53 protein-coding genes and 2 pseudogenes (2 of these 55 only partly in view) are annotated in these 56,688 nt (G+C 71.5%); 23 read left to right on the top strand and 32 right to left on the bottom strand.

Features of this window, described 5'->3' with window-relative positions:
* Positions 1–305: the beginning of a M14 family zinc carboxypeptidase gene (locus tag ABZ783_RS20735; protein ID WP_357440610.1), read on the bottom strand. 943 nt of this gene lie to the left of the window's left edge; 305 of the gene's 1,248 nt are visible here — the first part of the coding sequence; it begins with the start codon at positions 303–305; its stop codon lies off the left edge, out of view.
* A gap of 468 nt (positions 306–773) precedes the next feature.
* On the opposite strand from ABZ783_RS20735, the gene ABZ783_RS20730 reads away from it, so the two are divergent.
* Entirely contained in the window at positions 774–1,178 is a 405-nt protein-coding gene (locus ABZ783_RS20730; protein WP_357440608.1) for a hypothetical protein, read from the top strand.
* A gap of 3 nt (positions 1,179–1,181) precedes the next feature.
* Here ABZ783_RS20730 and ABZ783_RS20725 read toward each other — a convergent pair whose 3' ends face one another.
* Positions 1,182–2,813, bottom strand: coding sequence for an amidohydrolase (locus ABZ783_RS20725; protein ID WP_357440605.1), 1,632 nt, complete (start codon positions 2,811–2,813; stop codon positions 1,182–1,184).
* Positions 2,814–3,075: 262 nt separating this feature from the next.
* Here ABZ783_RS20725 and ABZ783_RS20720 point away from each other — a divergent pair, with 262 nt between their 5' ends.
* From ABZ783_RS20720 to ABZ783_RS20700, 5 genes are read left to right on the top strand one after another with little or no spacing between them, the layout of a single operon-like run.
* Positions 3,076–3,963, top strand: coding sequence for an ABC transporter substrate-binding protein (locus tag ABZ783_RS20720; protein ID WP_357440602.1), 888 nt, complete (start codon positions 3,076–3,078; stop codon positions 3,961–3,963).
* A complete protein-coding gene (locus ABZ783_RS20715; protein WP_357440599.1) occupies positions 3,960–4,919 on the top strand; it encodes an amino acid ABC transporter permease in 960 nt (319 codons plus the stop codon). The genes ABZ783_RS20720 and ABZ783_RS20715 overlap by 4 nt, the downstream gene beginning before the upstream one ends.
* Entirely contained in the window at positions 4,916–5,680 is a 765-nt protein-coding gene (locus tag ABZ783_RS20710; RefSeq protein ID WP_357440597.1) for an amino acid ABC transporter ATP-binding protein, read from the top strand. The genes ABZ783_RS20715 and ABZ783_RS20710 overlap by 4 nt, the downstream gene beginning before the upstream one ends.
* Positions 5,680–7,296 (top strand): D-aminoacylase, encoded by a 1,617-nt coding sequence (locus ABZ783_RS20705; RefSeq protein ID WP_357440594.1) that lies wholly within the window; start codon positions 5,680–5,682, stop codon positions 7,294–7,296. The genes ABZ783_RS20710 and ABZ783_RS20705 overlap by 1 nt, the downstream gene beginning before the upstream one ends.
* A complete protein-coding gene (locus ABZ783_RS20700) occupies positions 7,293–8,090 on the top strand; it encodes a serine hydrolase (RefSeq protein WP_357440591.1) in 798 nt (265 codons plus the stop codon). Before ABZ783_RS20705 ends, ABZ783_RS20700 begins: the two co-directional genes overlap by 4 nt.
* On the opposite strand, the gene ABZ783_RS20695 is transcribed toward ABZ783_RS20700, so the two are convergent.
* The 3 genes from ABZ783_RS20695 to ABZ783_RS20685 form a co-directional block, all read right to left on the bottom strand.
* The gene (locus ABZ783_RS20695) at positions 7,973–8,986 is read right to left on the bottom strand and encodes a LysR substrate-binding domain-containing protein (protein WP_357440588.1); all 1,014 of its coding nucleotides are present in this window, start codon (positions 8,984–8,986) and stop codon (positions 7,973–7,975) included. The two genes, ABZ783_RS20700 and ABZ783_RS20695, sit on opposite strands and share 118 nt — an antisense overlap.
* A 157-nt stretch (positions 8,987–9,143) precedes the next feature.
* A complete protein-coding gene (locus tag ABZ783_RS20690) occupies positions 9,144–9,581 on the bottom strand; it encodes a VOC family protein (RefSeq protein WP_357440585.1) in 438 nt (145 codons plus the stop codon).
* Position 9,582: 1 nt separating this feature from the next.
* Positions 9,583–10,167, bottom strand: coding sequence for a DinB family protein (locus ABZ783_RS20685; RefSeq protein ID WP_357440582.1), 585 nt, complete (start codon positions 10,165–10,167; stop codon positions 9,583–9,585).
* A 61-nt stretch (positions 10,168–10,228) separates the two neighbouring features.
* Between ABZ783_RS20685 and ABZ783_RS20680 the strand changes: the two genes are divergently transcribed.
* Positions 10,229–11,191, top strand: coding sequence for a YafY family protein (locus ABZ783_RS20680; protein WP_357440579.1), 963 nt, complete (start codon positions 10,229–10,231; stop codon positions 11,189–11,191).
* A 116-nt stretch (positions 11,192–11,307) separates the two neighbouring features.
* Here ABZ783_RS20680 and ABZ783_RS20675 read toward each other — a convergent pair whose 3' ends face one another.
* From ABZ783_RS20675 to ABZ783_RS20665, 3 genes are all read right to left on the bottom strand, one after another.
* Complete coding sequence (locus ABZ783_RS20675) at positions 11,308–12,168, bottom strand: ABC transporter permease (protein ID WP_357440576.1); 861 nt, start codon at positions 12,166–12,168, stop codon at positions 11,308–11,310.
* Positions 12,165–13,139 (bottom strand): ATP-binding cassette domain-containing protein, encoded by a 975-nt coding sequence (locus tag ABZ783_RS20670; RefSeq protein ID WP_357440573.1) that lies wholly within the window; start codon positions 13,137–13,139, stop codon positions 12,165–12,167. The genes ABZ783_RS20675 and ABZ783_RS20670 overlap by 4 nt, the downstream gene beginning before the upstream one ends.
* A 66-nt stretch (positions 13,140–13,205) precedes the next feature.
* Positions 13,206–16,364 (bottom strand): BTAD domain-containing putative transcriptional regulator, encoded by a 3,159-nt coding sequence (locus ABZ783_RS20665; protein WP_357440571.1) that lies wholly within the window; start codon positions 16,362–16,364, stop codon positions 13,206–13,208.
* 219 nt (positions 16,365–16,583) lie between these two features.
* On the opposite strand from ABZ783_RS20665, the gene ABZ783_RS20660 reads away from it, so the two are divergent.
* The 4 genes from ABZ783_RS20660 to fmdA all read left to right on the top strand — a co-directional run bounded on the left by ABZ783_RS20660 (position 16,584) and on the right by fmdA (position 20,645).
* A complete protein-coding gene (locus ABZ783_RS20660; RefSeq protein ID WP_357440568.1) occupies positions 16,584–18,392 on the top strand; it encodes a RyR domain-containing protein in 1,809 nt (602 codons plus the stop codon).
* Positions 18,382–18,885 (top strand): hypothetical protein, encoded by a 504-nt coding sequence (locus ABZ783_RS20655; protein WP_357440565.1) that lies wholly within the window; start codon positions 18,382–18,384, stop codon positions 18,883–18,885. Before ABZ783_RS20660 ends, ABZ783_RS20655 begins: the two co-directional genes overlap by 11 nt.
* Before the next feature lie 176 nt (positions 18,886–19,061).
* Positions 19,062–19,343, top strand: coding sequence for a zinc ribbon domain-containing protein (locus ABZ783_RS20650; RefSeq protein WP_357440563.1), 282 nt, complete (start codon positions 19,062–19,064; stop codon positions 19,341–19,343).
* A 48-nt stretch (positions 19,344–19,391) separates the two neighbouring features.
* Positions 19,392–20,645 carry a formamidase gene (gene fmdA / locus ABZ783_RS20645; RefSeq protein ID WP_357440560.1) on the top strand — a complete coding sequence of 418 codons (1,254 nt, stop codon included), beginning with the start codon at positions 19,392–19,394 and terminating at the stop codon, positions 20,643–20,645.
* Positions 20,646–20,653: 8 nt separating this feature from the next.
* Here the strand turns inward: fmdA and ABZ783_RS20640 are convergent, their stop codons facing one another.
* From ABZ783_RS20640 to ABZ783_RS20630, 3 genes are all read right to left on the bottom strand, one after another.
* Positions 20,654–22,066 carry an acyl-CoA synthetase gene (locus ABZ783_RS20640; RefSeq protein ID WP_357440557.1) on the bottom strand — a complete coding sequence of 471 codons (1,413 nt, stop codon included), beginning with the start codon at positions 22,064–22,066 and terminating at the stop codon, positions 20,654–20,656.
* Positions 22,067–22,089: 23 nt separating this feature from the next.
* Entirely contained in the window at positions 22,090–22,554 is a 465-nt protein-coding gene (locus ABZ783_RS20635; RefSeq protein ID WP_357440555.1) for a hypothetical protein, read from the bottom strand.
* 125 nt (positions 22,555–22,679) lie between these two features.
* Positions 22,680–22,940: a hypothetical protein gene (locus ABZ783_RS20630; RefSeq protein ID WP_073835825.1), complete on the bottom strand. Its 261-nt coding sequence runs from the start codon at positions 22,938–22,940 to the stop codon at positions 22,680–22,682.
* A 132-nt stretch (positions 22,941–23,072) separates the two neighbouring features.
* Between ABZ783_RS20630 and ABZ783_RS20625 the strand changes: the two genes are divergently transcribed.
* Positions 23,073–23,819 (top strand): hypothetical protein, encoded by a 747-nt coding sequence (locus tag ABZ783_RS20625; RefSeq protein ID WP_357440553.1) that lies wholly within the window; start codon positions 23,073–23,075, stop codon positions 23,817–23,819.
* 33 nt (positions 23,820–23,852) lie between these two features.
* Here the strand turns inward: ABZ783_RS20625 and ABZ783_RS20620 are convergent, their stop codons facing one another.
* A complete protein-coding gene (locus ABZ783_RS20620; protein ID WP_357440551.1) occupies positions 23,853–24,518 on the bottom strand; it encodes a response regulator in 666 nt (221 codons plus the stop codon).
* On the bottom strand, positions 24,518–26,113 hold the full coding sequence (locus ABZ783_RS20615) for an ATP-binding protein (protein ID WP_357440549.1): 1,596 nt from the start codon (positions 26,111–26,113) through the stop codon (positions 24,518–24,520). Before ABZ783_RS20615 ends, ABZ783_RS20620 begins: the two co-directional genes overlap by 1 nt.
* A 214-nt stretch (positions 26,114–26,327) precedes the next feature.
* Between ABZ783_RS20615 and ABZ783_RS20610 the strand changes: the two genes are divergently transcribed.
* Positions 26,328–27,752 carry a citrate:proton symporter gene (locus ABZ783_RS20610; protein ID WP_357440546.1) on the top strand — a complete coding sequence of 475 codons (1,425 nt, stop codon included), beginning with the start codon at positions 26,328–26,330 and terminating at the stop codon, positions 27,750–27,752.
* Between the two features lie 70 nt (positions 27,753–27,822).
* Here the strand turns inward: ABZ783_RS20610 and ABZ783_RS20605 are convergent.
* Positions 27,823–28,062, bottom strand: a pseudogene (locus ABZ783_RS20605) (helix-turn-helix domain-containing protein); the annotation flags it as partial.
* A gap of 65 nt (positions 28,063–28,127) precedes the next feature.
* Here ABZ783_RS20605 and ABZ783_RS20600 point away from each other — a divergent pair.
* Positions 28,128–28,928: a saccharopine dehydrogenase gene (locus tag ABZ783_RS20600; protein ID WP_357440544.1), complete on the top strand. Its 801-nt coding sequence runs from the start codon at positions 28,128–28,130 to the stop codon at positions 28,926–28,928.
* A 154-nt stretch (positions 28,929–29,082) separates the two neighbouring features.
* Here ABZ783_RS20600 and ABZ783_RS20595 read toward each other — a convergent pair whose 3' ends face one another.
* On the bottom strand, positions 29,083–29,637 hold the full coding sequence (locus ABZ783_RS20595; RefSeq protein ID WP_357440541.1) for a winged helix-turn-helix domain-containing protein: 555 nt from the start codon (positions 29,635–29,637) through the stop codon (positions 29,083–29,085).
* 338 nt (positions 29,638–29,975) lie between these two features.
* On the opposite strand from ABZ783_RS20595, the gene ABZ783_RS20590 reads away from it, so the two are divergent.
* Entirely contained in the window at positions 29,976–34,334 is a 4,359-nt protein-coding gene (locus ABZ783_RS20590; protein ID WP_357440538.1) for a S8 family serine peptidase, read from the top strand.
* A 102-nt stretch (positions 34,335–34,436) separates the two neighbouring features.
* Here the strand turns inward: ABZ783_RS20590 and ABZ783_RS20585 are convergent, their stop codons facing one another.
* The gene (locus ABZ783_RS20585) at positions 34,437–34,943 is read right to left on the bottom strand and encodes a winged helix-turn-helix domain-containing protein (protein WP_357440535.1); all 507 of its coding nucleotides are present in this window, start codon (positions 34,941–34,943) and stop codon (positions 34,437–34,439) included.
* Positions 34,944–35,696: 753 nt separating this feature from the next.
* Between ABZ783_RS20585 and folE the strand changes: the two genes are divergently transcribed.
* Both folE and ABZ783_RS20575 read left to right on the top strand, forming a co-directional pair.
* A complete protein-coding gene (folE, locus tag ABZ783_RS20580) occupies positions 35,697–36,290 on the top strand; it encodes a GTP cyclohydrolase I FolE (RefSeq protein ID WP_357440533.1) in 594 nt (197 codons plus the stop codon).
* Between the two features lie 17 nt (positions 36,291–36,307).
* Complete coding sequence (locus ABZ783_RS20575) at positions 36,308–37,561, top strand: FAD-dependent oxidoreductase (RefSeq protein WP_357440531.1); 1,254 nt, start codon at positions 36,308–36,310, stop codon at positions 37,559–37,561.
* Positions 37,562–37,583: 22 nt separating this feature from the next.
* Here ABZ783_RS20575 and ABZ783_RS20570 read toward each other — a convergent pair whose 3' ends face one another.
* On the bottom strand, positions 37,584–38,228 hold the full coding sequence (locus tag ABZ783_RS20570) for a helix-turn-helix domain-containing protein (protein WP_357440529.1): 645 nt from the start codon (positions 38,226–38,228) through the stop codon (positions 37,584–37,586).
* Here ABZ783_RS20570 and ABZ783_RS20565 point away from each other — a divergent pair.
* Positions 38,227–38,829 carry a DIP1984 family protein gene (locus ABZ783_RS20565; RefSeq protein WP_357440527.1) on the top strand — a complete coding sequence of 201 codons (603 nt, stop codon included), beginning with the start codon at positions 38,227–38,229 and terminating at the stop codon, positions 38,827–38,829. The two genes, ABZ783_RS20570 and ABZ783_RS20565, sit on opposite strands and share 2 nt — an antisense overlap.
* 256 nt (positions 38,830–39,085) lie before the next feature.
* On the opposite strand, the gene ABZ783_RS20560 is transcribed toward ABZ783_RS20565, so the two are convergent.
* Positions 39,086–40,072 carry a hypothetical protein gene (locus tag ABZ783_RS20560; RefSeq protein ID WP_357440525.1) on the bottom strand — a complete coding sequence of 329 codons (987 nt, stop codon included), beginning with the start codon at positions 40,070–40,072 and terminating at the stop codon, positions 39,086–39,088.
* A gap of 80 nt (positions 40,073–40,152) precedes the next feature.
* Between ABZ783_RS20560 and ABZ783_RS20555 the strand changes: the two genes are divergently transcribed.
* A complete protein-coding gene (locus ABZ783_RS20555) occupies positions 40,153–40,752 on the top strand; it encodes a TetR family transcriptional regulator C-terminal domain-containing protein (RefSeq protein ID WP_357440523.1) in 600 nt (199 codons plus the stop codon).
* A 51-nt stretch (positions 40,753–40,803) separates the two neighbouring features.
* Here ABZ783_RS20555 and ABZ783_RS20550 read toward each other — a convergent pair whose 3' ends face one another.
* The 3 genes and pseudogenes from ABZ783_RS20550 to ABZ783_RS20540 form a co-directional block, all read right to left on the bottom strand.
* Positions 40,804–41,118, bottom strand: coding sequence for a hypothetical protein (locus tag ABZ783_RS20550; RefSeq protein WP_357440521.1), 315 nt, complete (start codon positions 41,116–41,118; stop codon positions 40,804–40,806).
* A gap of 48 nt (positions 41,119–41,166) precedes the next feature.
* Positions 41,167–42,426, bottom strand: a complete 1,260-nt coding sequence (locus ABZ783_RS20545; RefSeq protein WP_357440519.1) for a sugar ABC transporter substrate-binding protein — start codon at positions 42,424–42,426, stop codon at positions 41,167–41,169.
* A 109-nt stretch (positions 42,427–42,535) separates the two neighbouring features.
* Positions 42,536–43,015, bottom strand: a pseudogene (locus tag ABZ783_RS20540) (LacI family DNA-binding transcriptional regulator); the annotation flags it as partial.
* A 122-nt stretch (positions 43,016–43,137) separates the two neighbouring features.
* Here ABZ783_RS20540 and ABZ783_RS20535 point away from each other — a divergent pair.
* A complete protein-coding gene (locus ABZ783_RS20535; protein ID WP_357440517.1) occupies positions 43,138–43,323 on the top strand; it encodes a hypothetical protein in 186 nt (61 codons plus the stop codon).
* Positions 43,324–43,447: 124 nt separating this feature from the next.
* On the opposite strand, the gene ABZ783_RS20530 is transcribed toward ABZ783_RS20535, so the two are convergent.
* Together ABZ783_RS20530 and ABZ783_RS20525 are read right to left on the bottom strand one after the other, a co-directional pair.
* Complete coding sequence (locus ABZ783_RS20530; RefSeq protein ID WP_357440515.1) at positions 43,448–45,127, bottom strand: Na+/H+ antiporter; 1,680 nt, start codon at positions 45,125–45,127, stop codon at positions 43,448–43,450.
* A 239-nt stretch (positions 45,128–45,366) separates the two neighbouring features.
* Positions 45,367–45,864: a TrkA C-terminal domain-containing protein gene (locus ABZ783_RS20525; protein ID WP_357440513.1), complete on the bottom strand. Its 498-nt coding sequence runs from the start codon at positions 45,862–45,864 to the stop codon at positions 45,367–45,369.
* A 210-nt stretch (positions 45,865–46,074) separates the two neighbouring features.
* On the opposite strand from ABZ783_RS20525, the gene ABZ783_RS20520 reads away from it, so the two are divergent.
* Together ABZ783_RS20520 and ABZ783_RS20515 are read left to right on the top strand one after the other, a co-directional pair.
* Positions 46,075–47,166, top strand: coding sequence for a HAMP domain-containing sensor histidine kinase (locus ABZ783_RS20520; protein ID WP_357440511.1), 1,092 nt, complete (start codon positions 46,075–46,077; stop codon positions 47,164–47,166).
* 2 nt (positions 47,167–47,168) lie between these two features.
* Complete coding sequence (locus ABZ783_RS20515; RefSeq protein ID WP_357440508.1) at positions 47,169–47,822, top strand: response regulator transcription factor; 654 nt, start codon at positions 47,169–47,171, stop codon at positions 47,820–47,822.
* 46 nt (positions 47,823–47,868) lie between these two features.
* Here the strand turns inward: ABZ783_RS20515 and ABZ783_RS20510 are convergent, their stop codons facing one another.
* The 3 genes from ABZ783_RS20510 to ABZ783_RS20500 all read right to left on the bottom strand — a co-directional run bounded on the left by ABZ783_RS20510 (position 47,869) and on the right by ABZ783_RS20500 (position 50,833).
* A complete protein-coding gene (locus ABZ783_RS20510; protein WP_357440505.1) occupies positions 47,869–49,185 on the bottom strand; it encodes an MFS transporter in 1,317 nt (438 codons plus the stop codon).
* 258 nt (positions 49,186–49,443) lie between these two features.
* Positions 49,444–49,953, bottom strand: coding sequence for an FBP domain-containing protein (locus ABZ783_RS20505; protein ID WP_357440502.1), 510 nt, complete (start codon positions 49,951–49,953; stop codon positions 49,444–49,446).
* A 52-nt stretch (positions 49,954–50,005) separates the two neighbouring features.
* Positions 50,006–50,833 carry a DUF72 domain-containing protein gene (locus ABZ783_RS20500; RefSeq protein ID WP_357440706.1) on the bottom strand — a complete coding sequence of 276 codons (828 nt, stop codon included), beginning with the start codon at positions 50,831–50,833 and terminating at the stop codon, positions 50,006–50,008.
* A 193-nt stretch (positions 50,834–51,026) separates the two neighbouring features.
* Between ABZ783_RS20500 and ABZ783_RS20495 the strand changes: the two genes are divergently transcribed.
* Positions 51,027–51,488 carry a hypothetical protein gene (locus ABZ783_RS20495; RefSeq protein ID WP_357440500.1) on the top strand — a complete coding sequence of 154 codons (462 nt, stop codon included), beginning with the start codon at positions 51,027–51,029 and terminating at the stop codon, positions 51,486–51,488.
* 99 nt (positions 51,489–51,587) lie between these two features.
* Here the strand turns inward: ABZ783_RS20495 and ABZ783_RS20490 are convergent, their stop codons facing one another.
* The 6 genes from ABZ783_RS20490 to ABZ783_RS20465 form a co-directional block, all read right to left on the bottom strand.
* Positions 51,588–52,808 (bottom strand): Ig-like domain-containing protein, encoded by a 1,221-nt coding sequence (locus ABZ783_RS20490; protein WP_357440497.1) that lies wholly within the window; start codon positions 52,806–52,808, stop codon positions 51,588–51,590.
* 156 nt (positions 52,809–52,964) lie between these two features.
* On the bottom strand, positions 52,965–53,294 hold the full coding sequence (locus ABZ783_RS20485) for a hypothetical protein (RefSeq protein ID WP_357440495.1): 330 nt from the start codon (positions 53,292–53,294) through the stop codon (positions 52,965–52,967).
* Positions 53,291–53,851, bottom strand: a complete 561-nt coding sequence (locus tag ABZ783_RS20480; protein WP_357440492.1) for a MauE/DoxX family redox-associated membrane protein — start codon at positions 53,849–53,851, stop codon at positions 53,291–53,293. Before ABZ783_RS20480 ends, ABZ783_RS20485 begins: the two co-directional genes overlap by 4 nt.
* 26 nt (positions 53,852–53,877) lie before the next feature.
* Complete coding sequence (locus ABZ783_RS20475) at positions 53,878–55,440, bottom strand: amino acid adenylation domain-containing protein (protein WP_357440490.1); 1,563 nt, start codon at positions 55,438–55,440, stop codon at positions 53,878–53,880.
* The gene (locus ABZ783_RS20470; RefSeq protein WP_357440487.1) at positions 55,427–56,506 is read right to left on the bottom strand and encodes a thioesterase domain-containing protein; all 1,080 of its coding nucleotides are present in this window, start codon (positions 56,504–56,506) and stop codon (positions 55,427–55,429) included. The genes ABZ783_RS20475 and ABZ783_RS20470 overlap by 14 nt, the downstream gene beginning before the upstream one ends.
* Positions 56,503–56,688, bottom strand: the 3' portion of a protein-coding gene (locus tag ABZ783_RS20465; protein WP_357440482.1) for a S26 family signal peptidase. It continues 252 nt past the right edge of the window; the window shows 186 of its 438 coding nt (coding positions 253–438); the start codon falls outside the window, past its right edge; the stop codon is at positions 56,503–56,505. Before ABZ783_RS20465 ends, ABZ783_RS20470 begins: the two co-directional genes overlap by 4 nt.

Genomic DNA, 56,688 nt, shown 5'->3' with positions numbered 1-56,688 from the left:
TCGCCGGTGCCCACCCGGGCCGCCCACAGCTCCCGGCCCTGCTGGGTGCGCCCGACCACGTCGACGTCCACCCGGCCGCCGCTGGTGCGCTCGATTTGCGCGAGCTGCTCGCCCACCTGCTGGTGGTTGCTCCAGCCCGACCAGGAGGGGCTGTCGGCGATCTTGCAGCTGCCCTGCCCCGGTCCCTCTGGAGCGGCGGCGGAGACGGGTGGGGCGGTGAGGATCGAACCGGCCAGCGCGGCCGTCACGGCGGCGGCCAGCGCGCTTCGGGATCGGAGGATCGTCGAGATCTTGTTTACCTGCACGCGTACTCCTCTCGTGGATCCACTGTCCACCGAGCGAGGCGCAGCTGAGCACCGGTGAGGCTCGGGGAGCGGACCACCTCTGCCTTTCGGCGATCTTGGCGTGCGCGCCCCCGCCGATGCAATGAAAAGATGCAACTTTGCCAATGAAAATCAAGGTTTCCTACAGACGGTGGAGCTCCGTCCATCTTTTTCCGACAGACGGCAGAAGCCCACGAACCCGCTGCCGTGCTCAAATGGGACTTTTGCCTCCAGTGTGCAGATCAACAACCGCCTCCGTGGACGACGGTGCCGGCGGCGATGGTGTGGGTGACGCGCGTCGGCCGGATAGGGTCGACTGCGTGTCCCGTCCGTCCGTCGTAACCTCCGCAGATTTGAAGCTCTGGGAAATCAGTGGCTGCTGACCTGGCATCCGGGCTGCGGTTCGCCGCCCAGCCGGTCGTCAGCGTCTTCGTGCCGGGTGCTCCGACCATGCCGCCGAACTTCGAGTTCGGCGGCACGGCGCCGGCCGAGGTGCAGACGTACCTGCTCGAACGGGATGACCCGGATTCCTTTCCGTACGCCTGGGTCACCGAATACGACCTGGTCTTCGACGAGCTGCCGGCCGACCTCGACGCGTACCTGGTTCACTGCCTGGGCGTCGCGTGCGCCGCGGGCGACAGCGTGGTATGGCTCGGATTCGAGGGATCGTTCCATTTTGACAACGTCCTCACCGATGCCATCGCGCCGCAGATCTACGGCGTGGGCGCGCCAGGCCGCGAACCGGTCGTAGCCCCGGATCTGGAAACCCTCAAGACGCCGGCATGGCGGTTGATAGTCCGTTCATTCGGGAGCAGGTTCCAGGGGTACTCGGCTGCTGGCGACCAAAGATCCTAGGCCTCATGCCGATTCGTAGACGACGGCGCCACCCGCGATCGTGTGGGTGACGCGCGCGTCGGCCGGTAGCCCTGCGCCGGCGGCGAACAGGTTGCGGTCGAGCACGGCCAGGTCCGCGCGCTTGCCGACCGCGATAGTGCCGCCGTCGGCGTCGTGGTTGACGTACGCCGAGCCAGCGGTGAACGCCGCGAGGGCGACCGACAGCGGCAGCGCCTGCTCCGGGAGGAACGGCGCGTTGTCGCGGTGCTCCGGGTCGATCCGGGTGACGGCGACCTCGATCTCCTCGAGCGGATTCGCCGTCGTCACCGACCAGTCGCTGCCCATGGCCAGGGTGGCGCCGGAGCGCAGCAGATCACCGAAGGGATATTGCAGGTCCGCCCGCTCCCGGCCGAGGAACGGCACCGTGAGTTCCTCCATCTGCGGTTCCATCTGCGCCCAGTAGGCCTGGCAGTTCGCGGTGACCCTCAACTGCCGGAAACGCGGCACGTCCTGCCGGTGGACGAGTTGCAGATGGGCGATGTGGTGCCGGTTGTCGCGGTGTCCGTTGGCCGTGCGGGCGGCCGCGACGGCGTCGAGGGCGTTGCGTACGGCGCGGTCGCCGATCGCGTGCAGGTGCACCTGGAAGTCGAGCCGGTCCAGTTCGGTCACCGCGGCGGCGAGCAGCTCGGCCTCGACGTACGCCAGGCCGTGGTTGTCGGTGTGGCCGCCGCAGCCGTCGCAGTACGGCTCGAGCAGCGCGCCGGTGTAGTTCTCCAGCACCCCGTCAGTCATGATCTTGACCGTGGTCGGGCGGAAGCTGCCACCCCTGGCGGACTCCCGCTGGGCGAGGAACTCGGGGATCTGGTCGAGGCCGCGGTGCCGGTCCCACCACAGGGCGCCGACGACCCGGGCCGCGAGCCGGCCGGACGCGGCGAGCGAGCGGTACGCCGCCAGGGTCCCCGGCGTCACCCAAGCGTCCTGCCATCCGGTGATGCCCAACGAGTGCAGGTGCTCCTGGGCGTTGAGGATGGCCTCCTCCCACTCCGCGCGCCCCGGCAGCGGCACGTGCCGGTCGTTGAAGCTGTACGCCGCGCCCTCGTGCAGTGTGCCGGTCGGCTCACCGGTGACCGGGTCGCGTTCGATCCGCCCGTCATCGGGGTCCGGGGTGTCCCTGGTGATGCCGGCGATCTTGAGGGCTGTGGAGTTGACCCAGGCGCCGTGCACGTCCCGGTTGAACAGGAAGACCGGGCGGTCCGGCACGATCTCGTCCAGGTCTTCCTTGCGCGGGGTGCCGCCGGGGAAGTGCTCCATCGCCCAGCCGCCCCCGATGATCCAGGGCTGGTCGGGGTTGTCGGCCGCGTAGCGCGCGATCCGGTCCAGGTACGCGTGCCGGCCGGCGAGGTCGTTGAGCCAGACCCGGAGCCGGTTGCGCCCGGCGAAGGGCGCGTGGATGTGGGCGTCCTGGAAGCCCGGCAGCACCATGCCGCCCGCCGCCTCGACCACCCTGGTCCGCGGGCCGACGAGCTCGGACACGGGCTCGGAGCCGACCGCGACGATCCGGTCACCGCGTACGGCGACGGCGTCGGACCAGCTGCGGGCGGCGTCGACGGTGTAGACGTCGGCGCCGGTGATGACCAGGTCGGCGTACTCGGTCACGGTGCCTTCCCCCTTCCGGCTCCACCGCACGGCCGCCCGCTGGCGCGTCAGCCGGGAGCTGATCCGGGCCGGCGGCTGTTGGCCCAGGATCGAAGCACATACCGAAACGCTTCGGCAATGATCGGTGCCGGCTCGGCGCCCTGGGGGGCCACGAACATCGAGCATCGAAAATGACGATGCTCACCCTGCAAAGCATTCGGGCTGTTCATGCTGGCTGATCCCGGATAGGGTCCCGCCAGTCGTCTCAGCCAGGAGGTTTCCGATGGTCAGCAAGCGTGCGCTGCGCATCGTCGTCGGTCTCGCCACACTCTCGCTCGCCGTCACCGGCTGCGGACGCTCGACCAGCGGTCAGACCCCGCAGGGCGCCGGCGGCGCCTCGGTCGCCGCCGACGCCAAGGCCGCCGATCTGGTCCCCGCAGCCGTCAAGGAGAAGGGCGTCCTCCGGGTCGCCACCGCCGAGGGCTACCCGCCGATGGAGATGTACAAGGACGGGACCCAGGAACTCACCGGCGTCGACCCGGACCTGGCCGCGGCGATCGCCGGGCGGCTCGGCCTCAAACTGGAGATGACCAACGCCAGCTTCCCCGGCCTGATCCCCGGCCTGCAGGCCGACCGCTGGGACCTGGCAATGTCCTCGATGAGCGACACCGAGGAACGCCGCAAGGCTGTCGACTTCGTCGACTACTTCCAGGCCGGCGGCTCGATCATGGTGGCCAAGGGCAACCCGGCCGGGGTGAAGGACCTGGCGGACCTGTGCGGCCGGGCCGTCGTGCTCGCCAAGGGCAGCTCCAACCTCGCCATCGGCGAGAAGCAGAACACCTCGTGCGCCAAGAAGATGACCATCTCGCAGAGCGAGGACGCCCCGACCGGCCTGCTGCAGATCGACGCCGGACGCGCCGTGGCCACCATCGTCGACTACCCGGTGGCCAAGATGCTGGCCCAGCAGAGCGGCAAGTACGACGTCCTGGAGGCCCAGTACGAGGCCGGCCCGTGGGGCATCGCGATCGACAAGAAGGACAGCCAGCTGCGCGACGCCGTGCACAAGGCGCTCCAGGAGCTGATCGACTCGGGCGACTACACCAAGCTCCTCGAGAAGTGGGGCGTGCAGGGCAGCGCCGTCAAGGCCGCGACGGTCAACGACCAGAAGTGAGCACACCGGTGGACGCGACCGCCGCAGGCCCAGGCCAGGCCACGCCCGCCGGCCCGGAGACGCCGGAGGCGAACCGGATCAGTCACCCGCTGCGGCCCGGGCGCTGGTTGGCCGCCGGGGTGACCGTCCTGGTCCTGGTCTGGCTGGCCTGGACCATCGCGGTCAACCCGAACCTGCACTGGGACATCGTCGTCAAGTACCAGCTCGACCGGGTCATCCTGGACGGGCTCTGGGTCACCATCCAGCTCACCGTCTCCGCCATGGCGATCGGCGTGGCGCTCGGCGTCATCGTCGCGCTGATGCAGGTCTCCGACAGCCGCATCCTGCGCACCGGCGCCATGGCCTACGTCTGGTTCTTCCGCGGCACGCCCCTGCTGGTGCAGCTGATCTTCTGGTTCAACATCGCGCTGATCTTCCCCGAGATCGGGCTGGGTGTGCCGTTCGGCGGCCCGAAGCTGGTGACCTGGGAGACCAACACGCTGGTCACCGGCTTCGTGGCGGCGCTGCTCGGGCTGAGCATCAACGAGGGCGCCTACATGAGCGAGATCGTCCGAGCCGGCCTGCGCGCGGTCGATCCCGGCCAGCAGGAGGCCGCCGCGGCGTTGGGCATGTCCCGCATGAAGATCATGAAGCGGGTCGTGCTGCCCCAGGCGATGCGGATCATCGTCCCGCCGACCGGCAACCAGTTCATCTCCATGCTGAAGACCACCTCGCTCGTCTCGGTCATCGCCGGCGCCGACCTGCTCACCGTCGCCCAACGGCTCTACCTGACCAACTTCGAGGTGATCGCCCTGCTGATCGTCGCGTCCATCTGGTACCTGGTGCTGACCACCGTCGCCAGCATCGGCCAGTACTTCCTGGAACGCCGGTTCAGCCGCGGCTTCGGCGCCACCACCCCGGGCACCCTGCGGGGACGGATCGCCCGTAACCTGCGCCCCACGGGGAGCGCGCGATGACCCCGCCGATGGTGCAGTGCCGGTCACTGCGCAAGAGCTTCGGCCGCCTGGAGGTGCTGCGCGGCATCGACCTGACCATCGAACGCGGCCGGGTGGTCTGCGTGGTCGGGCCGTCCGGCTCCGGCAAGTCCACCCTGCTGCGCTGCCTCAACCACCTCGAGGAACCGCAGGCGGGCCGGATCTACGTCGACGGCGAACTGATCGGGTACTCCGAGCGCGGCGGTCGGCTGCGGCCGCTGCCGGACGTGCGACTGCGCCGGCAGCGCGAGTCGATCGGCATGGTCTTCCAGCGCTTCCACCTGTTTCCGCACCGCACCGCCCTGGAGAACGTGATGGAGGGCCTGGTCGCGGTCAAGGGCGTCCCGTCGGCCGACGCCCGACGGCGCGCCGCCGACCTGCTCGACCGGGTCGGGCTGGCCGACCGCGCCCACCACTACCCGGCCCAGCTCTCCGGCGGGCAGCAGCAGCGGGTGGCCATCGCCCGCTCGCTGGCCATGTCGCCGAAGCTGATGCTCTTCGACGAGCCGACCTCGGCGCTCGACCCGGAACTGGTCGGCGAGGTGCTGGAGGTGATGAAAGACCTCGCGGCCAGCGGCATGACCATGATCGTGGTGACCCACGAGATGGGCTTCGCCCGCGAGGTCGGCGATCACCTCATCTTCATGGACGAGGGTCTGATCGTCGAACAGGGGCCACCCCGCGAGGTGCTCGCCGCGCCGCGCCACGACCGTACCCGCGCCTTCCTGTCGAAGGTGCTCTGATGGCGCGGCTCGACCTGCTGATCACCGGCGCCACCCTGATCGACGGCACCGGCTCGCTGGGCCGACCCGCCGACGTGGGCGCGCGGGACGGGCGGATCGTGCTGCTGCCACCGGGCAGCCGCGCCACCGCCGCCGAGGTGGTCGACGCGACCGGGCTGGTCGTCACGCCGGGCTTCATCGACGTGCACACCCACTCCGACCTGCTCGCCGGCGACGACCAGCAGCGCGAGGTGCTGCGGCAGGCGCCGCTGCGCCAGGGCGTCACCACCGAGATCTGCGGCAACTGCGGGATCAGCCCCTTCCCGATCCCGCCCGACCGCGACGGGCCCGTGCGGGAGCTGATCGCCGCGACCTTCGGCCCGCCCGCCTCGGCGTACGCGTCGTTCGCCGAGTTCGCCCGCGCGCAGGGCGTGGCCCGGCGCAACCATCTCGCCGCCCTCGTCGGGCACGGCACGCTGCGCGCCGCGGTGGTCGGCTTCGCCCAGCGGCACGCTACGCCCGAGGAAACCCGGCGGATGTGCGAGCTGCTCGACGAGGCGCTCGCCGCGGGCGCGGCCGGCCTGTCCACCGGTCTGATCTACTCCCCGGGCGTCAACGCCAGCACCGACGAGGTCATCGCCCTGGCCCGGGTGGCTGCCGCGCACGGCAAGCCGTACGTGACACACCTGCGTGACGAGATGTCCCAGGTCGAGTCCGCCCTCGAGGAAGCGATCGAGATCGCCACCGCCGCCGGGTCGGCGCTGCAGGTCTCGCACCACAAGACGGCAGGGCGGCGCGCCTGGGGGGCCACCGTCCGCACCCTCGCCCGACTGGAGCGGGCCCGCACCGAGGGGCTGGACGTCACCTGCGACGTCTACCCCTACACCGCCGGCAGTACCGCCCTGCACGCGATGCTGCCGCCGTGGCTGATCGCCGACGGGGTACCGGCGATGCTCGCCGCCGCAGCCGAGCCGGCGGTCCGCGACCGGATCCGCCACGATCTGGTCGCCGGGGTGCCCGGCTGGGAGAACACCGTCGGCAACGGCGGCTGGGACCTGATCCGCGTCGCGTCCGCCCCGAACAACCCCGACACCCAGGGCCAGACCATCGCCGACCTGGCCGCCGCGCACGGCGTCGACCCGGTCGACTACGCCTGCGACCTGCTCGCCGCCGAACGCGGCGACGTCACCATCCTCAGCCACTCCATGCACGAGGACGACGTACGCCGGGTGCTGGCCAGCCCGCTGACCATGCTGTGCTCCGACGGCGTACCGAAGGGGGGCCGGCCCCACCCACGGTGGGCGGGCAGCTTCGCCCGCGTGCTCGGCCACTACGTGCGCGACGTGGGACTGCTGGAGCTGGCCGAGGCGGTGCACAAGATGACGGCAATGCCCGCCCGCCGCTTCGGCCTGCCGGACCGCGGGCTGCTCGCCAACGGGTACACCGCGGACCTGGTGGTCCTCGACCCGCAGCGGATCGCCGACGGCGCCACCTACGACGAGCCGCTGGCGCCGCCGCACGGGGTGCGGTGCGTGGTGGTCGGCGGGCAGGTCGTCGTGGACGGCGATACGGTCACCGACGCCCGACCGGGCCGGGTGCTGGCCGTACCGGATCGAGCTGGGCTGGGGCGGCCGTGAGCGCGGCCGGCGGCGGCCCGGCGGTGCGGGTCGGTGCGATGGTGCGGCGGCTGGACGACGGCCACACCCTCTCGGCCGAGCCCGACCTGGTCCTGCCGCTGGCCAGCGTCGGCAAGGTGCTGCTCCTCGGCGAGGTGGCCCGGCGGCTCGCCGACGGCACCCTCAGCCCGACCCAGCCCGTCGAGCTGCGCGACGACGACCGGGAAGTCGGCGGCACCGGCCTGATCGGCCAGCTGTCACCCCAACACTGGACGGTCGCCGACCTGGCCACGGCAGTCGCCGCCGTCAGCGACAACGCCGCCACCAACGCCCTGCTCCGGCTGGTGACGCTGGACGCCGTGCGGCAGCTGGCCCACCGCGCTGGGCTACGGCACACCACCATGCACGACCGGATCCGCCCCGAGCGCGGTCCGGACGTACCGGAGACCTTCGCCAGCGGCACCGCCCGCGAGCTCTGCGCCTTCCTCACCGACGTGGCGGCAGGGACCTGGCAGGGCCCGCAGGCGTGTCGGCTGCTGCGCGGCTGGCTCGCCGGGAACACCGACCGCACGATGGTCGCCGACTCGATCGGCCACGACCCGTGGTCGAGCGACGGGGTCCGGGTGGAGAACAAGACCGGCACCGACACCGGCGTACGCGCCGACACCGGCATCGTGGCCGGCCGGCATACTGTCATCTACGCCGTGATCGCCGCGTTCGAGCCCGGGGCCGAACGGGCCGCCATGGCCGAACTACGGCGCTGGGGCACGGCCGTCGACCGGCTCGCCGGGCCCCACCGCCCCGACAGCTCCTGACTCAGCTCCACCGCCGCGTCGGTCAACCGCTCGACGAACCTGCCGACCACCGGATTGGGGTTGCCGGGGCGCAACGCCACCCCGATCTCCCGATGCAGGCTGGCGTGGGCGAGCTGCCGCACCGCCACCGCACCCGGGTTACGCAGCCCCAGCGACGGCACCAGCGCCACCCCGACCCCGGCCCGCACCAGGCCCAGCACCACCTCGTAGTGGTCGCTGCGGCACCGGATCCGCGGCGCGAACCCCTCGGCCCGCGCCGCCAGCTCCAGCACCGACACCTCACCCTGCACGCCCAGGGTGGTGATCCACGGCTCGGCCGCAAGGTCGCCCAGCTGCAGCCGCCGCCGGCCGGCGAGCGGATGCTCGGCCGGGAGCACCACCAGCTGCGGGTCCACCATCAGCGGCTCGACCCTCGCGTACGGCAACTCCTGGGCCGGACTCAGCGGATGGTCGAAGACCACCACCAGGTCCAGCTCGCCCTGCTGCAGGCGGGGCAGCAGCTCGTGCGGCTGACCCAGGATCAGCGCCAGCTCCACCTGCGGATGGTCCCGGGTGAAGCTCGACAGCGCGCGCGGCAGCAGCTCCGTGCCGGCGGTGGCGAAGAACCCGATCCGCAGCAGTCCCCGGCGGCCCGCACCGTGCGCGGACAGCTCGTCGCGGGCCGCCGACATCAGATCGGCGATCTGCTGCGCGTAGTCCGCCAGGCGCTGGCCCGCGACGGTGAGCCGCAGGCTCCGCGGCCCCCGGTCCACCAGCGCCACCCCGGCCTCCTGTTCCAGGGTGGCGAGCTGGTGGGAGACCGCGGACGGGCTCAGCCCCAGCTGCTCGGCCGCGGCGACGATCGTGCCGTGCCGCGCGATCTCGAGGACGACCTGCAGGCGTGCGGTGTTGAACATCGGCGGCTGCCTTCCCTGGTCAAAGGCGGTGGGGTCGGCTGGACCTCCGCCCGGCCCACACTCTCGCACGCCCGCCCGCGTCGGCTCCGCGCTGCCTACCGTGGCCTGGGCACCGGTCCCGACCGTGCTGACGTCGCCGGTCCCGTCGCGCGGCCGATCAGTCGAGGCAGAACTCGTTGCCCTCCGGGTCGGCCATCACGATGTGACCGGCGCCGAGCGGGGGAGCGGGCTCGTGGCGCCCGAGCCGGGTGGCGCCGCGGGAGACCAGCCGCTCGGCCTCCGCCTCCAGGGCCGCCATCCGCGCCTCGGCCTCGAGCCCGGGCGCGGCTCGCACATCGAGGTGCACGCGGTTCTTGACCTGCTTGCGCTCCGGCACCCGCTGGAAGAACAGCCGCGGTCCGGCGCCCTCGGGGTCGACCACCGCCGAGGCGTCGTTGCGGCGCTCGGGTGGCACGCCCATCGCCTCCAGGGCCTGCTCCCACGACTCGAAGCCCTTGGGCGGGTCCTGCACCCGGTAGCCGAGGGCGTCGGCCCAGAACGCCGCCAACCCGGCCGGGTCGGCGCAGTCAAAAGTGATCTGTACGTCGCGGGCCATCTCAGTTCGCCTCTCGTCGGGTCTCTTCGTGAGTGTGCTGGTAGAGGTCGCGGAGCAGGCACACCTCGGCCAGATGGTGGATCAGCTCGCGGTTGATGTGCAGCACCAGCGCTGCCAGGGGACGCCCGGCGTACGGGCCCTCCGCCTCCCCGCACGGGCGGGCGAGGCCGGCTTCGCCGAGGGACTCGACCCCGGCCAACCACGTGGCGTACTCCGCGTCGAGCTGGGCCAGCGCCGCGGTCGCGGTCGTGGCGTACTCGAACGACTGGTAGTCGGTGGGCACGCGACCGAAGTGCGCGGCGTTACGTACCGCGAGCACGCCGACGATCACGTGCCCGAGCCGCCAGGCGATTGTCGTGAACGGTGGAGGGTCGGGCTGCGGCATCGCGAAGTCGATGGTCATCGCGCCGGACCCGGCCTGCACCGGTGCGATGCCGGTGCCGCGCGGGCGCACGCTCCAACAGCCGGGCGCCGGCTCCCAGAAGTACTCGTCGTCGGTGAGTCCGTCGAGGCGCTCGCGCAGTTGGGTGGTCCAGTGCCAGGCGAGCTGGTCCCGGAGCAGGGCGTTCCAGGTCTGGTCGGTCATGGTGCCAGCCTCACGCAGATAGCGGACAGGATCGTTCCGTGATCCGTGGGACGATGAGTGCGTGACCGTGGAAGCGACGACCGAGCGGGTGCTGCGGCTGCTGGCGCTGCTGCAGCGGCGGCCGTCCTGGACCGCCGCCGAACTCGCCGCCGAGCTGGGGGTCACCGACCGGTCGGTGCGCCGCGACGTGGAGCGGCTGCGCGCGCTCGGCTACCCCGTGCACGCGACGGCGGGCGTCGGCGGCGGCTACCAGCTCGGCGCGGGCACCCGGCTGCCACCGCTGCTCCTCGACGACGAGGAGGCGACCGCGACGGCGGTGTCCCTGCGGCTGGCGGCCGGTGGCACGGTCGCCGGCGCGGGCGAGGCAGCGCTGCGGGCGCTCGCAAAGCTCGACCAGGTGATGCCGCCCCGGCTGCGCGCCGAGGTGCGGGCCGTGCACGCCGCCACCGAGACGCTGGTCGACCCCGGGGTCGAGATCGACGCGGAGCTCCTGGTGACGCTCGCGCGGGCCTGCCGCGACGCCGTGCGGGTGCGGTTCCGGTACGCCGGCCGCGACGGCGGGGACCGCGAGCGCACGGTCGAACCGGTGCGGATGGTCACCACCGGCCGCCGCTGGTACCTGATGGCCTGGGACGTCGACCGAGACGACTGGCGCACCTTCCGGCTGGACCGGATGCGCGAGGTGGTGGCGACGACCTGGCGCTTCCGGGCGAGGGAGCACCCCGACCCGGTCGCCTACGTGCGGCGGTCGGTGACCGAGGCGCCGTACCGGTATCTCGCCCGGGTGCGGGTGCACGCCCGGCCCGACCGGGTGCGGGAGCTGATGCCACCCCAGGTGGGGCGCGTGGAGGACGACCGCGACGGGTGGTGCGTGCTCGTCGTCGGCGGCGACAACCTGGACTGGCTCGCCGTGCGGGTCGCCGGGCTGGGCTTCGAGGCGGAGGTGCTGGAGCCTCCGGAGCTGCGGGAAGCGGCCGCCCGGCTCGCCCGCCGCCTCGTGGCGATGGCCGGGATAAGTCGATGAGCCGCTGTCCGCTGCCGGATCGCAGCCAGTACCGGTAGCCCAAGCCGGCAGCGGAGGAGGCGGATGCCCGCGCACCCACCTCCTCCGGCGTACGAGCGACGCGCCCGCCCGGTTGGTCAGCGGCTGAGCCGCTGGTAGCGGCGGACGGCCAGCGGCGCGACCAGCACGATGAGCAGCAGCGGCCAGCCGAGCGCCAACGGCAGCGGATGCTGCGCCGCCCACGACTCGCCGCCGATGCCCGGGTTGCCGAACAGCTCCCGCGCGGCCGCGACGGTGGCGGACAGCGGATTCCACGCGGCCACCGCACCCAGCCACTGCGGCAGCAGGTCCGGGGCGACGAAGACGTTGGACAGGGCGGTGAGCGGGAAGGCCAGCGGGAACACGATCACCGCGACCGTGTCCGGGTTCGGCACGAGCAGGCCGAACAGGATGCCCACCCAGGTGAGCGCGAGCCGCAGCAGCAGGATCAGGCCCGCCGCCGCCAGCGCGTCGCCCACCCCGTTGCGCCACCGCCAACCCACGAGCAGGCCGCAGACCACCAGCGTGGCCAGCTCCAGCACGGCCCGAGCGAGATCGGCGCAGGCCCGCCCGGTGAGCAGCGCGGACCGGGCCATCGGCATGGACCGGAACCGGTCGACCACGCCACGGCTGGCGTCGACGGCGACCGCCGACGCGGTGGCGCCGAGGCCGTAGAGCATCGTCATCACGAACACGCCGGGCAGCAGGAACTCCCGGTAGTTGCCGTTGCCGGGCACCGCCATGCCGCTGCCGAACACGTAGCCGAAGACGAGCACGAACATGATCGGCAGGCTGAAATAGAGGATGATCTCCTCGGGCGACCGGACCACGTGCCGCATGTTCCGCCCGGCCATCACCCAACCGTCGGCCACCGCCCAGCCGAGCCGGGCCAGCGGACCGGCGGGCGACCGCACCTCGGTGGGTTCCGCACCGCGCCGTGAGTCGACTGCCGTGCTCACACCGCCACCTCCTCGCGGGTACCGGCCGACCGGTGCCCGGTGAGCCGTAGGAACGCCTCGTCCAGGGTGGGCCCGCGCAGGACGACGTCCTCGACCGCCACCCCGTGCTCCTGCAGTGCCCGCATGACGTCGGCGAGCGCGCCGATCCGGTCCACGACGGGCGTGCTGAGCTGCCGGATCTCCACGTCCACGGACACCGGCCCGCCGGTGATCCGTTCGACGACGCCGGCGGCGGCCGGCAACTGCGCGGCGTGCCGGACCACCAGCTCGATCCGGTCCTCGCCGATCCGGGCCTTCAGCTCGGCCGAGGTGCCCTCGGCCACCACCCGGCCGGCGTCCACCACCGAGATCCGGTCGGCCAGCTGGTCCGCCTCCTCCAGGTACTGCGTGGTGAGCAGCACCGTGGTGCCGTCGGCGACGAGCGACCGGACCGCCTCCCACAGGCCGTTTCGGCTGCGCGGGTCCAGCCCGGTGGTGGGCTCATCCAGGAACAGCACCCGCGGCGTGGTGATCAGGCTGGCGGCGAGGTCGAGCCGCCGGCGCATCCCACCGGAGTACGCCCCGGCCGAACGGTCCGCGGCGTCGGCGAGCCCGAACTGGTCGAGCAGCTCGTCGGCCCGGCGCCGGGCCACCCGCGCCGGCAGGTGCCGCAGCCGGCCGAACAGGATCAGGTTCTGCCGCCCGCTGAGGATCTCGTCGACCGCGGCGTACTGCCCGGTCAACCCGATCAGCGCGCGGACCCGATCGGGGTGCCGGGCCACGTCGTACCCGGCGACCCGCGCGTGCCCGGCGTCGAAGCGCAGCAGGGTGGCCAGGATCCGCACCGCGGTGGTCTTGCCCGCGCCGTTCGGGCCGAGCAGTCCGCATACCGTGCCGGCCGGCACAGTCAGGTCGAACCCATCGAGCGCCGGCGTGCCGCCGTACGACTTGCGCAGCCCCTCGGCGACGACGGCTGATGTTTCGTAGGTCATGCCGGCAGCCTGGCCGGCCGCGCTGACCGGCCGCGCACCGTCCGCTGACGGCGGCTGTGCCCGCCGTCAGCGCCCGTCCAACAGCGCGAGCGCCCGCTCCCGGCCCAGCCCGGCGCCCCGGGCGAAGGCCCGCTCGAACGTCCCGTCCCCGAGCTCCGCCCGGGCGGCCGCCGCCACCGGCGCGGCCTGCGCCGCCTCGCCGGCGCCGGTACCGCGCAGCAGCGCCGACACCGACCCGAGCAACAGCGCCGCCCGCTCGGCCTCACCGCGCCGCAGCACCGGCCCGACCAGGCCCTCCACCGCGGCGCCGACGGTCGGCACGTCCCACACCCCGAGGGTCGCGCCCAGCACCTCCCGGTAGCGGGCGCGGGCCGTCGGTGCGTCCCCGACCGCGTCGGCAATCTGTCCGAGCGCGACCAACGCCGCCAGCCGCACCACCTCGGCGCCGAACCAGCCGGCCGGGCACTCCGCCACCGCCTGCTCGCACAGCTGCCGGGCCCGGTCCAGGTCACCGCTCCGCCGGGCGATCTCGCCGAGCCCGTAGTGGGCCGCTGCGACCAACTCCGGCGCCCCGGCCGGTTGCGCGACCTCCACCACCCGGTGGTAGTCGGTGCCCGCCCCGTCCAGGTCACCGACCCCGAGCCGCCCGTCCGCCCGGGTACGCAGCAACTCGGCCATGTCGAGCGCCGAGCCGAGCTCGCGCGCCAACCGCAGCGCCTCCGCCATCGGTTCGGCGGCCGCCGCGGAATCCCCGACCCGGTAGGCACCCTCGGCGAGCGTGCTCAGGACCAGGATCATGCCCCACCGTTCGCCGATCGCGCGGAAACCGTCGAGGGCCACCGCCAGCTCCGCGCGGGCCTCGTCGTACCGGCCGTTGAGCAGCCACAACATGGCCCGCCCGAGCGACCCCAGGGCCTGACTCCACGGGTCACCACCGAGCAACCCGTCCCGCCGCTGCGTGAGCAGCGACATCCGCTCCTGTGACGGGGGACCGGCGGTCATCCCGGACAGGTAGAGCAGGAACGGGTACGCGGGCGGCCGGCCCAGACCCCAGAGGATGTCGCTGGCCGTCAACGGGTCCGCGCTGCCGCAGCCGCTCACCGCGGCGACCAGCAGGCAGAGCGCGTACTCCTCGGCGAGCCCCGGTGGCGGGGCGCCGAGCCGGTCGACGAGCCGCCCGGCCAGCGCGGCGCCCTCGGCCCGCAGGCCCCGCAGCCACCAGTAGAACGACAGGGCGGCGACCAGCCGCAACGCGACGGCAATGTCGTCGCCCGCCACCGCCCGGCGCAGGGCGGCGAGCAGGTCGTCCCGGTCGGCGTCCAGCCGCCGCAGCCAGTCCAGCTGCGCCGCGCCCCGCAACCCGACGTCGCCCGCCCGAGCGAGGTCGAGAAAATACGCCGCGTGCGCGTGGCGCAGCCGCTCGACCTCGCCCGCCTCGGCGAGCCGCTCGGCCGCGAACGCGCGCACCGTCTCCAACATGCGGAAACGCCCGTCGGTCGCGTCCACCAGCGACTTCTCCACCAGGCTCGTCAGCACGTCGAGCACGTCCGCGTCCACCGGCGCGCAGACCCGCTCGATGGCCGCCAGGTCGGCGCTGCCGGCGAACACGCTCAGCCGGCGCGCCAGCCGCCGCTCCGGCTCGCCCAGCAGATCCCAGCTCCAGCGCACCACCGCCCGCAACGTCTGGTGCCGCGGCTCGGCCACCCGGCTGCCCCGGTTCAGCAGCCGGAACCGGTCGTCCAGCCGGGCCGCCACCTCCGCCGCCGGCAGCGCCCGCAACCGCGCCGCGGCCAGCTCGATCGCCAGCGGCAAACCGTCGAGGGTACGGCAGATCCGCAGCACCGCCGCCACCGTGCTCGCGTCCACCGCGAACCCCGGCGCCACGTCGGCGGCGCGGTCCGCGAACAGCCGCACCGCGGCGTACTCCCGGGCCAACTCGGACGGGACACTGCCGGACGGCACCGGCAGCCCGACCACCGGGCAGAGCGCCTCACCGGTCACACCGAGCGGTTCCCGGCTGGTGGCCAGGACGCGGACCATCGGGGCGGCCCGCAGCAGCCGTGCGGTGAGCCGAGCCGCGTCGGCCACCACATGCTCGCAGTTGTCGAGCAGGAGCAGCAGCCGGCGGTCGGCGAGCGCCGCGACTAGCCGGTCGGTGACGTCGCGGGGCCCGCCCGGCACGCGCAGCGCGGCGTCGCGCAGGTCGAGCGCGGCCAGCACCGCCGGGGCGACCTCCGCACCGGCCGGCACCGCGGCCAACTCGACCAGGCACACCTCGCCGCCGTGCCGTGCGGCGGCCTCAAGACCCAACCGGGTCTTCCCCACGCCGCCCGGGCCGTGCAGCGTGACCAGCCGAGCCTCGCCGAGCAGCTTGCCGAGGCGGCGCAGTTCCTCCTCCCGGCCCACGAAGCTGCTCAACTGACCGGGCAGCGACGGCAGCCGGGGCGGGGCCACCTCGGCGCGGGGTTCGACCTCGTCGCGCAGCAGAGCCGCGTGCAACGCGACCAGCTCGGCGGACGGGTCGGAGCCCAGTTCGTCGGCGAGCACCCGACGAAGATCCGCGAAGGCGGTGAGCGCCTCGGCCCGGCGGCCGTCGGCGTGCAGCACGCGCATCAGCTGGCCGTGCAGCCGCTCCCGCAACGGGTGCGCGGCCACCAGCTCCCGCAGCTCGGCCACCAGTGTCCCGACGGCAGACGATCCGGGCCCCGCCAACCGCAGCTCCGCTTCGATCCGGTCCTCCGTCGCGGCCAGCCGGCGATCCCGCAGCCGCGCCGCCTGCGCCGCGGCGAACGGCGCCTCCAGCACATCCGCCAGCGGTTCCCCGCGCCACAACGCGAGCGCCTCGCGCAGCAGGTCGGCGGCTCGGCGCGGATCACCGCCGCCGAGCGCGGCCCGCCCCGCGTCGGCCAGGCGGACGAACCGGTGCACGTCGACGTCCTCCGGGTCGACCGCCAGCCGGTAGCCCGCCGGGTGGAACTCGACCGGATCGACCGGCCCGGTCGACAGCACCTGGCGCAGCCGGGACACCTGCGACTGCAGCGCGTTCGCCACGCCGGCCGGCGGGTCGGCGCCGTAGAGGCCGTCGATCAGCCGCCCCCGCGGCACCACCCGCCCGCCGTCGAGCAGCAACAGCACCAGCAGCGCACGCAGCCGCGGCCCGCCGACGGTCAGCCGGCGACCGTCGGCGGTATATACCTCGGTCGCGCCCAGGATGCCGAACCGCACGGCGTCGATTGTCGCTCAGGCGTTCCTGGCCGACGACGGTCACCGCCCACCGGTTCGGGTTCACCTGCGAAATGCGCAGGTGCGTCGAGCGCGGCCCCGATCGACTCCGTCCAATAGCATGGCGCGCATGGTCGCAACCTGGTGGCCGCGCCGCCCCTACCGGCGTCCCCGCCGAGCCGGCCCCTGCCACCACCGTCCCACCGACCCGAGAGTCGCTCGATGACGGACCCCGTCGCCGGCTTTTCCCGCCCAGCCGGATGGTGGCTGCGCATCGTGTTCGGAGTCATCGGGCTGGCCTCCCTCGTCCTCGGCTACATCGGCTTCGAGCGCCTGCTCGCGGTACGGCCGGAGACCGCCCACGACCCGTACGACGTGCTCTACTACGACCTGCAACTCTTCGTCCTCAGCGCCGAGCCCTTCCAGAACGCCGGCCCCTACCCCTGGCAGCTGCAGGTCGCCCGGTTCACCGCCCCGCTGTTCACCCTCCTCGCCGTGGCCGAGACCGGCCGGCTGCTGCTGGCCGCCGAGATCCGCCGCCTGCGCGCCCGACGAGCCCGCGATCACGTCCTGGTCTGCGGCGACTCCCAGTTCGCCCACATGCTCGCCGACCGGCTCTTCGCCGACGGCGAACGCGTGGTCGTGGTGCGCTCCGAACCGTTCGGACCGCTGGAATACCGCCGGCGCCGCTATCTCGGCGTCGTCGGCGACCCGACCAGCCCGGAAGTGCTGCGCGGCGCGGGGCTACCCCTGGCCCACACCATCTACGCCTGCACCGACGACGCCGACCGCAACCACGCGATCGCCAACACCGCCAGCCGACTCGTCCAGGACCGGCGACAGCCACCTCGGGTCTACGTGCAGGTCCACGACCCCGAGATGTGCCTGTCCCTGCAGGCCCGACGACTCGGCGCCGCCGGATCCAGCCGACTACGGCTGGACTACTTCCACGTCGACGACGTTGCCGCCCGCGCGCTGCACCGCCACCACCCACTGCCACCCGCGACCGGCCGACCGACGAGGGTCCTCATCGCCGGCACCGGCGCCTTCCGCCGAGCCCTCCTGGTGGAAACCGCCCGGCACTGGCGAGCCCGCCGCGCCGACACCCCTCCCGGTCACCTCGTCACACCCCTGCGGGTGGACCTCGTCGCCCCGGACGCCAGCACCGAACTGGCCCTCGCGGCGTCCCGCTACCCGTTCCTGACCACCGTCTGCCAGCTCGCCGCGTACAACCTGGACCTCGACCGCCTCGTCGAGCTCGCCCCGCTCGAACGCGACCACTACGACCGCATCTACATCTGCGCCCCGGAGGAGACCAGCGGCCTGCAGTTCGTGCTGGACACGCCCGCCCTGTGGCAGGGCGCGGAGAGTTCCGTGTTCGTACCGGTCTATCGGCAGGCTGCGCTCGCCGCCGCCTTCCACGGCGACTCCCGCCACGACCTCCTCGACGAGGTGCACGGCAAGCTCCGCCTCTACCCGGTGCTGACCCGCGCCTGCGACGCCCGACTGATCGCCGAGGACCTCACCGAACGGCTGGCCCGGCTGATCCACGACCGCTACCTGCAAGCCCAGCAGCGCGCCGGAGTACGCCCGGGCGACGTGCCGGCGATGGTGGACTGGTCACGACTGCCCGAGTCACTGCGGCGAGCCAACCGGGCCCACGTCCAGGACATCGCCGCCAAGCTGTTGAACCTCGGCTGCGTCGTGGCACCCCGGCACGGCAGCACCGGCGACGCCTCCGCCGCCGGGCTGGCCATCGACGACCGGATCGAGGAACTCGCCCGCCTCGAGCACGAACGGTGGTGCCGGGAACGACGAGGAGAAGGCTGGACGTACGGCGAACCCCGCGACGACGCCCGGCGGCGGCACCCGGCGCTGCGGCCGTGGGACGAGCTGACTCCCGAGGTCCAGGAGCAGAACCGCGAGGAGATCCGGGCGCTGCCCGACGTGCTGTCCGACAACGGGTTCGAGCTGATCCGGCTGGCACCCGCGGTGCCCGCGCAGCGGAGGGGACCGGAGAATGTCGACTGATTCCGTACCGGTGCGTGTCGGCATCACCGGGCACATCAACCTGACCCGCGCCACCGAGGGTCTCGTCGCCGACGCGCTCCGCGTCGAGCTGCGCCGGATCAGTGACCGGCCGGTGCACGGTGTCACCTGCCTGGCGGCCGGCGCCGATCAGGTCTTCGCGCGCACGATTCTGGCCACCGGCGGCACGTACGAGGTGATCCTGCCGGCGCGGGACTACCGGACCGCCGTGATCGACCCCGGGAACCGGGTCGCCTTCGACGAGCTGCTGGCCCGGGCGGTCGAGGTCATCCACACCGGGTACGACCGCTCGGGCACCGCCGCCTACGTGGCGGCCAACCGGGAACTGGTGCGACGGGTGCAGCGACTCGTGGCGGTGTGGGACGGCGAACCCGGCTGCCACGCGGCGTCGACGGACCGGACCGTCGATTGGGCGCGGCAGCGCGGCATCCCGACCACTGTCCTCTGGCCCGACGGCGCCGCTCGGCTGGATTGACGGGTCGGCACCTGCGGGCTGCCGGTGCCGTGCCACGGAGCAGGACTGTTGCCCCGGCGTTCACGAGTTCCGGCGTTGGCCTGCGCGGCGGGCGGTCCGCGTCCGATGCTTGGCACCACGGGCACGCGACTACCGACCCTCCTGGGACGGGCGTGTCTCAGCCGAGGGGAGGCGGGGTGGCGACCTACACGTACCGATGTTCCCGGCACGGCGACTTCGCGGCGTCGTTCCCGATCGGCGAGGCCGCTGCCCGTGCCCCCTGTTCCGTGTGCGGCAGCGACGGCGTCAGAGTGTTCTCCGCGCCGCTGCTCGTCCGCACGCCACGCCGGTTGGCCGCGGCCATCGACCGGGCGGAGCGGAGTGCGGAGAAGCCGGACGTGGTGTCGGCGATTCCTGGCGGGCAGCAGGCGAGCCGGCGCCCGGTCAACCCCCGCCTGGCTCGCCTCCCGCGGCCGTGAGACAGGGCCCGAACCGCGCGGACGGCACGTGCTGAAGGGAAAGCGGCTATGCCCGAACTGTTGTTTCCCCTGGACTCGACCAGGAGTTTCACCGACCAGGAGAAGGTCGGCCACAACAGATGGCACCCGGACATCCCGCCCGCGGTCACCGTCCGGCCCGGCCAGTCGTTTCGGGTCCACTGCCGGGAGTGGTTCGATGGCGCCATCCACAACGACGACTCGGCGGTGGACGTGCGGGACGCGCCCCTGTCGAAGGTGCACGCCCTCAGCGGGCCGTTCGCGGTGCAGGGCGCCGAGCCCGGCGACCTGCTCGTGGTCGACATCCTCGACGTCGGCCCCATCCCGCAGGAGGATTCGGGCCCGCTCGCCGGCCAGGGCTGGGGATACACCGGCATCTTCCCCAAGCGCAACGGCGGAGGCTTCCTCACCGACCAGTTCCCTGACGCCTACAAGGCGATCTGGGACTTCACCGGGCAGAAGGCGACGTCGCGGCACATCCCGGGAGTCGCGTTCACCGGGATGGTCCATCCGGGGCTGATGGGCACGGCCCCGTCGGCCCAGCTGCTGGCGACCTGGAATCAACGGGAAACGGCACTGCGGGCCACGGATCCCGACCGGGTGCCGCCACTGTCACTGCCACCCGAGCCGCGTGACGCGATCCTCGGGACGCTGAGCGGCGCCGACTTCGACCGGGTGGCGGCGGAAGCGGCCCGTACGGCGCCCCCTCGAGAAAACGGTGGGAACCAGGACATCAAGAACCTCACCAAGGGATCACGGGTCTTCTATCCGGTCTACGTCCCGGGCGCCAACCTGTCTGTCGGCGACCTCCATTTCTCCCAGGGCGACGGTGAGATCACGTTCTGCGGCGCCATCGAAATGGGCGGCTTCATCGACCTGCACGTCGACCTCATCAAGGGCGGCATGAGCACCTACGGCGTCTCGGAGAACGTCATCTTCCTGCCGGGAAACACCAACCCGCAGTACTGCCAGTGGCTGGCCTTCTCCGGCATCTCCGTGACGCTGGACGGCGAACAGCGCTACCTGGACTCCCAGCTGGCGTTCCAGCGAGCCTGCCTGCATGCCATCGACTACCTGACCAAATTCGGCTACACCCCGGAACAGGCCTACCTCCTCCTCGGCGCCGCGCCGATCGAGGGACGGTTCTCCGGGGTGGTGGACATCCCGAACTCCTGTGCCACCGTCTACATCCCGACCGAGATCTTCGACTTCGACGTGCGGCCGTCAGCCGGCGGACCGACCAGGATCGATCCAGGCCAGGGTGCGCCGAAGGCGAGCTTCTGAGGGACGTCTCATCCTGCGGCGAGCAGCCTCTTCTGCACCTTGCCCATCGCGTTGCGCGGTAGCTGTTCCACCAGATGGATCTGCCGCGGGCGTTTGTGCGCGGCGATCCGGCCGGCCACGAACTCGATGAGCTGCGCCTCGCTCGCCGCGTCGGCGACCACGTAGGCGACCACCTGCTGCCCGAGGTCGGGATGGGGCGCGCCGACCACGGCCGCCTCCCGGACCGCGGGGTGGGCGAGCAGCGCGTCCTCCACCTCGCCCGCCCCGATCCGGTACCCACCACTCTTGATCATGTCGATGGACGCGCGGCCCATGATCCGGTGCCACCCGTCGGCGTCGACGGTGGCGATGTCGCCGGTGCGGAACCAGCCGTCCGAGGTGAACGACTCCCGGTCGGCCTCCGGCCGGTTGAGGTACCCGCGGAACATCATCGGCCCACGCACCTGGAGCTCGCCGGCGGACGCCCCGTCGGGCGCCACCGGGCCGCCGTCCTCGCCGACCAACCGGGTCTCGACTCCGGCCAGTGGCGTGCCGACGAAGCCGGGCCGACGCGCACCGTCCGCGCGTCCGCTGACCGTGATCAGCGTCTCGGTCATCCCGTACCGCTCGACCGGCGGCTGGCCGGTGAGCTCGGCGAGCCGCGCGAAGACGGGCAGCGGCAGCGGTGCGCTGCCGGAGACCAGCAGCCGAGCCGACGACAGGGCCCGGGCGGCGGACGGATCGGCGCAGACCCGCGACCACACGGTCGGCACGCCGAAGTACAGGGTGCCGCCGGCTGCGGCGTACGCGTCCGGCGTGGGACGGCCGGTGTGGGCCAGCCGGGACCCGACCCGCAGCGCACCCAGCACCCCGAGCACGAGGCCGTGTACGTGGAACAGGGGCAGACCGTGCACCAGCAGATCCTCGGGTGTCCACGACCAGGCGTCGGCCAGGGCGTCCAGGTCGGCGGCGATCGCCTGCCGGGGGATCACCGCTCCCTTCGGCGCTCCCGTGGTGCCGGAGGTGTAGAGGATCAGCGCGGGGCTCTCCGGCGCCGGCTCGGGATAGCTGCTGCTTGAGCGGGCGCTCAGGTCGACGGCGACGACGGGAACCGGCCCGTCCGCCAGCGCTGCGCCGCCCTCGATGGCCGGGGGGACGAGCAGCAGCGCGGCGGCGGAGTCGCGCAGCACGTGGTCCCGCTCGGTCGGGCCGGAATCCGGCGGCACCGGTACGACGGGCACGCCGGCGAGCAGGCCGGCGACCACGGCCACCACGGTTTCCATGCTGGCCGTCGCCCAGATCGCCACCGCGTCGCCGCCGGCGATGCGGTCGGCGAGGGCGGTAGCGGCGGCGAGCAGTTGCTCCCGCGACGCCCGCCGGTCCCCGACCCGGATCGCGTCGGCGTCGTCACCGAACGCCCCGGACAAGGCGGGCAGCAGCACCTCGTGGCTCCTCTCGCGTGCTCTCAGTCCAGCAGCCAGGCCTGCATCTGGCTGCCGTACGGGGTCAGGCTGATCGCGAGCAGCGCGAAGGAGACGGCCGTGCCGACCGCGAGCCAGCCGGCGGCACGCCGATGACCACGCACGCCAGCACGGAGCAGGTGCAGCAGCCCGAGGAGCCCCGCGACCGCCGCGAGCGGTCGGATGAAGATCGCTATGAGGTGCGCCAGGCTGAAGATCCAGGTCAACGGATTCCACAGGGAATCGGGGCCGACCGGCGGGAGGTAGACCTTCGGGTCGTCGAACTGATCCAGTCCCGGGCTGAGCAGCCCCTCGTAGTGCCCGCTTCGGACAGCCGCGACGAGCGCGGTGACGCCGGCGCCGAGCAGGTAGCCGGCCGCGAGCAGACCGTGGAGCGCCAGGAGGGCACGCGTGCCGGCGGGGCGTTCCGCGTGGATCGACTGCCGGGCACCACTCACCATGTCCGTCATCGGCTGACCGTACCGCCCCAGCCGCCCTCCCCGTGTGCCCCGGTGACGGGCATGCACGCGACGTACCCAGGCCGCTCCCAGCGGCCCGGGTGCCGTCGACGTGGGCCGAGGCCCGACCGGTGTCGCTACCGGCTGCTCTTGAGGTTCTGGTAGAGCTGCTCGGGATCGCGGACGAAGTCCATCTTCTTGTCCCGCGCCCGGGCGAAGTCGTCGATCATGTGCTGCACCTCGCCCGGGGTGAACCGTCGGTCCTCGTCACCTTCCTTCTTCAGCCAGTTGATCACGTCGTCGTAGTTCTTCCAGTCCTTCTTGCCCATCAGGCGCTCGATGTCGGTGACGTCGTAGTCCTTCTGCATCGCCTGGCTGGACGGGTCGTGGATCTTCATCGCCTGCTCCTCCCCGTGACGTGGTTGCCTCGCGCGATTGCCCGTGGTGCGCGCGGGCAAACGGGCCCGGCTGGGGAGCGCTCAGGACCGCGGGCGACGTTGCTGAACGGCCGTTCCGGGTACGCGGGGCGGATGGCCGAACTACTGGAGGACGGCGACATCTACTTCCTCTACCGCCCACGGGTGGAGGAGGAGCACGTCGACTCCCTGGAAGAGGTGCAGCGGCTGCTGGTGGTGATGCACCCGTGGCACGGGAGGCACCTGCGACTGCTGATCGTCGGCCGCAAACGCCTGCCGGACATCGACGAGCACGACCGCTTCTGGGCGTTCGTCGACGAGGTCGTGGACCGGCCCGAGCAGTTGCACGAGGCGTTGCAGGCGCGCGCGTACCGGACGCGGACTCGCGGCGGGCGACGGCAGCCGCCGGCGCGGCCCGCCGCGGAGGGGGCGTACGTGATCGCGCGGCACGATGACCACACCCATCTGGCGTACGAGTTGGAACTGCCGTTGCGGCTCGGCGAGGCGCAGCATGAGCTCAGCATCGAGCCGGAGGCGAGCTACATCGTCACGGTGAAGAACCCGCAGGCGCCGTCCCCGCCCGGCGTCGGCCTCGGCCGCTCGCAGAAGGTCAAACTGCCTGCCCCACTGCAGCAGAAGTTCCACGGCCGGCGCTTCGCCCCGCTCGACCCGCCGGGCTTCCTCGATCACCCCGGGACCGAACTCGTGCTCATCGGCGCCGCCCACGACGCCTCGCAGGAGTTGCGGGTCGACCTGGACGCCGAGGTCGACCGCGCGGAACGGAGCACGGTCTTCGGAGATCTGCGGATCAGCCGCCGGGACCGCCCGGTCGCCCCGCTCTTCGAGGGCCGGTGGGCCTGACCGGCACAAGGCAGCGGCAGCCACCCCGCGTCGTCAGGACGCGCTGCCGCGCCACCGGTACAGGTGCTCCGGCCGGCCGGTGCTGCCGTACCGCAGCTTCAGCTCCAGCTTCCCTGCACGGGCGAGGTCGGCCAGGTATCGCTGTGCGGTGGCCCTTGAGATCCCGACCATGTCGGCAACCTCGACCGCGGTGACCTGTCGGCCGCAGTCACGCATGGCGGTCAACACCTGCTGCGCGGTGACCGACGACCGGCCCTTGGGCAGCGCGGCGGCCGGCAAGTCCTGCTGATGCAGCAGCGCCATCGCCTGGTCGATCTCGGTCTGGCTGAGTTCCTGGCTGGTGCCGAGCTGCTGGCGGTACCGGCGGTAGGCGGTCAGCCGCTCCACCAGTTGCTGCGCGGTGAACGGCTTGACGAGGTAGTTCAACGCCCCGGCGCCGAGCGCGGCGCGGACCGTCCGGGCGTCCGCCGCGGCGGTCAGCATGATCACGTCGGCGGTGAGCTCGGGCAGCACCTCGACGCCGTACCGATCGGGCAGGTACTGGTCCAGCAGCACCAGATCGGGCTGCAACTCCTTGCACCTGGCGACGGTGTCCGCGGCCGTGTGCGCGGTGCCAACCACGGTGAATCCCGCGCCGCTGACGTACGACGCGTGCAGACCGGCGACCCGGAAGTCGTCGTCGACGATCAGGACCCGCATCATTCGCTGCCCTGCCAGGCCAGCCCGGGCTCCGGGTCGAGCACGCCCGGCAGCACGGCCACGAACACCGCACCAGCATGCCCGCCGCCGGCGTCGCGCAGCGTCACGTCCCCACCGTGCCGGCGGGCGGTCTGCCGCGCCAGGGACAGGCCGAGACCATGCGGGCGCGAGGTGTCGCCGCTGGTGGTGAAACCGGGCCGGAAGACCCGCTCGGCGTGTTCGACAGGCAGGCCCCCGCCGCTGTCGGCGACGTACACGTGCAGGTCGGCGCCGGCCGCCAGCAGACTCACCTCCACCCAGGCCGGCCGCCGGAAGCCGGCTGCGGCAGCGCGGATCGCATTGTCGACCAGGTTGCCGACCACCGTGACGACATCGAGCGGGGCGATCAACCGGCCCGGCATCCAACTGTCCTCGCCGGGCCGCAACGTGACACCGGCCTCCGAGGCGACCGCGGCCTTCGCCGTCAGCAACCCGTCGAGGTACGTGTCCGAAACCAGCCCGCCGCCCATCGACTCACCCGCCAGCTCCGTCAGGTACGCCCGCGCGTCGTCGGTGTGCCCCAGGTGCAGCATGCCGGTGAGCGTGTGCAGCCGGTTCGTGTACTCGTGCGCCTGCGCCCGCAGCGCGTCGGTCAGCGCCCGGGTCGCCTCCAACTCGCGGGACAGCCCGTCCAGGTCGGTCCGGTCCCGCATGGTCAGCACGGTGCCGAGATCGTGGCCGCCGCGGCGCACCGGCCGGCGGGTCACCCGGACCACCCGGTCGCCGACGACCCGCAGCGCGCCCACCACCGCTGCGCCGTCGGTGAGCAGCGCGCGCGCCTCCGCCGGCAGGTCGGCGGCGTGTCGCGGGGTGCCACCGAGGATCCGCGCAGCCTCCGCGTTGCAGACGGTGATCCGCCCGCCGGCGTCGACCGCGACCACTCCTTCGCCGATGCCTTCCAACACCGCGACGTGCTCGCGGAGCAGGTCGGCCAGATCGGCCGGCTCCAGCGCGAGGGTGCGTCTCCGCAGGCGTCGGGCCAGCAGCGCCGCGCTCACCGCACCGACGACCAGCGCCAGGCCGGTGAACAAGCCGGTGGCCGGCAGGAGGTGGTCCAGGCGGTTGCCGACCTCGCCCGCGTCGATGCCCACGCTGACCCCGCCGACGACATCGCCGCGGGAATCGTGGACGGGCACCTTGCCGCGGGCGGACAGGCCCAGGGTGCCCCGCTCGATGCTCGACACCTGCTTTCCGTTCAGCGCGCCGGAGGGGTCGGTGCTGACCCGCTCTCCGACGGCATCGGGGTTGGGGTGCGAGTACCGGACGCCTCGGCGGTCGAAGACCACGACGAACAGGGCGCCCGTGGCCTGCCGGACACCTTCCGCGTCGCGCTGGATCGCCCCGTCCGAGTCAGGACGAGCCGTGCGTAGCGCGTCACCGAGGCCGGGGCGGGCGGCGACGGATTCGGCGATCCCCAGCGCGCGATCCTGCAACTGTCGCTCCACCTCGGCCCGGAGCAGGGCGCCGACCAGGAGGAAGCCGCTTCCCGCGAGCATCACGATGACTGCCAGCTGCAGCAGCATCGTCTGGGTGGCGAGCTTCGGGGGCTTGAGCACCGTGCCAACCTACTCCCGGACCGCCACGCCCCGGCCGGTGAGCAAAACGCGCAGAACGCTACCTGTGCGGGTTACGGGCGCAACCGGCGTAACACTCCCGCAACCAGGTGCTCATCCGTACGGTCGCCTCCTATGAGCCGGACCACACCCGGCACCCGCCGGCCGGCACCGAGCGCCGACCGCCACCGCTTCAACGACGAACGTAAGGCACCTCATGCTGTCGATTGCCGGTTTCGCGATGATCGCGACATTCCTTGTGCTGATCATGACCAAGAAGATGTCGCCGATCGGGGCCTTGATCCTGATCCCGGCGCTCTTCTGTGTGCTCGTCGGCCAGGGTGCCTCGCTCGGCGACTACGTCATGGACGGCGTCAAGTCGCTGGCACCGACCGCCGCCATGCTCATGTTCGCCATCATCTACTTCGGGGTGATGATCGACGTCGGGCTGTTCGACCCGATCGTGCGGGCTGTCCTGCGCTTCTGCAAGGCCGATCCGCTGCGGGTGGTGGTGGGCACCGCCGTGCTCGCCGCCTTCGTCTCGCTGGACGGTGACGGCTCCACCACGTTCATGATCACGGTCGCGGCGCTGCTGCCCCTGTACCGGCGGTTGAAGATGAGCGTCCTCGTGCTGACCGGCGTGGTCGCGACCGCGAACGGCGTGATGAACACCGTGCCGTGGGGTGGACCGACCGCCCGCGCGGCCAGTGCCCTGCACCTCGACGCGGGCGAGATCTTCGTACCGATGATCCCCGCGCTCGTGGTCGGTCTGGCCTTCGTGCTCCTTTTTGCCGGGTTCCTCGGGCTCCGTGAGCGCCGCCGCCTCGGCGCGCTGACCCTCGACCCGGTCGAGGCGGAAGTCGATTCGGAGACTCGGGTGGTGGTCAGCGAAGCGGTCGCCGTGCCGGCCCTCGCGGGCGTCGGTGGCGACCGTCAGGTGCCGCGCCCCGCATCGCTCGGCGGCGGCACACCGGTCGACGACGACCTGGCCGACACCGGACCGGCCACGCTGGATCCGCACCGCGCCACCCTGCGACCCAAGCTGTTCTGGTTCAACGCGGCCCTGACCGTCGCCCTCCTCACCCTGCTGATCATGCAGGTCATGCCCATCCCGGTGTTGTTCATGCTCGGCGCGGCCATCGCGCTCACCGTGAACTTCCGGCACGTACGGGAGCAGAAGGAGCGCATCGCCGCCCACGCCGACAACGTCCTCAACGTCTCAGGGATGGTCTTCGCCGCCGCGGTCTTCACCGGCGTCCTCGCTGGCACCGGCATGGTGGAGCAGATGGCCCGCACCTTGATCGCAGCCATCCCCGACGCGCTCGGGTCGCACATGGCGACCATCACCGCGCTGCTCAGCCTGCCGCTGACCTACTTCATGTCCAACGACGGGTTCTACTTCGGCATCGTCCCGATCCTCGCCGAGGCGGGCGCCGCCCACGGTGTCGCGCCTATCGAGATCGCCCGCGCGTCACTGGTCGGGCAGCCCCTGCACATGTCCAGCCCCCTGGTGCCGGCCGTGTACGTGCTCATCGGTCTGGCCAAGGTCGAGTTCGGCGACCACACCAAGTTCACCGTCAAGTGGGCGGCGCTCACCTGCCTGGTCATTCTCGCCGCCGCCCTGCTGTTCGGCATCGTGTGAGGCGCGCCGGATGGGGTGCCCTCACCCGCCGCTGGCAGTCGTCCGTCGGTGGTCACCGCGATGTGGTGGATCAGGCGCTGCGGAAGGTGCGACGGTAGGCGTCCGGAGACACGCCGACGGTGTGGTTGAAGTGTCGGCGCAGCGTCGTGGCGGTTCCCATGCCAGCCGCCTGGGCGATGGCGTCGATGCTGTTGTCGGTGTTCTCCAGCAACTCCTGCGCGCGGCGGATCCGCTGTGTCGACAGCCACTGCAGTGGGGTGGTGCCGGTTATCGACTTGAAATGGCGGGCCAGGTTGCGCGAGCTCATGCTCGGCGCTGAAGGGCGCGACCGCGGTCGTCACCTGCGCCGGCCCGTTCGCCTCGACCGCGGCCCCCGTGATCGAGGCCGCCCTACGCGCCAGCATCCCGTACGTGGACGTGGCAGCCGAGATCGAGGCCAACCTCGACACGTTCACGCACTTCGCCGACCGTGCTCGGGCCGCGGGCATCGCGGTGGTTCCGGCGATGGCCTTCTACGGCGGACTCGGCGATCTGCTGGTCACCACGGCGATGGGAGACTGGACGGCGGCCGACGAGGCGCACGTCGCGTACGGATTGAGCAGCTGGCACCCCACGGCCGGGACCCTCGCCTCCGGCCGCGTCTCCCGCGATCGGCGCGACGGCCGGCGGGTCCGCTACACCGCCGGCCGGCTGGAGTACTACGTCGACGCGAGCGACCTGCCGACGCTGGAATGGGACTTTCCCGCTCCGCTGGGCACCCGGCCCGTGCTCGGCGAGTTCACGATGGCCGACGTCGTCACGGTCCCCAGTCACCTGTCGATCCCGGAGGTGCGCACGTACATGACCACCGACGCGGCCAGGGACCTGGCCGCCGCGGACACTCCCGCGCTAACCGCAGTCGATGAGCGCGGCCGGTCCGCGCAGCGGTTCACCGTCGACGTCATGGTGCGCTCCGGCGACACGCAACGACGCGTCGTCGCCAGCGGCCAGGACATCTACGCCATCAGCGCACCGCTGGCGGTCGAAGCGGTCCATCGCATTCTCGGCGGTCAGACGAGGACGAGTGGCGTCGCCTCCGCCGGCGAGAGTTTCGACGCGCCCGACTTCCTGCGTGCGCTGTCCGCGCACATCTCGCTCGAACCGTGCCACGAGTCTCGCGTTCCACAGTTCGCCTGATCGCCGAGCCACAGGTGACAGCCCGGATAGTCCCGATGTTGGGGCGCCGCAGCATTTCGACTGGCCCGGGGGCAAGCGAGTCCCCGGCCAGGGACGATCCAGAAGGTGACGGGGGTCCGCAGGCGTCCGGTGAGCCGCGTCAGGTGGGGCGGCCTCATCCGCCGTTGGCGTTCGGCCGCTGGTGGCCGGCCAGCCGGAACCCGACGCCGCGTACCGCGACGATGGTGACGCCGGTGCCGAGTTCGGTGAGCTTGCGCCGTAGCCGCTTCACCAGCGACTGCACATCCGCCTTGCGCTCCCGTCCTTCGTCACGCCAGACCGATCGGTGCAGCTCGGGGTAGCTCCAGGCCCGGATCGGCTCGGTGGTCAGGCAGGCCAGCAGGTCGTGCTCGAGGCGGGTGAGGCTGATCTCGCGGTCCCGCCAGCGAGCGGTGGACCGGGCCGAGTCGATCAGCAGGATGTCGTCGGCTCCGGTGGACGGGGCGGCGGGTGGCGGCGCGGCCGCCGCCCGGGCAAGCCGCTGTGGCGCCGCGATCAGTCTGCGCAGCTCGTCGAGGTCGGCGACCAGCAGCAGTGGCGCGACGCCGTCGAGGCGTTCGGCGAGCCGGAGCCGCTCGGCCGGCGACGGCGTCACCGCGATCAACAGCGGGAACAGTTCCTCGGCCGGCTCGGACCGGTCCGGTGCCCTGCTTTCCTCGTCCTCGGCCACTGCACCCCACCCCGAACGGTGGGCAAAATCTGCCCAACTTCGCTATGGCCCTGACAGTAATTGTCAATCTTGGCGACAACCAGGCGACCGTTAGTGAGAAGTTGCTTACGTAGCGTCCTTGATCGCGCTTTCCTCTAGATCATAGTGTCCACCCTGGGCAGTCGACGTGACCCGCGCGGCGCCCTGAGGGGGCATGGGGGAGTTCGTCCATTCCGGGTGTGATCCAAACGGGAGTCTCCCGCACCCTTCGCCATGACTCGATCAACTGCGGGTCGTCTCTGGAGGAGGCAGCACCAATGCTAAGACGTCCACACAGGAAGCGCATCGCCAGATGTCTGGTGAGCGCCAGCGCGGCGATCGCCCTCGTCGCAACAGGATTGGCCACCGGTTCAGGTGCACAGGCGGCACAGGCCGGGACGGGAGCAGCCTCCGCCTCTGACAAGATCCAGCCGGACCTGGCCAAGCAGCTGCAGGGCAAGACCGAGGGCGACTTCTGGATCCACTTCAAGGCCAAGGCAGACCTGAGCAAGGCCACCGGAATCACGGACTGGGCCAAGCGGGGCACCGCGGTCGCGGAGGCGTTGCAGAAGACCGCCGCCGAGAGCCAGGCCAAGATCAAGGCTGAGCTCGAGAGCTCGGGTGTGAAGTACCAGACCTTCTGGGCGACCAACGCCATCAAGGTCACCGGCGGGTCGTCCACGATGGCCCAGAACTTCGCCGCCCACGCCGAGGTCGACGGCCTGTACGCCCCGATGGAGTACAAGGTTCCCGAGATCACCAAGGGCACCAACGAGAAGACCGTCAACGCCCTCGAGTGGGGAATCGCCAACATCAACGCCGACGACGTCTGGTCCCAGTACGGCGTCAAAGGCGCGGGCATCACGGTGGCGAACATCGACACCGGCGTCCAGTTCGACCACCCCGCCCTGGTCAACTCCTACCGCGGCAACAACGGCGACGGCACGTTCGACCACAACTACAACTGGTTCAACGCCGCTGGGACCTGCGCCGCCGCGCCCTGCGACAGCAACGGCCACGGCACGCACACCATGGGCACCATGGCCGGCACCGACGGCGCGAACCAGATCGGTGTCGCCCCTGAGGTCAAGTGGATCGCCGCGAACGGCTGCTGCCCCAGCGACGCCGCGCTGATCTCCTCCGGCCAGTGGATGCTCCAGCCCCGGGACCTCAACGGTCAGAACCCGGACGCCAGCAAGCGGCCGAACATCATCAACAACTCGTGGGGTACCACGGCGCCCTCCAACGAACCGTTCATGGAGGACGTGACCAACGCCTGGGCCGCGTCGGGCATCTTCGGCGCCTGGTCCAACGGCAACAACGGTCCGTCCTGCCAGACCAGCGGCTCGCCGGGCAGCCGGATCAACAACTACTCCGCCGGCGCCTACGACATCAACAACAACATCGCCAGCTTCTCCTCCCGCGGCGCCGGGCAGGACGGCGCGATCAAGCCGAACATCTCGGCCCCCGGCGTGAACGTCCGGTCGAGCGTTCCAGGCAGCAGCTACGCCAGCTTCAACGGCACCTCCATGGCAAGCCCGCACCTCGCGGGCGCGGTCGCGCTGCTGTGGTCGGCGGCACCGGCGTTGGTCGGTGACATCAACGCCACCCGCGCGCTGCTGAACACCACGGCGGTCGACAAGGCCGACGCCCAGTGCGGCGGCACCGCGGCGAACAACAACGTGTACGGCGAGGGCCGGCTGGACGCCCTCGCGCTGCTCAACGCCGCCCCGATCGGCGACACCGGCACCCTGGCCGGCACGATCACGGACGCGGGCAGCGGTGCCCCGATCGCGGGTGCCGCCGTGGCCCTGACCGGCGCGGCCAGCCGCCAGCTGACCACCGGGAGCGATGGCAAGTACTCGTCGCTGCTTCCGGCCGGCGACTACCAGGTCGCCGTGTCGGCGTTCGGCTACGCGAGCAAGACGGTGCCGGCGACGGTCACCAAGGACACCACCACGACGACCAGCGTCGCGCTGGCGGCGGTGCCGAGTGTCACTGTCAGCGGAACGGTCGCCGACGGTTCCGGGCAGGGCTGGCCGCTCTACGCCAAGGTCAGCGTCGAGGGCCCGTCGGGCGTGTCCGACTACACCACCCCCGCCGACGGTCACTACAGCTTCAAGCTCCCGAGCGGGGCGACGTACAGCATCAAGGTCGTGCCGCAGTACCCGGGCTACCAGACGGTGACCAAGGACGTCGTCGTCGGCTCGAGCAACGTCACCCACAACGTTGCCGTGCCGGTGAACGCCAACTCCTGCACCACGGCGCCCGGCTACCGCAACGGCTCCGACGGTGTCTACGAGACCTTCGACGGCACCACCGCGCCGGCCGGCTGGTCCGTGGTGGACGGCCTCGGTAACGGCCAGGTCTGGCAGTTCAACGACCCCGGCAAACGCGGCAACCTGACCGGCGGCGCCGGCAACTCGGCGGTGCTCGACAGCGACAAGTACGGCAGCGGCAACCGGCAGGACAGCTCGCTCGTCAGCCCGGTTGTCGACCTGACCAACGTCACGGCGCCGGTGATCCGGTTCAACCAGGACTTCCGGCAGCTGGGCACCAACAAGGCGGATGTCGACCTCAGCCTCGACGGCGGAACCACCTGGGCCAACGTGCTCCGGCAGTCGACCAGCGCCCGGGGACCGCTGGTCACCGAGGTCAAGATCCCGCAGGCGGCCGGCAACGCGCAGACCAGGGTCCGATTCCGCTACTACGACGCCTCCTGGGCCTGGTGGTGGCAGGTCGACAACGTGCTGATCGGCAGCCAGGTCAGCTGCCAGCCGATCGACGGTGGCCTGGTGCTCGGCCATGTGCAGGACAAGAACGACGACAGCTACCTCAACGGCGCCACCGTCACCAGCGACGACCGGACGGCCGAGAAGGCCACCACCGCCGCAACTCCGGACGACACCGACCTGCCGGACGGCTTCTTCTGGATGTTCTCGTCGTTGACCGGGTCGCACAAGTTCACCGCGAAGGCCGGCAGCTACGTCAGCCAGAGCAAGGACGTCAACGTCCAGAAGAACGGGGCGACGGCCGCGACCTTCCAACTCGGCGCCGGCCGGCTGTCCATCCAGCCGTCGGACGTGAGCGGGACGGTCCAGATGCCCAGCGGCAAGGTCAACAAGACCTTCACCGTGACCAACACCGGCGCCGCGCCGGTCGACGTCCAGTTCAGTGAGCGGGACGGTGGCTTCTCGCTGCTTCGGGCCGACGGATCCACGATGAGCAAGCAGCAGCTGCTCGCCTCCAGCGGCGCGCCGGAGCAGCGGCTCGAGGTCCCGACGTCGTTCGCCGCACTGGCGACCGGCAAGGACGCCAAGGTGACCACCGCGGCCGGCCCGCAGGCCGCGCCGTGGACGGACATCGCTGCCTACCCGGCGAACGTGATGGACAACCGGGTGGTCAACCTCGACGGCAAGGTCTACTCGATCGCCGGCGGCAACGGATCGGCGTCCTCGGCGAAGAACTACGTCTACGACCCGATCGCGCAGAGCTGGGCGGCGATCGCCGATCTTCCCGGTGCACGTAACGCCATGACCGTGGGCGTCGTGGACGGGAAGATCATCGCGACCGGCGGCTGGGGGGCTTCCGGGCCCGACGCCGCCACCTGGTCGTACGACCCGGCGGCGAACACCTGGACGAGCAAGGCCAGCAACCCCGCGCCGCGCGCCGCGGCCGGGCAGGCGGTCGTCGACGGCAAGCTGTACGCCATCGGCGGTTGCACCACCGCCTCCTGCACACCGATGTCCAACACGGTCGTCCGGTACGACCCGGGCAGCGACACCTGGGAAACGCTGGCCAACTACCCGAAGTCGGTGGCCTTCGCCTCCTGCGGCGGGATCGACGGCGTCGTCTACTGCACCGGTGGTAACGACGGGTCCGCCGCGCAGAAGGTCGGCTACGCCTTCGACCCGGGCGCCAACGCCTGGACCGCCATCGCCGACGCGCCGACCGACACCTGGGCCAGCTCGTTCGCCGTCGCCAGCGGCAAGCTCATGGTCGTCGGCGGCGTGCAGGGCGGAGCCATCAGCAACGCCGGCTTCGCCTACGACCCGGGTGCCAACTCCTGGTCCAACCTGCCGAACGCCAACACGGCCCGCTACCGCGGTGGCGCGGCGTGCGGCTTCTACAAGATCGGCGGCTCCTCGGGCAGCTTCAACGCCGCGCCGGACAGCGAGGCCCTGCCTGGCTTCGAGGAGTGTGCCGAGCGCCCGGCCGACGTCAGCTGGATGACGATCGACAAGACGTCGGCCACGCTGGCGCCGGGCGAGAAGATCACGGTCACCGTCGGGATGACGGCGAACGTCGACCAGCCGGGCACCTACTCCGGTTCGATTGCGATCAAGGAGAACACGCCGTACACGGTGCAGCCGGTGCCGGTGACGATGAACGCGCAGCCGCCGGGCACCTGGGGCAAGCTGCTGGGTACGGTCACCGGGACGAACTGTCAGGGTGTCAGCGCACCGCTCCAGGGTGCGACCGTCCAGGTCGACTCGAAGTCGAGCTCCTGGACCTTCACCACCGACGCCCAGGGCAAGTACGCCTACTGGCTGGACCGCAAGCACAACCCGTTGAAGATGATCGTCGCCAAGGACGGCTGGAAGCCCCAGAACCGTCAGACGACGATTACCACCACCCCGAGGGTGGAGGACTTCGCGCTGTCCCCGACCAGGTGCTGACAACTGAACAGTGACTGACCCGGCCCGCCTGGTTGCGACCAGGCGGGCCGGATCAGTGTGTGCAGGTTGTCAGCCAGCTTCGGCGCCGGCGGAGTGTGGCGGTCAGGCCAGGGCGAGGCGGAAGCCCACCCCACGGACCGCGTGGATCGCCGCCCGGGCGTCCAGCCAGGCGAGCTTGCGCCGTACGCGGCGCACCACCGAGTGCATGTCGGAGCCGCGGCCGAGGTGCTCGTTGCCCCAGACCTTCAGGTGCAGCTGCTGGTAGGTCCACACCTGTCCGGGCGTACCGACCAGGCACACCAGGAAATCGTGCTCCAGCGGGGTGAGATCGATCTCGCGGTCCAGCCAGCGCAGCACCCGTCGGTCGGAGTCGACGATCAGCTCGGGCGGTGGCGGCGGACCGGTTTCCTCCACGGCGTCGACGATTGCGGTCTGGCCAGCCGGTGCGGCCCCGGGTGCCCCGGCCGCGTCGAGGAACTCCCGTGCCTGCTGGACGGTCGAGACGATCAGGAAGGCCTCCGTCCCGCCGAGCAGCTGTGCGAGTTGCCGGCGTTCGGCCGGCGAGGATGCGATGCCGATGACCAAGGATTCGCTCGGGATTGCCCTCATCCCCCCCACCCTTCCGGTTCCCGACCCGTTCTGGGATGTTTCTCCTGCAACGCCAATCAATTGGCGTTCTTACGTGCTAATGCCCGTTTGGCGTAAAGTATCCGCTGATCGGCGAGTCAGTAGTCGATTGTGGACAACAATTTTGAAACGTGGTCGTCATTCTGTTGGGCGGTCACTGCTCGTGGTGGATGGCGAACCCGGTCTCCGCTGCTCGCCTGGTGCGTGGCCCGTGGCCCCCGCCGCTCAGGGTGACCCCTGATGGCGGTTTCCGGTGCTGCCGAGATGTCACTCCGGGTGCTCGTGCTGCCTCTCTTCAGGCGTTTCCTTGCCGCGTCGTTGATCAAGACGCCGCTGGTATAGTAATGCACTTCGATGTAACGGGCAACGTCCAATACGCACCTTGCATTTGTGATAGCCGATACCGGTTTGAGTGTTCCAATACCGATTGTTCAGGTCGCTCAGAAGCGTGGCCGACGAGACGATCGGGTCCCGGGTGGGGGAGGCTGGTACCCCGCGAGTGGATGCCGGCGCGCACGCTCGTCGTAAGCACCGGCTCCCGTTCCGTGGGGTAGCCCTTCGAGCGCGCCCAGGCCCTGCCGGTGGGCAACGATCTGCCCGCGCGGGATTTTCACCAGTGGGCGCTATTGAAATTCCGGCGCAAGCGCGCCAGGATGGCGACGAAGAGCAACCATCCCTGGTGGAGACGGATGGTTGCCACGTGGCACCTGCACACCGCACTCGGAGGTGGCTGACGTGAGCATCGCACCGGCCCAACGCCGCGTCGACCAGCGACCAGTGCTCGACCTGGTCGCCGCCGAACAGGCCGCCGCCCGGTTCCTGGCCGCACTCGACATCGACCTGGACTCGGAGAGCCTGCGCGACACTCCCCGCCGGATGGCCCGGGCGTACGCCGAACTGCTCACCGCACGTCCGTTCGACCTGACCACGTTTCCCAACGACGAGGGCTACGACGAACTCGTCCTGGCTCGATCCATCCCGATCCGGTCGGTCTGCGAACACCACCTGCTGCCCTTCGTCGGTGTCGCACACGTCGGCTACCTGCCCGGCGAGCGGATCCTCGGACTGTCCAAGCTCGCCCGCGTGGTGGAACTCTTCGCCCACCGCCCGCAGGTGCAGGAGCGGCTGACCAAGCAGGTCGCCGACTGGCTGGCCCTCGAACTGGCACCCAAGGGCGTCGGCGTCGTCATCGAGGCCGAGCACCTGTGCATGACCCTGCGGGGCGTACGGGCCGCCGGCGCCACCACCGTGACGTCCACCCTGCTCGGCGCCCTGCGAGACGACCCCCGCTCCAGAGGCGAGTTCTTCTCCCTCACCGGCGCCCACTGACCGAACTGGAGAGCGGCATGGAAAGCAGCGACACCTTCGTCATCGTCGGCGCCGGACTCGCCGGCGCCAAGGCCGCCCAGACCCTGCGCGAGGAGGGCTTCGCCGGCCGCGTCATCCTGCTCGGCGCCGAGCCCGAACGGCCCTACGAGCGGCCACCGCTGTCCAAGGGCCTGCTGCTCGGGACCACGGGCTGGCTGGACGCGTACGTGCACGACCCCGGCTGGTACGCCGCGAACAACGTAGAGCTGCGGACGGCGACCCGGGTCACCGCCGTCGACCGCGACCTCCGCCAGGTCGTGCTCGACACCGGCGAACGGCTCGGATACGACAAACTGCTGCTGACCACCGGCGCCACGCCCCGCCGACTGGACGTCCCCGGCGCCGACCTGGACGGCGTGCGGTACCTGCGCACGCTGGACGACTCCGCCGAGATCGGCACGGCCCTCGTCGGCGGCGCCCGCCTCGTGGTGGTCGGTGCCGGCTGGATCGGCCTGGAGGTCGCCGCCGCCGCCCGCCAGTATGGCGCCGCCGTCACCGTGGTGGAGACCGCCGACCTGCCGTTGCAGCGGGTGCTCGGCGACGAGGTCGCCCGGGTCTTCGCCGACCTGCACCGCGGCCACGACGTCACCTTCCACTTCGGCGTCGGAGTCCAGGAGATACGCGGCGCGGGGCGGGTCTCCTCGGTGCTGCTGACCGACGGCACCGAACTGCCCGCCGACACCGTCGTCGTCGGCGTGGGCATCCAACCCGACACGCAACTGGCTGAGGCGGCCGGCCTGAAGGTGGACAACGGGATCGTCACCGACGCCCGGCTGCGTACCTCCGACCCGCACATCTACGCCGCCGGCGACGTGGCCAACGCCCACCACCCGCTGCTCGACCGGCAGCTGCGCGTGGAGCACTGGGCGAACGCGCTCAACGGCGGCCCCGCCGCGGCCCGGTCCATGCTGGGCCAGCAGGTCGAGTACGACAGGCTGCCGTACTTCTTCTCCGACCAGTACGACCTGGGCATGGAGTACTCGGGGTGGGTGGACCCGAGCGGCTACGACCGGGTGGTGTTCCGTGGCGACCCGGCCGTGGTGGGCGGTCGGGCGCCGGAGTTCCTGGCGTTCTGGGTCTCCGACGGCCGGGTGCTGGCCGGGATGAACGCCAACGTCTGGGACGTGACCGACCAGATCCAGGCGTTGGTGCGGGCGGGCCACCGGGGCCGGGCCGTGGACCTGGACCGGCTCGCCGACCCGCGAGTGCCGCTGGGTGACCTGCTGCCCTGACCGCAGGAGCCGGTGCGACGCGTCAGGCCGGGCGGACCTGCACGCAGCAGGCGTCGGGCGCGGGGGCCAGCCGCGCGCGCAGATCCGCCCGGCCGAGCCCGCTGAGCAGCCCGGCGATGAAGGCCTCGTTCAGGCCGCACACCAGCTCGGTCTGCCGGGCGGCGAGAGCGTGGAAGGGGCAGTTCCGCAGCCGGATCAGCTCCTGCTCGCCGGCCGGCTCGAAGCCCAGATCGGCCAGAACGGCGGCGACCGGCCGGCCGCCGCCGACCTGGCGACCGATCTCCGCGCCCCGCTGCGCCGCCACGCGGAGAGCGGCCGATCGGGCACCCGTCGGATCCTCGGCGACGGCGTCGGCCAGGATCTCGCCGATCAGCTCGTAGCGGCGCTCCGGGATGGTCAGGGCGATGCAGCCCGGCGCCGCCTCGTACACCTTCGGTGTCCGGCCACGGCCGCGCGGCTGGTCGGCCGGAGCCTCGTACCGCGCGCGCAGCAGCCCGGCGTCGACGAGCTTGTCGAGGTGGAACGCCGCCAGGTTGCGCGAGATCCCCTGCGCCTCGGCGGCCTCGTCCCGGGTCACCGGGTGGTCCTGGCTCCGGACGTAGTCGTACAGAGCCCGTCGTACCTGGTCGGTGAGGACAGTCACCGCCTGCCAGGGGGCCGTCGCCATGCCGAGAGTTTATCACCAACAGGCGTTGTCGAAATTTCTCCTCGGCGCATCCATCGAGAAGAAAACGCCTCGGCCGGGTGGACCGAGATCATCTATTCTCGGCGTACTCATCGTCAGGGAGGTTCATGTTGTGAAGCTGGGCGAGGCGCTGGCAGACCGTGCCGAGACGACCCGTCGTGTGGAACAGCTCCGGTCGCGCATCATCGGCAGCGCCCGGTACCAGGAGGGCGAGCTGCCCGCGGAAGACGCCCAGCAGTTGCTGGCCGAGCTGCAGGGCGTACTCGACCATTTCGAGGCGCTGATCCGGCGGATCAACCGCACCAACGCGGCCGTGACGATCGGCAGCCTCGGAACCCTGACCGACGCGCTCGCCCGCCGCGACGTACTCCGGCTGCGCCACGCCGCGCTCACCGCCGCCGCCGACGCCGCGGCCGGCAGCGGACGCGGTCACCAGGTACGGCAGCTCCGCTCGGAGCTGAAGATGCTCGCCGCGCTGCCGGTCGGGGAACTGCGCGGCCAGGCCGACGGGATCGCGCAGGAGCTCCGTGAGCTGGACGTGCTGATCCAGCGCACCAACTGGGAGGCCGATCTCTTGGAGTAGTGCGGCCACAGCGATGTGGAGCAGGTAGTCGTCGTGGAAGCGTGCACAGACAGGGCCGGCTGTAACCCGGCACCCTTCTCCTGGCGCGCGATGGGCAGCGCGGGGGTTCGACTCCCCGAGGTGACAACGCAGCCCAGCACCGAGGACAGGTGATCGCGCACCGCGCACCATTCACCACCACGTGCAGGTCCATGACGGCGAGGGCGGGTTCGGGGTCCTCCACAACGCGGCGGCGAGGCCAGGGTGCTGTCGTTTTTCACAGTCGGAAGATCCGGACCACCAGCCCGGTGTCGTGCAGGGTGTGCGGCGCAACGGCGTGATATGCCCAGGCATGCACCCACGCGTTGCCGGTCCGTACCGTCAGCCAGGCCTTGAACGCGCCGGGCAGGGCGTAGATGAGCAGCACGAACAGGATCGTCAGCACGAACTCGTGCGGCGATCCGTACCGCCCCCAACCCTCGAACACGTGCAGTGCCGCGTAGGTCAGACCGGCGAGGACCAGAGTGCCGGTCGTGGAGCCGGTGAGCCGCGCGTACCGGGGTACGAGGAGGCCCTGCACGAAGATGACGGTGGGCAGGACGGTGCCGGCCAGGTACAGCAGGAAGGTCAACGGTGCGCCGGCCGCGATCTGCCCGGCCGTCAGCCCGGCGAACGCGTGGCCGAGCACCGCCCACTGGGCGAGCGACTCGAGAACCAGTACAACCAGGATGAGCACCACGTCTCCGCGGCGGTCCGCCGAGCGGAGGCAGAGTTGGTGGGTGGTGTACCGCCGGCGGAACCACAGGTACGGCAGCAGCGCGTAGGCCAGACCGTTGTACGCGGCCCAGCCGATTGCCTCGGCCGGACGGATCGGGTCGCTGGTGCCGACCAGGGTGCCGGCAAGGTGGAAGCCGATCGGATGCCAGTCGAGCGCCCGGCCGAGGAGCAGGCCGCCGACTTGGGCGAGGACGCCGTACGCGATGAGCAGCCAGATTTCGCGGTGGGCGGTGGGGCCCGGGGGGATCCGCTCGGCGATCGCCGGGTCCGGCCGCCGGCGGGTGAGTGCATACCCGACAACGCCCAGCAGCAGCAGTTCGACCAGGGTGAACTGAGCGGCGATTACCTGGCCGGGCCCGGACGGCGGGTCGTGCTGCGCCGGCCAGTCGAACGGCACGTGGTTGGGCGCGAGGAGCAGCACGGTTCCGTTGACGGCGATCCAGCCGATGACCGTGGCAGCGAGCCAGACCCTTTCGCGACGTGGCATCCGTCCTCCCCATTTTTGTAGCACGCCTGTGTTAGAACGGCAACGTAGCACGACCGTGCTATAAAGGCGAGGTGCCGAAGGTGGTGGATGCGGAGGCCCGTCGCACGGAGCTCGCGGAGGCGGTGTGGCGGATCGTCATGCGCGACGGGCTGGAGCAGGCATCGGTGCGCAACGTGGCGCGCGAGGCCGGCCTGTCCATGGGCTCGCTACGGCACTACTTCGCCACCCAGTCCGAGCTGCTCGGCTTCGCGCTGCGCCTAGTGGGCAACCGGATCGAGGCGCGGCTCCGGGCAGTGGACGTCACGGGCGACCAGCGACGCGTGGTGCTCGCGATGATCGACGAGATGCTGCCGCTGGACCGGCAGCGGCGCGGCGAGTGTGAGGTGTGGTTGGCGTTCACCGCTCGGGCGGTCGTCGAACCGAGCCTGGCCAGCCTCCGTGAGGAGATCGACGCACGCCTCGTCGAGGCGTTCCAGATGATGATCAGGCGGTTGGCCGACAGCGGCGCGCTACGACCCGACCTGGATCACACGGTCGAGGCTGAGCGGCTGTACGCGCTCGTCGACGGGGTGATCCTGCACGCCGTCCTGCAACCCAGCCGGACGTCCGGTCCGGCCGGCAGGGCCGTCGTCGCCGCGCATCTGGCACAGATCGCGCCCAGCGACCCGGGCGTCGCCTGAGCATCATCCGCCCCTGATGGTGGCTCATTCGCGCCGCCGCCGGTGACGCTGTCACCGCGGCGGGACCACCTCCACGAGCACCGCGCCCGGCTGCGGCACCTCCAGCTCCAGCACCGTGCTCCCGTCTCGGTCGACGGCGTCCACCGGCTCGGCGCGCAAGGTGTCGACCGCGCGTAGCGCCACCCGCTGCTCCTCGTCGGGCCACTCGTCGACCCCGAGCCGCTCGGCGAGGGTGGTGATGTCCCCGTGCTCCCGGTCGAGCCGGGTGATCGTCTGTTCGCTGCCACCGACGGGGCACCGGGCGGGTAGGCAGGCCAGCGCCGCCATGACCGTGCCCTGGTCCAGCGCCAGGTACCGCTTGGACACCGACCCGCTGGTCACGTTGACGGTTGCGGCGCGGTGGCGGAGGTCATGTCAGCTCCCGGTGCCGATCGCGGTCGCCCTGGTCTGCATCTCCTTGGCGGCGGTGGCGGGATCGGAGACGCCGCGCACCACCCGCTCGATGCCGTCGTCGAGGACGTCCGCGACCTGCTCCCAGGTGGCGATCGCCGGCGCCGACTTCGCGTCGTTGAGCTGCTCACCGAACGCCTTCACGAACGGGTCGTCGGCCAGCCTGCCGGACTGCCAGCTCTCCTGCACCGCCGGGAGACTGCCGACCAGGTCGTACAGCTTCTGCTGCGCGGCCGGACCGGTGAGGAACTGGACAAACTTCCAGGCCGTGTCGCGGTTCCTGGACCCCTTGAAGACCGCCAGGTCGGAGCCGCCGATGAAGGAGGTGCCGACCTGCTCGCGCGGCATCTGCGCGACGTCCCACTTGCCCTCGAAGCCCGGGCCGCCCTCCCCACGCAGGATGCCCATGTGCCATGGGCCGGAGACGAAGGCGCCGACCTCACCCTTGACGAAGCCCCATCCCACCGCCTCGGGGGCGAGATTCGTCGGCGCGAGGCCCTGCTTGAAGAACGAGGCGTAGTACTCCAGCGCCTTGCGCATCTCCGGGGTGTCGAGGGTGAACTTGCCGTCCTTCATGATGTCGGCGCCGGCCTGCCAGGCGAAGGGCATGAAGCTCTGCCACGACTCGGTGCCGCCCGGCTGCAGGTAGATGCCCCACTTGGCGCCGCCCTTGTCCATCATCGCCTGGGCGAAGTCCGTGAGCCCCTGCCAGTTGGTCGGTTTCTGCGCGCCGGCCTTGGCGGTGAGATCCTTGCGGTAAAAGATCAGCCGGGTCTCGACGTACCACGGGACCCCGTAGGCGGTGCCGTCGACGACGGTGCTGTTCCACGCGCCCTCGAAGAACTTGCTCTTGTCGAACAAGCCCGTGGGGGTGGGGTCAAAGGCCCCCGTCTTGGCAAACTCGCCCATCCAGGTGGTACCCACCATGCTGACGTCCGGCGTCTGCCGGCCCGCGATGGCCGTGGCGATCTTGTCGTGCGCCGCTTCGAACGGGAACGACGTGACGTTGACCTTGGCCTCGGGATTCTCCTTCATGAAGTCGCTGGCGAGCTCGGTGAGCTTCTCGCCCTCGCCGCCCATGGCCCAGACCCTGATCGCGCCCTTGGCCTTGCCGGCCGCGATCTCCTTGCCGGCGGAGCTCGAGTCGGCCTCGTCCTGGCCGCAGCCGGTCACCCCCAGCGCGAGGGCGACCACCAGGGCGGTCGCATATCGCAGATGCTTCATGCCTCTCCTTCTCGGAGTGGGCGCCGCCGCCCGCCCGGCCCGCGCCGCTGCGGCGCGATCCGGTCGTGCGGCGGCGTCCGGTGGTGGATGTGGTGTCACCGGCGAACGCCAGCCGGCGCAGTCCGTGGTCGACCAGCAGATGCCGGGTCAGCGCGGCCGCCGCGGCGGGGTTGTCCACGCGTACGGCCGGCACCCCGGCGGGCCCGTCGCCCGCCGGCACAACGATCGGGAGCATGCTGGCGAGCTCCTCGACCGTGTCGTGGGAGACCGTGCCGACGAGCACGGCCAGCCCGTCGACCCCGTACGCCATCTCCATGACCTCGGCGTCGGAGTCGGCGGGCAGGTGGGTGCAGAGAATGTGGACGCTGGTCCGGGTCTTCACCGCCTCCGACTCGAAGCCCTGGGTCAGCTCGGAGAAGTACGGCCCGGACAGCCCGGGGAAGACCAGACCGACCGCGCCGTGCCGCCGGGCCGCCAGGGCGCGACCGGAGTGGTACGGGCGGTAGCCGTGCTCCTCTATGGCTGGCAGCACCCGGCGGCGGGTCTCCTCCGACACCTGGCCGGTGCCGTTGGAGACCCGGGACACCATCGCGACCGATACCCCGGCCAGGCGAGCGATCTCCCGGACCGTCAGCCGACTGTTGCTCATGCCACCACCGACCGTTACGTCTTTGTTCACCAAAACCGGTTACCGCAGCACCATCGGCAGCTGTGCCGCAGTTCACAACCGCTCGGCCCGAGATTTCCGGCGACGAGGAGCTGCCCTCGACGGCCAGAGTCGCGTTGCACCGCCGCCGCATCCTGCTCAACGACCGACCCCGCCTGCTGCTCGCCGGAGAGGTGCACAACTTCCGCCTGGATGGACGTGCGCGGACCCGCCGATCCGGCTCACCCTGACCTGACCCGGTCGCGGGCCTCGCGGAGCGGGCCGCCGGGACTGGCCCGACGCGCCGGCAGACCGCGAACGCCCACGCACCGGCGCACCGGCAACCTCGTCAGGGTCCTCTCGCTGGATCGCCGGTCAGCGGCGGCCGCGCTTCGGGAGTAGCAGCTCCTCGTGATCGAGTTCGCGTTCCAGGACGCGGAGCCCCTCGTCGGGCAGCCGGCCGGCGTCGCGCCAGCGCAGCAGCTCCTCCCGTTGGGCCTCGATCGCGGCCCGCCGGATACGCAGCGCCGCCTCGTACTCGGGTGAGGTGGGCACCTCGGCTGATTCGGCGCTCTGCAGTAGGTCGAGGCGACCCCGATAGCGGGCCAGGCGGGTCTGCAGCTGCCCGCGGGTGACGTTGACGGCCGCTGCCAGGTCCGGCTCGTCGGCGGCGACCTCGTCGAGGCGGGCGAGGGCCGCCTCGACGGCCGCGGAGCGGGCCTCGTTGCGTACCCGGGCCTGGTCGTTCTCGTTGGCACGCAGGCCCAGCGCCCGGACGAGCGGCGCGAACGTCAGGCCCTGCCCGACCAGGGTCACGAGAACGACCACGAAGGTGCAGAACAGCAGGAGGTTACGGTCGGGGAAGGGCACCCCGCTGTCGGTGGTCAGCGGCAGGGTGAAGATCGCGGCGAGACTGATCACGCCGCGGGTTCCGGACCAGCTCAGCGCCGCGACCTCGCGGCCGGTCAGTCGACGCGCGTTGCGCTCCGCCCGCGCGGCCTCGCGACTGCTGCCGGGCTCGTCGGTGTCGTCCTCGTCGGAGGTGCCGCCGAGGCGGGTGTGCAGCGACCGGGGGAGCACCTGGATCAGCACCAGCCACGCGGGGCGCAGGAGCAGCACCACGCCGACCGACACGGCGACCGCGATGACGACCGTGGAGGTCTCGTACTCGTGCAGGCCTCGGACCACCGTGGGCAACTGCTGCCCGATCAGGAGGAAGACGAAGCCCTCAAGGAGGAAGTCGACCAGCCGCCACACCGCGCTGGTCTGCAGCCGGGTGGCGCCGGAGACGAGCCGGGGCGTGTGGTGGCCGACGATCAGCCCGGCGATCACCACGGCGAGCACGCCGGAGACATGAAGCTCCTCGCCCACCAGGTAGGCCACGAACGGCGTCGCCAGCGAGATCGCGTTGGACAGCAACGGATCCGAGGTGAGCGGTCGGGCCAGCCGCACGCCCCACGCGACGACAGCGCCCACCGCGACCCCGCCCACCGCCGCCAACATGAACTGGCCGACAGCGGACGGAAACGAGAAGCCACCGCCCACGGCGGCGGCGACGGCGACCTTGAGGATCGTGAGCGCGGTGGCGTCGTTCAGCAGCCCTTCGCCCTGGATGATCGTGACCAGCTTCGGCGGCAGGTTGACCCGGCGGCCGACCGCCAGCGCGGCCACCGGGTCGGGCGGCGCGATCGCGGCGCCGACCGCGATCCCGGCGGCCAGCGTCGCCCCGGCGACGAAGAGGTGGAAACCGACTCCCGCCAGTAGGGCGGTGAGCAGCACCAGCACCACGGACAAACTGACCACGATGCGAAGGTTGCGGCGGATGCCCAGCAGCGAAGAGTCCAGCGCCGCGCTGTAGAGCAGCGGCGGCAGCACGACCGTGAGCACGAGGTTGGGATCAAGGCTGATGTTGGGCCCCGGGAGCAGCGCGTACGCGATGCCGATGAGCGGCAGGAGCGCCGCCGCCGGCAGGCCCGTGCGCGACGCCACCCACCGCACGCCGACGATGACCGCGACGGCGGCGAGCACGAACAACAACGTCGTCTGGGGGCTCACCCGGTTACTCTCCCTAGCCGGCGGATGGTCCGAGCAGACGGCATGCGCGACCGCCCCGGCCCGGGCTTGGCTCAGCCGGCCGGAGCTGATCGGTGGCGGCATCGACGCTGAAGCGCCGGCCGCGCAGTCTGCCGCAGTCCGGAGCGTACCCGCTGGTATGAGCGGGGTGACCTCCGCCGCAGCACGCGGAGAGCGACGCCACGATCCCGCCGGTCAACCCGGTGTCGCCTCGACCACCCTCAGCGGTCGGCCCCGGGACCGCCAGCGAGCAGATCGGCGAGGGCGGCCACCCGGCGTTGGTCGGCGACGGCGACGAGCGTGTCGTCGGGGCGCAGGACGAAGTCCGGCGCCGGCGCGGCGATGACCTGATCGCCGCGAACGACGGCGACGATCGACGCGCCGGTACGGGTACGTGCCCGCGTGTCGCCCAGCGGCCGGCCGACGTACGGGGACCCGGCCGGCAGGCGCAGTCGGACCGCCGCCACCCCGTCGACCTGCCGTTCCAGCTCCGTCAGGTGGTCGACGGTGACCGTCGTGTCCAGCACGTCGGCGACCCAGCGCGCCTCGTCCGGGTCGAGGACGACCGTGCTGAGCGCCCGCTCGGCGTCGTCGGGGTCGTAGACGACGAGGTCACGCTGGCCGGTGAGGTGGCAGACGACACCGAGCCGCTGCCCGGCGCGGGTGGTGGTGGCCCACCCGATACCGACCCCGGGCAGTGCGATTCGTTCCATGGTCATCGTTTCGTTCCCATCAACTCGGCGCGGCGGTGATCGCGCCGCGCGTCCGTGCCAAGGGCCGGCGGCCGCCGGTGCGGGCCGCGATGCTCACCCGGCGACCACCCCCAGGATGGCGCGGCAGCCCGGCACCCCGCATCGGTGCCGACCCCCATTCCCGCCGACGACCTCCCACGTGCCCGGCGTCGTCCCCTGGCCTGGGCGGAAACATGGGTGTCCGCCCCGATGCCGACCCACCCGCTGCTGGGCGAGGCTGGACGGGCGCCGCGGTTCCGGGCCGACCAACCGCCCGGGTCCCGGGACGCTGTTAGAAAGGACGCGGAGCGCACCGGAGAGGAGGCGGCAGACGTGTCACTGTCGCTGTTCTGGCGGATCTTCCTGCTCAACGCGGCGGTACTCGTGGTCGCCACGGTCCTGCTGTTGCTCGGCCCGATCACCGTGTCGACCCCCGTCGTGCTCACCGAGGTGGCGGTCCTGGCCGGCGGCCTCGCCGCCATGCTGGTGGCCAATGCGCTGCTGCTGCGCGTCGGACTGGCACCGCTGGAGCGGGTCACCCGCACCATGCGGACGATCGACCTGCTGCGTCCCGGGCACCGGCTGCCGGTCACCGGCCAGGCCGGAATCGCCGACCTGATCCGCACCTTCAACGCCATGCTCGACCGGCTGGAGGCCGAACGCGCCACCAGCGCGGCGCGTGCGCTCTCCGCCCAGGAGGCCGAACGGCGGCGCGTCGCCCGGGAACTGCATGACGAGATCGGCCAGACGCTGACCGCCGTGCTGCTGGACCTCAAGCGCGTCGCCGACCACGCACCACCACCTGTCCGCGACGAGCTGCACCAGGTGCAGGAGACCACCCGCAACAGCCTCGACGAGATCCGTCGCATCGCCCGCCGGCTGCGCCCCGGCGTCCTCGACGAACTCGGCCTGGCCAGCGCGCTCAAGGCCCTCACCACGGAATACACCACCGCCGGGCTGGCCGTGCACCGGCACCTCGCCGGGGACCTCCCGGAGCTCGACGACCAGGTCGAACTGGTCCTCTACCGGACCGCCCAGGAGGGGCTCACCAACGTCGTCCGGCACTCGGGGGCCCGCACGGCGCACCTGATCCTGCAGCGCACCGCCGGCGGCGTCGAGCTGCGAATCCGCGACGACGGCCACGGGATCGCGACCGCCCACGAGGGCGCCGGCATCCGCGGCATGCGGGAACGGGCGCTGCTCATCGGCGCCGACCTCACGATCGGCCCGGACCCGACCGGCGGCACCGACGTGTGCCTCCGGGTACCGACGCGAAACGAGACCAGCTGACCATGCCCGGACCCACCCGCATCCTGCTCGCCGACGACCACGGTCTGGTACGCCGCGGCGTGCGACTCATCCTCGACAACGAACCCGACCTCACCGTCGTCGCCGAAGCCGCCGATGGTGCCGAAGCCGTCGAGCTGGCCCGCACCGCGGCCCCGGACCTGGCCATCCTGGACATCGCCATGCCCCGGCTGACCGGTCTGCAAGCCGCCCGGCAGATGTCCCGCGCACTGCCCGACCTGCGCATCCTGATGCTGACGATGTACGACAACGAGCAGTACTTCTTCGAGGCCCTCCGCGTCGGCGCCGCCGGCTACGTGCTCAAGTCGGCGGCTGACCGCGACCTCATCGACGCCTGCCGGGCAGCCATGCGCGACGAGCCGTTTCTCTACCCGGGGGCCGTCACCACCCTCATCCGCGACTACCTCGGACAGGGCAGCAACCCCGACACCGTCACCGCGCGGCGGATCACCGACCGGGAGGAGGAGGTCCTCAAGCTCGTCGCCGAGGGGCACAGCAGCAAACAGATCGCCGACCTGCTGTTCCTCAGCGTCAAGACCGTCGAACGGCACCGGTCCAACATCCTGCAGAAGCTCGGGCTCCGCGACCGGCTCGAACTCACCCGCTACGCCATCCGGGCCGGCCTCATCGAACCGTGACACCGCCTCGCGAGGCCACCCGGCACAGGACGACGTCCGCCGGCACTCAGGCCGTAGCGGCGGGTATCCGGGGTCGCGGTTCGCGCGGTCGGCCGCGGCGCAGGTCGAAGGTGTCCGGGTACCGGACGAACGCCCACGTGGCGAGGGCGAGCGCGATCAGACACAGCGCTCCCGGGACGACGAAGCCGACCTGGTGCCCCAGCGTGGCAACCGACAACGTCGCCACGAGACTCCCGTTGACGGTCGCCACGTTCTCGTGACTGAGATATACCGACGTGGCCCTGCCGGCGTGACCGGACATCAACCGCTGGGCCAGGTCGATGCCGGCAACGATCGTGGCGGCGCCGAACACCGCGTAGCCGACCTGCAGCAGCATCAGCTGCCCAGGCGTGGCGACCACGACGAGGCCGCCGTAGTAGACCACGCTCGCGGCGCCGCCCACCAGGAACACCTTGCCGCGGCCCCAGCGCAGCGCCGCGAATGCCGCCGCCGGCATGAGGACCAGCTCGCACAGCGGTGGCAGCGCGAGCACGATTCCTGTCATCTGCAGCGGGGCGTGCAGGGACACGGTCACCAGGATCGGCAACTGGGACAGCAGCATGACGCGTCCGCTGGTGAACAGCACCATCACGACCACGAGGACCAGCAGCAGCCACTGACCGCCGACCGTCCTCGGCTGGGCGTCGCGCTGCTCATCGGTGCTCCGATGCGGGTGCGGTGCTGCGGAGGCACCCGTGGCGTGCCCGCGCAGCAGGTACCACGACAGCGCCAGACAGCCGAGGCAGACGACGGCCACGACCCGGAAGAGCGGACGTGCCCCGAGGTAGGCCAGGCCGAGACCGCCGAGGGCGAACCCGGTGAACGAACCGATGGACAACACGACGCGCATCATGGCGATCACGGCGGTGGAGGTGGCGGTGTCGTCCCGGCGTTCGACGAGGTCACGCGCGTAGGCCATCAGCTGCGCATTGGGCACGCCGACCGCGCAGAAGAAGGCGACGCCGACGGCGAGCATCGCCGGGTACGTCCGCACGCTCGCCAGGACCGCGTAGCCGATGCTCAACCAGGCGAGGCTCGCCGGGATGAGCAGTCGTCGGACGCCGCCGAGATCGGAGACGTGGCCCGTGGCGAGCAGCACCGCCATGCTGGCCAGCGCGACGACGACAAAGTTGAGCGTCACCATGGTGTCCGAGGCGCCCAGCTCGTCCCGGGCGAACAACGACAGGACGCCGAGCGCTGCGAACGACGCCGTCGAGCTGACCAGCATCAACACCATCAACGGCCGGTACGGCGCCGCGGCGCGCCACGCGACCACGAACCGGCCGGTGCGGTGGGCGTCGCGCCGGGAGTCGGGCTGCGTCACCACCAACACCTCCGTCCACCGTGAAAGTCGACGTGGTCAGCTGCCGCGCGTGGCCGTCCTCGACGGAGAACGTGATCAGCCCCGGGCGATGGTCGCCTACGGTGAATCATGCTCCTCGAAGGCGGCTAAGGCGAGTAGCCGCAGCTCGTGCGGCCGGCGGGCCCACGTCTTGTGCCGCCACTCGTTGCCTGCGTCATCAGTTGAGCGTCTCCTCCCGCTGCCGGGTCAACCGCACGTTCCACCGTGACTGATCGGGGGTCAGCCCGCGACGACCCGGTTGATGAAGGCGACCAGGTTGACCATCGCCCGATCGATCCGCTCCTGCAGGGTCAGCGTCTCCTCCCGGCGGACCAGCCGCATCTTCGGCTGCCGCTTGCCCCGCAGGTAGAGCGAGCAGGCCAGGTCGGCGCAGAGGTACTCACCGATCGTGTTGCCGTTCCGCCCGGCCGCCCCGGCCAGGGGCGCGACGAACAACGCCACCCCCGACGCCGTGTGATCGGTCAGACAGATCCGGCACATGCTCGACCGCAGCGTGCTCGACTTGTACGCCTCGGGCCGCCGTAGCACCACGCCCGTCGGCCCGTCCTCACCCGGCAGGACCAGCAGCGCCCGCAGCGGGGCGCCCGGGTCTGTCCAGCCGAGGAAGTCCAGATCGGCCCAGGGAATGGTGCCCTCCGCGAAGCCCGCGGGCATCCGGATCCGGCTCGCCTCGCCCTTGCTGCAGTTGACGAAGGACCGCCGGATGTCCTTCTCCTCGAGTGGTTGCATGCCGGGGAAGCTAACCGGGCCCACGGCCCCCGGTCACCCGATTTTCGGCTGGTCAGAACAGCGTCGACGGCCCGACCGGCGTCGGCTCGGGCAGCGGCTCGACCCCGGGCAGCCGGGCCCGGACCTCGTCGTGGAACTGGCGGGCGAGGTCGGGCGCGTCGGCGTTGTCCGGCGTGTGCACGAACACGGTCGGCGAGCGGCCCTCGCGCAGCCAGCCGGTCACCACGTCGAGCCACGGCTGCCAGCCCTCGACCGTCCGCGCGGGGTCGTCCCGGCCCAGGTACCGGACGATCGGCCGATCGGTCAACGCCCTGGTGCGCAGCGGTGTACGCGGCTTGCGGGTCCACGCCTCCCGTTCCGCGTCACTGGTCGGTGGGATACGGAAGAAGGCGGTGGTGTCGAAGGGAATCCACTCCGCGCCGACGCGGTCGAGCGTCTCCTCGAGCGTGCGCACCGCCCGGGGGTCGTCGAAGAACGCGGGGTGGCGGACCTCCACGGCGTACCGGTGGTCGGTGGGCAGCCCACGCAGGAAGCGGGCGAGCTCGGGTACGCCGGCGGGGCCGAACGAGCCCGGCAACTGGATCCACAGGGCGTGGGCCCGCGGGCCGAGGGGCTCGATCGCGTTCAGGAAAACCCGTAGCTCGTCCTCGGCACCCGTGAGCCGGCGTTCGTGCGTGACGGCCTTCGGCAGCTTGAGCACGAACCGGAAATCACGGTCGGTCTGCCGCGCCCACGACGCCACCGTCTCCCGCGCCGGCGTCGCGTAGAAGGTGGTGTTCCCCTCGACCGCGGTGCACCAGCCGGCGTACGCGCGCAGCCGCTCGTTCGCCGCCAGTGGGTGCGCCAGAAAGCGTCCCTGCCAGGACTTGTGCGTCCACATCGCGCACCCGACGTGCAGGCGCATCCGGCCCTCCTCACCGCTCGACGGCACGGCGCGGGGCAACCCCGCGCCGTGGGTACGGTATCCGGCCGGGCCGACCGGAGCCCGGGACGCCCGCCCCGGCTTGATGTCGGCGCGGCCCCGCAAAGCCACTGACACACCGTGTCAGTGGTGCGGGCCTAGCGTGCCCGGCATGACGAACACCGATTTCGACTTCCTGGCCGGCCAGTGGGACAGCCGCCAACGCCGGCTGGTCAAGGTGCTGGCGGGGTGCGACGAGTGGTACGAGTTCGACGCGACCCTGGACTGCCAGGTGCTGCTCGACGGCACCGGCGTCTTCGACGTGCTCCGCGCGCCGGAGCGCGACCTGGAGGGCGTCACCCTGCGGTTGTACAGCCCGCAGGAGCGGGTGTGGCGGATCTGGTGGGCTTCCAAGGCCAGCGGCGGCCAGCTGGACGTGCCGGTCGTCGGTCGGTTCGACGACGGGGTCGGCACCTTCGAGTGCGACGACACCTGGCAGGGGACCCCGATCCGGGTGCGCTACCAGTGGTCCCAGGTCGATACTGCGCACCCCCGCTGGGAGCAGGCGTTCTCCGTCGACGGGGGTGCGAGCTGGGAGGTCAACTGGGTGGCCACGTTCAACCGACGTGCATGAGTGGCGAACTCCCTCCACAACCACCGGCCTCGTGACCAGCCGGGGCCGGGTCGCCGAACCGGTCGCTCTGCTGCGCCCTCCGACCGCTTGCCCCGCTGGTCACCATTTGTCCCACGGGATGGTCCAGTCGCCCACCCCGTCGGTGAGCGCCATCGCTCGCGGGGTGTTACGCACGTCGACCACGTCACCGAGCCGGAACGTGTCGTAGAACCAGCGGGCGTGGGCCGGCCCGACGTTGATGCAGCCGTGCGAGGTGTTCTGGCTGCCCTGAGCACCGACGTTCCAGTCCGCCATGTGGACGAACTCGCCGGAGTACGAGATCCGCAGGCAGAGCTGGATGACCTCGTCGTAATAGTCGGGGTTCTTGGGGTCGGTGACCCCGTAGCTGGCCGAGGTCATCCGGTGCGAGGGCTCGCGGGTCATCACCACGTGCGGGCCGGACCGCGTCCAGTAGCTGATGGTCTCCCCGTTCGCGCCCGTGGTGGTGCCGCCCTTGCCCATGCTGATCGGGATGTCCCGCACCAGCTTGCCGTCGAGGTAGACCTTCATCCGGTGGCTCCTGGCGTCGGCGATGGCGATGCGGGACGGGCCGATGGTGAAGTTCGTGCTGACGTTGGTGCCGCCGTAGACGCCCTGGCCGAGGTCCTGGCCGAAGAGGTTGACCTTCACCGAGATCTTCGTGCCGGGCGTCCAGTACTTCGCCGGCCGCCAGTGCGCGTTGCGGCTGTCGATCCAGCGCCACCGTCCCTCGACGGCCGGCGTGGTCTGCACCAGCATCGCCTTCTCGGCCTCGGTGCGGTTCTTGACCGGCCTGCTGAAGTGCACCATGACCGGCTGGCCGACCCCGTACGTGCCGCCGGCCTGGAGGGCGGCCAGCGCGTTGGCCTGGAACGTGGCGGAAGCGACCCCGGACGGCTTGAGGGTGCTGAAGCTGCTCCGGTGCTCGGTCAGCGCGCCGGCCGGGTCGGCCACCGACACGGTGACCGTGTAGGTCTTGCCGTAGGCCAGCTTGCCGGTCGAACGCCAGGTGTGGTCGTCGCCCAGCTTGCCGGCGACGGTCTTGCCGCCGGTGGCCACCGAGACGTCCTTGAGGGTGCCGCCCTCGGCCGCCACGACGACCTGCTCGAGCGGTGACACCTTGGTGGCATCGGCGGCCGGCGTGACGGTCACCCGAACCTCGTCCGCCGGCGCGTTCGCCGCGGCCGCACCGGGCTGCGACCACGCCGCGCCGGACGGCGACGTCTTCTGATTGCAACCTGCCGTCACCAGGCCGGCCGTGACACCCAGACCGGTGGCGATCAACTTTCGACGACTGATCATCGCGTTCCTCTCCGCCGGGAGAGTACTCCCAGCGGCGCCCCATCCCGAGGGCCGGCGTCGATTCCGTTACCCGCGCCGGGTGGGGTGGCTGGCCGGCGTGCCGCGCAAGCCGCTGACCGTCCCGTGCGACGATGGGTCGGAGGCGCCGTCAACCAGTCAACCTGGGTTCTGCCGCCCCTCGGCCACCAGGACCACCGGGTAGCCGTCGGCGACGAGGGCGGTGAAGATCTCGTTCATCAGCTCCGGCTCCCGCGACGGATCCTCCAGCTCAAGATCGACCACGTATGGACCGCTGGCCTGCCGCTGCCTGTCGTCGGGTTGGCGCAGCACCCGGACGTAGCCGGTGGGAAGCGTGCCAACCACCGACTGGCGCTCGCCGGGCACCTCTCGGACCGCCGCGCCGGTCACCCGGGCGACCAACTCCACGATCTGCTCGAACGACCGCCGCCGGTCGACGGCGCCCACCAGCAGCCGGTGGTCCGTCATCGCGCGCCGTTCCGCCGTTGCCCGCTGTCCCGCGGTGCCGGAGCGAGGAGATAGACGATGTCGTCGAGCGCTGTCACCAGGGCACCCAGTGCGCCCCCGGTCACGGCGGCGACCACCGCCGGCCCTGCATCGACGGCTCCGCCGGGCAGCGAGGCGAGCAGACCGGCTGCCGCCACCGCGACGAGCAGCGCGTTACGCAGCACGTGGCGGCGCCCCAACGGGATCTCCGAGCGGCCGAAGCATCGGCATGGGGCGGTGTTTCCGTGTCGCATCGACCCGACGATCACAACGGTGAAGCCCACGAGCAGCCCGGCCGCGAGTAGGAAACCGGCCGTCCCGGGACCCGGCGCCGGGATCACCAGCAACAGCGCCACGACGATCTCGGCGCCGACGGAGATGATCGCCGCCAGGCGGGTCAGCGACGGTGCGACGACCGCCATCCGCTGTATCGACCGCACGAACTCCACGAAGGCCTGCCGGTTTCGCAGCTTTCCGGCGACCGCGACGGCGAACACCGCGGCAAGCAGGGACCGGCAGCCGATGGCGAGATACAGCATCATGTGACCTTCCGCTGGTTGCCCAGCTAAACGACAGCAGCCTCGGCGTCGGTCCTGGCCAGCCGTTCCAGTTTCGTCCGATCAACCTTGCCGGAGGTGGTGAGTGGCAGTCGCGCGACCGGTCGGTAGCGCGCGGGCACCATGTACGGAGGCAGGAGGGACCCGCCGTGTCGGCGAAGCCGTGCCGCCAGATCCGGCGCCGCGGGGCCGTTCGGGACGACGAAGGCGACCAACAGTTGGGCGCCGCCCGGCGTGGTGGTGAGCACCACCGCCGCCTCCCGGACCTCTCTGGCGGCGCGCAGCACAGCCTCGATCTCGCCCGGTTCGACGCGGTAGCCGCGTAGTTTGAGCTGTCGGTCGTTGCGGCCGAGATATTCCAGCGCGCCGTCGGGCAGCCGGCGGACCAGGTCGCCCGTCCGGTAGTAGCGGACCGTCGGGTCGTCCTCGTCGACCACGAAGCGTTCGGCGGTGAGGTCGGGCCGGTCGAGGTACCCCCTGGTCACGGTCGGGCCCGTGAGCCACAGCTCGCCGACCGAGCCGAGCGGCACGGCGCGGCCGTGCGGATCCCGGATCTCCGCGCGGACGCCGGGAAGTTCGGTGCCGATGGGTGACCGCACCGACCCGGAAAGGTCATCCCGGGTGAGGACCCGGCCCGTGGCGTAGACGGTCGTCTCGGTTGGCCCGTACATGTTCAGGACAACCGGCGCCGGCCCGGGCAGGCGGTGGAGGAAGTCCCGGACCACGTCCAGTTCTACGCTCTCTCCGGCGAGGATGAGCTGGCGAAGGGTGAGCGTGTTGCCACGGTCCCGCGCTGTGCTGTGGGCCAGTGCGCGGAAGGCCGACGGGACCTGGCAGAGCACGGTGATCCGGGCGTCGGAGAGCAACTGGAGTAGGTCCGGTGCCGAGCGTGCCACCTCCAACGGAACCACCACGGCGGTGGCCCCGGTGGCGAGGCATCCCCACAACTCCCAGACGGAGACGTCGAAGCCGGACGAGTGGAACAACGCCCACCGGTCGGTCGCGTCGACGCTGATCAGGGACAGCGCGGCGGGCAGCAGCGAGAGGAGGTTGTCGTGTGACACCACGCAGCCCTTCGGAGCGCCGGTGGAGCCGGATGTGTAGATGAGATAGGCGGGATCGCTCGGCCGAACGCTCGGCCAGTCGGCGGGGATCCGCGCCGTACCTGCCGCTCGCGGCGAGACGATCCGCACCTCGCAGCCGGTCGGCGGGGACTCGTCCGTCACCAGACGGCGGACCTGGGCGTCGGCGAGCAGATGGCGAATCCGGTCCGGCGGCTGCACCGGATCGATCGGCAGGTACGCCGCGCCGGACTTGAGGACCCCGAGGATCGCGATGACGACGTCGGCCGACCGGGGCAGCATGATCCCGACGAATTCGCCGGGCTGAACGCCGTCCGCACACAGTTGTGCGGCCAGCCGGTCGGAGGCCGCGTCGAGGTCGGCGTAGCTGAGCCGCCGACGTCCGTCGACGACAGCCAGGGCATCGCCGCGGTCGGCGACCACTGCCCGGAACAGTTGGGGCAGCGAGGCGAAGGTGGCCAGGGCGGGTCGCGGTTCAGTCGGGGACACGGGTGAACTCCTTGCGCAGGATGGCGGCCACCGACTTGTCGCGCAGCAGCGGCAGAGTGCCGGCTGCCGCGGCGGTGCGGCTGGTGACCGAGGCGGCGATGGCGTGCCACTGCTCGTCCAGCCGATGCTCGGCGGACTGGACGAGGGTGAGCGCGCCATCGAAACGAAGCGGGGGATAGTGGTCCTGAGCGAAGGACTCCATGGCCCACACCACCTGACGCCAGTACAGGTCCGCCGGAACCATCCCCTCATCGAGCCAGGCCTCGGCCGCCATTCGTTCGACCAGCCGCTGGTGCGTCGCGCCCAGGTCGGGCATCGCGAACCAGTTGCGCAGCACGTCAAGCCGGAAGTCGTACCGCTCGCGCAGCCCCCAGCCGGGGTCGAGCTCCGGTTGGCCGGGTGCCCTCGTGTTCACCAGGACGAGCGCCGCGACCGGTACGCCGTCCGCGCCGAGTTGCCGGGCGGCCTCGTAGGCGATCCGCCCGCCGGTGCACAGGCCGAGGAACAGGTACGGCCCGCTCGGGCACACCGCCCGGATCTGGGTCAGGTGATGGCGGGCCGCGTCCACGACGGACAGGGGTGGACGGTGCCGGTCCCACAGCCCCCGCGCCTCGGTGCCGAAGACCGGACGGCCGCACCGGAACGCGTCGACCAGGCCGCGCATGAACCGGATGTTGCCCAGATCCCAGTGGAAGCAGAAGATCGGCGTGCCGGAGCCGTCGGCCAGCTGCACCAGCCCGCCACCCTGGCCGGGCTCGGTGGCGGGGCGGCTGCCGCGCCACACCGTGCCGAAATCCGGGGTGGTGTGGACCGTTCGCGCAGCGCCCTCCGCGTGCGCCCCTTCCAGCGCCGCCGCCAGCGCGGCGGGCGTCCGGTACGTGAAGACGTCCCCGGACGTCAGCGGCAACCCCTTCCGCCGTGCCTCGTCGACCACGGTGGGGACCAGCAGCGAATAGCCGCCCAGGTCGAAGAAGTCGTCTTCCGGGGAAACCCGGATGGCGAGCAGGTCACGCCAGATTCGGCAGATCGTCTCCGTCGTGTCCGCCCGCGTCGCCGCGTCCGTCATGGCCGACCGCCAAACCGGCGCAGTACCGTCGCCACGACGTTGCCGGTCGGGATGAAACCCAGGTGCCGGGAGTCCAGGCTCTGGTCCGGGTTGTCGCCGAGGACCACGACGTGCCCCGGGGGGACCAGCGCGACGCCGGTGGCCGGAACGGTGTGGGGTACCTGATCACCGGCCACCGCCAC

The sequence above is a fragment of the Micromonospora sp. NPDC047738 genome, from assembly GCF_040642675.1.
Classification (GTDB): domain Bacteria; phylum Actinomycetota; class Actinomycetes; order Mycobacteriales; family Micromonosporaceae; genus Micromonospora.
Note: the sequence above shows the minus strand (reverse complement) of the source record. Positions and strands in the feature narration are given on the sequence as shown.

Coding starts and splice junctions, on each gene's coding strand:
- ABZ783_RS20730 (WP_357440608.1), top strand. CDS start 774: ATGCCGCCGAACTTCGAGTTCGGCGGCACGGCGCCGGCCGAGGTGCAG.
- ABZ783_RS20720 (WP_357440602.1), top strand. CDS start 3,076: ATGGTCAGCAAGCGTGCGCTGCGCATCGTCGTCGGTCTCGCCACACTC.
- ABZ783_RS20710 (WP_357440597.1), top strand. CDS start 4,916: ATGACCCCGCCGATGGTGCAGTGCCGGTCACTGCGCAAGAGCTTCGGC.
- ABZ783_RS20705 (WP_357440594.1), top strand. CDS start 5,680: ATGGCGCGGCTCGACCTGCTGATCACCGGCGCCACCCTGATCGACGGC.
- ABZ783_RS20695 (WP_357440588.1), bottom strand. CDS start 8,986: ATGTTCAACACCGCACGCCTGCAGGTCGTCCTCGAGATCGCGCGGCAC.
- ABZ783_RS20690 (WP_357440585.1), bottom strand. CDS start 9,581: ATGGCCCGCGACGTACAGATCACTTTTGACTGCGCCGACCCGGCCGGG.
- ABZ783_RS20685 (WP_357440582.1), bottom strand. CDS start 10,167: ATGACCGACCAGACCTGGAACGCCCTGCTCCGGGACCAGCTCGCCTGG.
- ABZ783_RS20670 (WP_357440573.1), bottom strand. CDS start 13,139: ATGACCTACGAAACATCAGCCGTCGTCGCCGAGGGGCTGCGCAAGTCG.
- ABZ783_RS20660 (WP_357440568.1), top strand. CDS start 16,584: ATGACGGACCCCGTCGCCGGCTTTTCCCGCCCAGCCGGATGGTGGCTG.
- ABZ783_RS20655 (WP_357440565.1), top strand. CDS start 18,382: ATGTCGACTGATTCCGTACCGGTGCGTGTCGGCATCACCGGGCACATC.
- fmdA (WP_357440560.1), top strand. CDS start 19,392: ATGCCCGAACTGTTGTTTCCCCTGGACTCGACCAGGAGTTTCACCGAC.
- ABZ783_RS20635 (WP_357440555.1), bottom strand. CDS start 22,554: ATGACGGACATGGTGAGTGGTGCCCGGCAGTCGATCCACGCGGAACGC.
- ABZ783_RS20630 (WP_073835825.1), bottom strand. CDS start 22,940: ATGAAGATCCACGACCCGTCCAGCCAGGCGATGCAGAAGGACTACGAC.
- ABZ783_RS20625 (WP_357440553.1), top strand. CDS start 23,073: ATGGCCGAACTACTGGAGGACGGCGACATCTACTTCCTCTACCGCCCA.
- ABZ783_RS20620 (WP_357440551.1), bottom strand. CDS start 24,518: ATGCGGGTCCTGATCGTCGACGACGACTTCCGGGTCGCCGGTCTGCAC.
- ABZ783_RS20610 (WP_357440546.1), top strand. CDS start 26,328: ATGCTGTCGATTGCCGGTTTCGCGATGATCGCGACATTCCTTGTGCTG.
- ABZ783_RS20585 (WP_357440535.1), bottom strand. CDS start 34,943: ATGAGGGCAATCCCGAGCGAATCCTTGGTCATCGGCATCGCATCCTCG.
- ABZ783_RS20575 (WP_357440531.1), top strand. CDS start 36,308: ATGGAAAGCAGCGACACCTTCGTCATCGTCGGCGCCGGACTCGCCGGC.
- ABZ783_RS20565 (WP_357440527.1), top strand. CDS start 38,227: ATGCCGAGAGTTTATCACCAACAGGCGTTGTCGAAATTTCTCCTCGGC.
- ABZ783_RS20570 (WP_357440529.1), bottom strand. CDS start 38,228: ATGGCGACGGCCCCCTGGCAGGCGGTGACTGTCCTCACCGACCAGGTA.
- ABZ783_RS20560 (WP_357440525.1), bottom strand. CDS start 40,072: ATGCCACGTCGCGAAAGGGTCTGGCTCGCTGCCACGGTCATCGGCTGG.
- ABZ783_RS20545 (WP_357440519.1), bottom strand. CDS start 42,426: ATGAAGCATCTGCGATATGCGACCGCCCTGGTGGTCGCCCTCGCGCTG.
- ABZ783_RS20525 (WP_357440513.1), bottom strand. CDS start 45,864: ATGACCATGGAACGAATCGCACTGCCCGGGGTCGGTATCGGGTGGGCC.
- ABZ783_RS20515 (WP_357440508.1), top strand. CDS start 47,169: ATGCCCGGACCCACCCGCATCCTGCTCGCCGACGACCACGGTCTGGTA.
- ABZ783_RS20505 (WP_357440502.1), bottom strand. CDS start 49,953: ATGCAACCACTCGAGGAGAAGGACATCCGGCGGTCCTTCGTCAACTGC.
- ABZ783_RS20500 (WP_357440706.1), bottom strand. CDS start 50,833: ATGTGGACGCACAAGTCCTGGCAGGGACGCTTTCTGGCGCACCCACTG.
- ABZ783_RS20495 (WP_357440500.1), top strand. CDS start 51,027: ATGACGAACACCGATTTCGACTTCCTGGCCGGCCAGTGGGACAGCCGC.
- ABZ783_RS20490 (WP_357440497.1), bottom strand. CDS start 52,808: ATGATCAGTCGTCGAAAGTTGATCGCCACCGGTCTGGGTGTCACGGCC.
- ABZ783_RS20485 (WP_357440495.1), bottom strand. CDS start 53,294: ATGACGGACCACCGGCTGCTGGTGGGCGCCGTCGACCGGCGGCGGTCG.
- ABZ783_RS20480 (WP_357440492.1), bottom strand. CDS start 53,851: ATGCTGTATCTCGCCATCGGCTGCCGGTCCCTGCTTGCCGCGGTGTTC.
- ABZ783_RS20470 (WP_357440487.1), bottom strand. CDS start 56,506: ATGACGGACGCGGCGACGCGGGCGGACACGACGGAGACGATCTGCCGA.